This window comes from Streptomyces sp. NPDC102514, assembly GCF_055584525.1.
Genome location: NZ_JBVJLW010000002.1, coordinates 403,464 through 461,134, shown reverse-complemented (window position 1 = coordinate 461,134; position 57,671 = coordinate 403,464). Strand labels below are relative to the sequence as shown.

General features: G+C 71.1%; 47 protein-coding genes (2 of these 47 cut by a window edge). 21 read left to right on the top strand and 26 right to left on the bottom strand.

Annotated features, from left to right (window positions below; translation table 11 throughout):
- The 4 genes from opcA to tkt form a co-directional block, all read right to left on the bottom strand.
- Window positions 1-172, bottom strand: partial view of a glucose-6-phosphate dehydrogenase assembly protein OpcA gene (gene opcA / locus ACZ60E_RS07005; protein WP_469438848.1) — the beginning only. It extends 761 nt beyond the left edge of the window; 172 of the gene's 933 nt are visible here — the first part of the coding sequence; its start codon is at window positions 170-172; its stop codon lies beyond the left edge, outside the window.
- Window positions 169-1,776: a glucose-6-phosphate dehydrogenase gene (zwf, locus tag ACZ60E_RS07000; RefSeq protein ID WP_469439003.1), complete on the bottom strand. Its 1,608-nt coding sequence runs from the start codon at window positions 1,774-1,776 to the stop codon at window positions 169-171. Before zwf ends, opcA begins: the two co-directional genes overlap by 4 nt.
- 443 nt (window positions 1,777-2,219) lie before the next feature.
- Window positions 2,220-3,365 (bottom strand): transaldolase, encoded by a 1,146-nt coding sequence (gene tal, locus ACZ60E_RS06995; protein ID WP_469438847.1) that lies wholly within the window; start codon window positions 3,363-3,365, stop codon window positions 2,220-2,222.
- Window positions 3,366-3,384: 19 nt separating this feature from the next.
- Window positions 3,385-5,472, bottom strand: a complete 2,088-nt coding sequence (gene tkt, locus ACZ60E_RS06990) for a transketolase (RefSeq protein ID WP_469438846.1) — start codon at window positions 5,470-5,472, stop codon at window positions 3,385-3,387.
- A gap of 146 nt (window positions 5,473-5,618) precedes the next feature.
- On the opposite strand from tkt, the gene ACZ60E_RS06985 reads away from it, so the two are divergent.
- Window positions 5,619-6,587, top strand: coding sequence for a helix-turn-helix domain-containing protein (locus ACZ60E_RS06985; protein ID WP_469438845.1), 969 nt, complete (start codon window positions 5,619-5,621; stop codon window positions 6,585-6,587).
- A gap of 87 nt (window positions 6,588-6,674) precedes the next feature.
- Here ACZ60E_RS06985 and ACZ60E_RS06980 read toward each other — a convergent pair whose 3' ends face one another.
- Both ACZ60E_RS06980 and ACZ60E_RS06975 read right to left on the bottom strand, forming a co-directional pair.
- Entirely contained in the window at window positions 6,675-8,057 is a 1,383-nt protein-coding gene (locus ACZ60E_RS06980) for a glycoside hydrolase family 16 protein (RefSeq protein ID WP_453795389.1), read from the bottom strand.
- A gap of 183 nt (window positions 8,058-8,240) precedes the next feature.
- Window positions 8,241-9,227, bottom strand: a complete 987-nt coding sequence (locus ACZ60E_RS06975) for a L,D-transpeptidase (RefSeq protein WP_469438844.1) — start codon at window positions 9,225-9,227, stop codon at window positions 8,241-8,243.
- A 342-nt stretch (window positions 9,228-9,569) separates the two neighbouring features.
- On the opposite strand from ACZ60E_RS06975, the gene ACZ60E_RS06970 reads away from it, so the two are divergent.
- Together ACZ60E_RS06970 and ACZ60E_RS06965 are read left to right on the top strand one after the other, a co-directional pair.
- On the top strand, window positions 9,570-10,235 hold the full coding sequence (locus ACZ60E_RS06970) for a response regulator transcription factor (RefSeq protein ID WP_384807100.1): 666 nt from the start codon (window positions 9,570-9,572) through the stop codon (window positions 10,233-10,235).
- Window positions 10,232-11,488: a sensor histidine kinase gene (locus ACZ60E_RS06965; RefSeq protein ID WP_469438843.1), complete on the top strand. Its 1,257-nt coding sequence runs from the start codon at window positions 10,232-10,234 to the stop codon at window positions 11,486-11,488. The genes ACZ60E_RS06970 and ACZ60E_RS06965 overlap by 4 nt, the downstream gene beginning before the upstream one ends.
- Here ACZ60E_RS06965 and ACZ60E_RS06960 read toward each other — a convergent pair.
- Window positions 11,469-13,076, bottom strand: coding sequence for an aromatic amino acid ammonia-lyase (locus ACZ60E_RS06960; RefSeq protein ID WP_469438842.1), 1,608 nt, complete (start codon window positions 13,074-13,076; stop codon window positions 11,469-11,471). The two genes, ACZ60E_RS06965 and ACZ60E_RS06960, sit on opposite strands and share 20 nt — an antisense overlap.
- Before the next feature lie 62 nt (window positions 13,077-13,138).
- On the opposite strand from ACZ60E_RS06960, the gene ACZ60E_RS06955 reads away from it, so the two are divergent.
- From ACZ60E_RS06955 to ACZ60E_RS06930, 6 genes are all read left to right on the top strand, one after another.
- Entirely contained in the window at window positions 13,139-14,740 is a 1,602-nt protein-coding gene (locus ACZ60E_RS06955; RefSeq protein WP_469438841.1) for an FAD-dependent oxidoreductase, read from the top strand.
- Window positions 14,737-15,807, top strand: coding sequence for an alpha-hydroxy acid oxidase (locus tag ACZ60E_RS06950; RefSeq protein WP_469438840.1), 1,071 nt, complete (start codon window positions 14,737-14,739; stop codon window positions 15,805-15,807). The genes ACZ60E_RS06955 and ACZ60E_RS06950 overlap by 4 nt, the downstream gene beginning before the upstream one ends.
- On the top strand, window positions 15,804-17,207 hold the full coding sequence (locus ACZ60E_RS06945; RefSeq protein ID WP_469438839.1) for a cytochrome P450: 1,404 nt from the start codon (window positions 15,804-15,806) through the stop codon (window positions 17,205-17,207). Before ACZ60E_RS06950 ends, ACZ60E_RS06945 begins: the two co-directional genes overlap by 4 nt.
- A gap of 18 nt (window positions 17,208-17,225) precedes the next feature.
- Entirely contained in the window at window positions 17,226-18,575 is a 1,350-nt protein-coding gene (locus ACZ60E_RS06940; RefSeq protein ID WP_469438838.1) for a cation:proton antiporter, read from the top strand.
- 86 nt (window positions 18,576-18,661) lie between these two features.
- Window positions 18,662-20,206, top strand: a complete 1,545-nt coding sequence (locus ACZ60E_RS06935) for an NAD(P)-binding domain-containing protein (protein ID WP_469438837.1) — start codon at window positions 18,662-18,664, stop codon at window positions 20,204-20,206.
- Window positions 20,199-21,665, top strand: coding sequence for a class I adenylate-forming enzyme family protein (locus ACZ60E_RS06930; RefSeq protein WP_469438836.1), 1,467 nt, complete (start codon window positions 20,199-20,201; stop codon window positions 21,663-21,665). The genes ACZ60E_RS06935 and ACZ60E_RS06930 overlap by 8 nt, the downstream gene beginning before the upstream one ends.
- A 93-nt stretch (window positions 21,666-21,758) precedes the next feature.
- On the opposite strand, the gene ACZ60E_RS06925 is transcribed toward ACZ60E_RS06930, so the two are convergent.
- From ACZ60E_RS06925 to ACZ60E_RS06905, 5 genes are all read right to left on the bottom strand, one after another.
- Window positions 21,759-23,864: an MMPL family transporter gene (locus ACZ60E_RS06925; RefSeq protein ID WP_469438835.1), complete on the bottom strand. Its 2,106-nt coding sequence runs from the start codon at window positions 23,862-23,864 to the stop codon at window positions 21,759-21,761.
- Between the two features lie 406 nt (window positions 23,865-24,270).
- Window positions 24,271-24,936 carry a response regulator gene (locus tag ACZ60E_RS06920; protein ID WP_384807119.1) on the bottom strand — a complete coding sequence of 222 codons (666 nt, stop codon included), beginning with the start codon at window positions 24,934-24,936 and terminating at the stop codon, window positions 24,271-24,273.
- Window positions 24,933-26,156: a sensor histidine kinase gene (locus tag ACZ60E_RS06915; RefSeq protein WP_469438834.1), complete on the bottom strand. Its 1,224-nt coding sequence runs from the start codon at window positions 26,154-26,156 to the stop codon at window positions 24,933-24,935. Before ACZ60E_RS06915 ends, ACZ60E_RS06920 begins: the two co-directional genes overlap by 4 nt.
- A gap of 97 nt (window positions 26,157-26,253) precedes the next feature.
- On the bottom strand, window positions 26,254-27,012 hold the full coding sequence (locus ACZ60E_RS06910; protein ID WP_469438833.1) for an IclR family transcriptional regulator: 759 nt from the start codon (window positions 27,010-27,012) through the stop codon (window positions 26,254-26,256).
- Window positions 27,013-27,025: 13 nt separating this feature from the next.
- Complete coding sequence (locus ACZ60E_RS06905; RefSeq protein ID WP_384807125.1) at window positions 27,026-27,460, bottom strand: MarR family winged helix-turn-helix transcriptional regulator; 435 nt, start codon at window positions 27,458-27,460, stop codon at window positions 27,026-27,028.
- Between the two features lie 241 nt (window positions 27,461-27,701).
- On the opposite strand from ACZ60E_RS06905, the gene ACZ60E_RS06900 reads away from it, so the two are divergent.
- Genes ACZ60E_RS06900 through ACZ60E_RS06885 form a run of 4 tightly spaced genes read left to right on the top strand, consistent with a single transcriptional unit; the run spans window position 27,702 to window position 31,547 of the window.
- Entirely contained in the window at window positions 27,702-28,634 is a 933-nt protein-coding gene (locus ACZ60E_RS06900; RefSeq protein WP_469438832.1) for an SDR family NAD(P)-dependent oxidoreductase, read from the top strand.
- A gap of 8 nt (window positions 28,635-28,642) precedes the next feature.
- Window positions 28,643-29,518, top strand: a complete 876-nt coding sequence (locus ACZ60E_RS06895) for an amidohydrolase family protein (protein WP_469439002.1) — start codon at window positions 28,643-28,645, stop codon at window positions 29,516-29,518.
- A 30-nt stretch (window positions 29,519-29,548) separates the two neighbouring features.
- The gene (gene menE, locus ACZ60E_RS06890) at window positions 29,549-31,066 is read left to right on the top strand and encodes an o-succinylbenzoate--CoA ligase (protein WP_469438831.1); all 1,518 of its coding nucleotides are present in this window, start codon (window positions 29,549-29,551) and stop codon (window positions 31,064-31,066) included.
- Window positions 31,067-31,091: 25 nt separating this feature from the next.
- Entirely contained in the window at window positions 31,092-31,547 is a 456-nt protein-coding gene (locus ACZ60E_RS06885; RefSeq protein WP_469438830.1) for a MaoC family dehydratase, read from the top strand.
- 201 nt (window positions 31,548-31,748) lie between these two features.
- Here the strand turns inward: ACZ60E_RS06885 and ACZ60E_RS06880 are convergent, their stop codons facing one another.
- From ACZ60E_RS06880 to ACZ60E_RS06850, 7 genes are all read right to left on the bottom strand, one after another.
- Complete coding sequence (locus ACZ60E_RS06880; RefSeq protein WP_469438829.1) at window positions 31,749-32,576, bottom strand: PaaX family transcriptional regulator; 828 nt, start codon at window positions 32,574-32,576, stop codon at window positions 31,749-31,751.
- A gap of 152 nt (window positions 32,577-32,728) precedes the next feature.
- Entirely contained in the window at window positions 32,729-34,453 is a 1,725-nt protein-coding gene (locus ACZ60E_RS06875) for a histidinol-phosphatase (protein ID WP_469438828.1), read from the bottom strand.
- Between the two features lie 111 nt (window positions 34,454-34,564).
- On the bottom strand, window positions 34,565-37,489 hold the full coding sequence (locus ACZ60E_RS06870) for a glycoside hydrolase family 2 TIM barrel-domain containing protein (RefSeq protein ID WP_469438827.1): 2,925 nt from the start codon (window positions 37,487-37,489) through the stop codon (window positions 34,565-34,567).
- Window positions 37,489-38,388 carry a carbohydrate ABC transporter permease gene (locus ACZ60E_RS06865; protein WP_385836681.1) on the bottom strand — a complete coding sequence of 300 codons (900 nt, stop codon included), beginning with the start codon at window positions 38,386-38,388 and terminating at the stop codon, window positions 37,489-37,491. The genes ACZ60E_RS06870 and ACZ60E_RS06865 overlap by 1 nt, the downstream gene beginning before the upstream one ends.
- A gap of 14 nt (window positions 38,389-38,402) precedes the next feature.
- Complete coding sequence (locus tag ACZ60E_RS06860; protein ID WP_384807139.1) at window positions 38,403-39,365, bottom strand: carbohydrate ABC transporter permease; 963 nt, start codon at window positions 39,363-39,365, stop codon at window positions 38,403-38,405.
- Entirely contained in the window at window positions 39,365-40,651 is a 1,287-nt protein-coding gene (locus tag ACZ60E_RS06855) for an extracellular solute-binding protein (RefSeq protein ID WP_469438826.1), read from the bottom strand. Before ACZ60E_RS06855 ends, ACZ60E_RS06860 begins: the two co-directional genes overlap by 1 nt.
- Before the next feature lie 65 nt (window positions 40,652-40,716).
- A complete protein-coding gene (locus ACZ60E_RS06850) occupies window positions 40,717-41,790 on the bottom strand; it encodes a carbohydrate kinase family protein (protein ID WP_469438825.1) in 1,074 nt (357 codons plus the stop codon).
- 148 nt (window positions 41,791-41,938) lie between these two features.
- On the opposite strand from ACZ60E_RS06850, the gene ACZ60E_RS06845 reads away from it, so the two are divergent.
- From ACZ60E_RS06845 to ACZ60E_RS06830, 4 genes are all read left to right on the top strand, one after another.
- Complete coding sequence (locus ACZ60E_RS06845) at window positions 41,939-42,688, top strand: DeoR/GlpR family DNA-binding transcription regulator (protein ID WP_469439001.1); 750 nt, start codon at window positions 41,939-41,941, stop codon at window positions 42,686-42,688.
- 190 nt (window positions 42,689-42,878) lie between these two features.
- Window positions 42,879-44,216, top strand: coding sequence for a 6-phospho-beta-glucosidase (locus ACZ60E_RS06840; RefSeq protein WP_385834229.1), 1,338 nt, complete (start codon window positions 42,879-42,881; stop codon window positions 44,214-44,216).
- A 32-nt stretch (window positions 44,217-44,248) separates the two neighbouring features.
- Window positions 44,249-47,296 (top strand): alpha-mannosidase, encoded by a 3,048-nt coding sequence (locus tag ACZ60E_RS06835; RefSeq protein ID WP_469438824.1) that lies wholly within the window; start codon window positions 44,249-44,251, stop codon window positions 47,294-47,296.
- A gap of 198 nt (window positions 47,297-47,494) precedes the next feature.
- Entirely contained in the window at window positions 47,495-48,382 is an 888-nt protein-coding gene (locus ACZ60E_RS06830; protein WP_469438823.1) for a sulfotransferase family protein, read from the top strand.
- Between the two features lie 80 nt (window positions 48,383-48,462).
- On the opposite strand, the gene ACZ60E_RS06825 is transcribed toward ACZ60E_RS06830, so the two are convergent.
- Window positions 48,463-49,641, bottom strand: a complete 1,179-nt coding sequence (locus tag ACZ60E_RS06825; RefSeq protein ID WP_384807150.1) for an ATP-grasp domain-containing protein — start codon at window positions 49,639-49,641, stop codon at window positions 48,463-48,465.
- 730 nt (window positions 49,642-50,371) lie between these two features.
- Between ACZ60E_RS06825 and ACZ60E_RS06820 the strand changes: the two genes are divergently transcribed.
- Window positions 50,372-51,277, top strand: coding sequence for a metallophosphoesterase family protein (locus tag ACZ60E_RS06820; RefSeq protein WP_469438822.1), 906 nt, complete (start codon window positions 50,372-50,374; stop codon window positions 51,275-51,277).
- Window positions 51,225-51,932, top strand: a complete 708-nt coding sequence (locus tag ACZ60E_RS06815) for a 4'-phosphopantetheinyl transferase family protein (RefSeq protein ID WP_384807153.1) — start codon at window positions 51,225-51,227, stop codon at window positions 51,930-51,932. Before ACZ60E_RS06820 ends, ACZ60E_RS06815 begins: the two co-directional genes overlap by 53 nt.
- Window positions 51,933-51,980: 48 nt before the next feature.
- Here ACZ60E_RS06815 and ACZ60E_RS06810 read toward each other — a convergent pair whose 3' ends face one another.
- Window positions 51,981-52,208 carry a hypothetical protein gene (locus ACZ60E_RS06810; RefSeq protein ID WP_384807155.1) on the bottom strand — a complete coding sequence of 76 codons (228 nt, stop codon included), beginning with the start codon at window positions 52,206-52,208 and terminating at the stop codon, window positions 51,981-51,983.
- A 217-nt stretch (window positions 52,209-52,425) separates the two neighbouring features.
- On the opposite strand from ACZ60E_RS06810, the gene ACZ60E_RS06805 reads away from it, so the two are divergent.
- On the top strand, window positions 52,426-53,469 hold the full coding sequence (locus tag ACZ60E_RS06805) for an alpha/beta fold hydrolase (RefSeq protein WP_384807156.1): 1,044 nt from the start codon (window positions 52,426-52,428) through the stop codon (window positions 53,467-53,469).
- A gap of 138 nt (window positions 53,470-53,607) precedes the next feature.
- On the opposite strand, the gene ACZ60E_RS06800 is transcribed toward ACZ60E_RS06805, so the two are convergent.
- Window positions 53,608-54,267 carry a helix-turn-helix domain-containing protein gene (locus ACZ60E_RS06800; protein ID WP_469438821.1) on the bottom strand — a complete coding sequence of 220 codons (660 nt, stop codon included), beginning with the start codon at window positions 54,265-54,267 and terminating at the stop codon, window positions 53,608-53,610.
- A 277-nt stretch (window positions 54,268-54,544) separates the two neighbouring features.
- Between ACZ60E_RS06800 and ACZ60E_RS06795 the strand changes: the two genes are divergently transcribed.
- The gene (locus tag ACZ60E_RS06795) at window positions 54,545-55,222 is read left to right on the top strand and encodes an MmyB family transcriptional regulator (RefSeq protein WP_384807160.1); all 678 of its coding nucleotides are present in this window, start codon (window positions 54,545-54,547) and stop codon (window positions 55,220-55,222) included.
- Between the two features lie 40 nt (window positions 55,223-55,262).
- Here the strand turns inward: ACZ60E_RS06795 and ACZ60E_RS06790 are convergent, their stop codons facing one another.
- The 4 genes in view from ACZ60E_RS06790 to ACZ60E_RS06775 are tightly spaced (at most 20 nt apart) and all read right to left on the bottom strand, a layout consistent with a single transcriptional unit that may run on beyond the window.
- Window positions 55,263-56,084: an ABC transporter ATP-binding protein gene (locus ACZ60E_RS06790; protein ID WP_469438820.1), complete on the bottom strand. Its 822-nt coding sequence runs from the start codon at window positions 56,082-56,084 to the stop codon at window positions 55,263-55,265.
- Window positions 56,085-56,104: 20 nt separating this feature from the next.
- On the bottom strand, window positions 56,105-56,884 hold the full coding sequence (locus ACZ60E_RS06785; protein WP_453793306.1) for an ABC transporter permease: 780 nt from the start codon (window positions 56,882-56,884) through the stop codon (window positions 56,105-56,107).
- Between the two features lie 5 nt (window positions 56,885-56,889).
- Entirely contained in the window at window positions 56,890-57,663 is a 774-nt protein-coding gene (locus ACZ60E_RS06780) for an ABC transporter permease (RefSeq protein WP_384807164.1), read from the bottom strand.
- Window positions 57,660-57,671, bottom strand: partial view of an ABC transporter substrate-binding protein gene (locus ACZ60E_RS06775; protein ID WP_469438819.1) — the final stretch only. It continues 960 nt past the right edge of the window; only the last 12 of its 972 coding nucleotides appear in the window; the start codon falls outside the window, past its right edge; its stop codon occupies window positions 57,660-57,662. The genes ACZ60E_RS06780 and ACZ60E_RS06775 overlap by 4 nt, the downstream gene beginning before the upstream one ends.

Genomic DNA, 57,671 nt, shown 5'->3' with positions numbered 1-57,671 from the left:
GCTCGTGCGAGGCCTCCTCGGCCGCCTTGATCGAGTCGTACGCGTTCTCCTCGTCCGTCACGATGACCATCGTCAGGACCATGCCCACGGCTGGCGTGCCGATGGCGCGGCGACCCTGCACGAGGGCCTTGTTGATCTTGCTTGCCGTGGTGTCGGTCAGGTCGATCTTCATGGCCTGCGCCAGCTCCGTCCGTCTCGTGCGAGCATCTCGTCGGCTTCCCCGGGACCCCAGGTGCCCGAGGCGTACTGCGCGGGTTTGCCGTGCGTGTCCCAGTAGCCCTCGATCGGGTCGAGGATCTTCCAGGACTCTTCCACCTCCTGGTGGCGGGGGAAGAGGTTGGCGTCTCCCAGCAGTACATCCAGGATCAGGCGTTCGTACGCCTCCGGGCTGGACTCCGTGAACGACTCGCCGTACGCGAAGTCCATCGACACGTCCCGGATCTCCATCGACGTACCCGGCACCTTCGATCCGAAGCGCACCGTCATGCCCTCGTCCGGCTGGACGCGGATGACGATCGCGTTCGCCCCGAGTTCCTCGGTGGCGGTGGAGTCGAAGGGGGAGTGCGGGGCGCGCTGGAAGACGACCGCGATCTCGGTGACCCGCCGTCCCAGACGCTTGCCGGTGCGCAGGTAGAAGGGGACGCCCGCCCAGCGGCGGTTGTCGACCTCCAGCTTGACGGCCGCGTACGTGTCGGTCGTCGACCCGGGGTCGATGCCGTCCTCGTCGAGGTAGCCGCTCACCTTCTCGCCGCCCTGCCAGCCCGTCGCGTACTGCCCGCGGACCGTGTGCTCGCCCAGGTTCTCCGGCAGCTTCACGGACTTGAGGACCTTGAGCTTCTCGGTGAGCAGCGAGTCGGCGTCGAAGGCGATGGGCTCCTCCATCGCGGTGAGCGCCATCAGCTGCAGGAGGTGGTTCTGGATGACGTCACGGGCGGACCCGATGCCGTCGTAGTAGCCCGCACGGCCTCCGATGCCGATGTCCTCGGCCATCGTGATCTGTACGTGGTCCACGTACGACCGGTTCCAGATGGGCTCGTACATCTGATTGGCGAAGCGGAGCGCCAGGATGTTCTGGACGGTCTCCTTACCGAGGTAGTGGTCGATCCGGAACACCTGCTCCGGGTCGAACACCTCGTGCACCACGCGGTTCAGCTCGCGCGCGCTCTTCAGGTCGCGGCCGAACGGCTTCTCGATCACCCCGCGCCGCCAGGAACCCGCGGGCGCCTCGGCGAGGCCGTGCTTCTTGAGCTGCTTGACGACCTTGGGGAAGAACTTCGGCGGTACGGAGAGGTAGAAGGCGTAGTTGCCGCTCGTACCCCGGGACTTGTCCAACTCGTCGACAGCGGAACGCAGTTGCTCGAACGCCTGGTCGTCGTCGAAGTCACCCGGGATGAACCGCATGCCCTCGGCGAGCTGCTGCCAGACCTCCTCGCGGAACTCGGTGCGCGCGTGGTCGCGGACCGAGTCGTGCACGATCTGCGCGAAGTCCTCGTCCTCCCAGTCGCGCCGCGCGAAGCCGACGAGCGAGAAGCCCGGCGGCAGCAGGCCGCGGTTGGCCAGGTCGTAGACGGCCGGCATGAGCTTCTTGCGCGACAGGTCGCCGGTCACCCCGAAGATGACGAGCCCGGAGGGACCGGCGATCTTCGGCAGCCGGCGGTCCTGGGGGTCACGGAGGGGATTGACCCACCCGTCACCCTGCTCCAGCACCTCGGCGGGCGACCGCGGCGCGAGCTCGGCACCGGTCGCGCCAGCGCCGGCGTTCACCGCCGTGTCCACGGAGCCCGGCGCCGCGGCCGACGCGGAAGCGTCCGCGGCAGCGGCGACAGCACCGGCCTTCACACGGCTCGGCGAGGCCTTCGAAGCACCCGCGGCCTTCGAAGCACCCGCGGCCTTCGCGGCACCCGAAGCCTTCTTGGCACCGGCGGTCTTCGAGGCACCTGCGGCCTTCGCGGTGCCCGCAGTCTTCGCGGCACCCGAAGCCTTCTTGGCACCAGAGGCCTTCGCGGCACCCGCAGTCTTCTGCGCGCCCACGGCCTTGGTCGCGCCCGCAGCCTTCGTGGCTCCGGCGGCGCTCTTGACGCCCGCGCTCTTCTTGGTGCCCGCGGTCTTCTTCGTGGCCGCGGCCTTCTTGGTCTTCGCCGCCGGGGCGGCGGCGGACGCGGACGCGCCCGCTGCCGTGCCCGCCGTCTCCGACGGGGTTCCCCCGGGAGGGTTCTTGCTCATTCGCCGTCAACTCCCTTGCTGTTGAGCGAGACCGTGACCGCGTCCAGCAGCTCGCCCCAGGCCACCGCGAACTTCGCGACGCCCTCGGTCTCCAGCTGCCCGACGACCTCGTCGTACGAGATGCCCTGCTTCTCGACGGCGTCCAGGTCCGCACGGGCCTGGACGTAACCGCCGCTCACCGTGTCGCCGCGGATCTCGCCGTGGTCGGCGGTGGCGTCCAGCGTGCCCTCGGGCATCGTGTTGACCGTGCCGGGCGCGACCAGCTCGTCGACGTACAGCGTGTCCTTGTAGGACGGGTCCTTGACGCCGGTCGAGGCCCACAGCGGACGCTGCTTGTTGGCGCGGGCGCCACCGAGCGCGTTCCAGCGCTCTGAGTCGAAGACCTGCTCGTACGCCTCGTACGCGAGCCGCGCGTTGGCCAGCGCGGCCCTGCCCTTGAGCGCGAGGGCCTCGTCCGTGCCGACCCGCGTCAGCCGCTTGTCGATCTCGCTGTCGACGCGGGACACGAAGAAGGAGGCGACGGAATGGATGGTGGCCAGGTCCAGGCCCTTGGCCTGCGCCTTCTCCAGACCGGCCAGGTACGCGTCCATGACCTCGCGGTAGCGCTCCAGCGAGAAGATCAGCGTGACGTTGACACTGATGCCAAGGCCGATGACCTCGGTGATCGCCGGCAGTCCGGCCTTGGTCGCCGGGATCTTGATCATGACGTTCGGGCGGTCGACCAGCCAGAAGAGCTGCTTGGCCTCGGCGACCGTCGCCTTCGTGTCGTGGGCGAGACGCGGGTCGACCTCGATGGAGACCCGGCCGTCCCGGCCGCCGGTCGCGTCGTACACGGGCCGCAGTATGTCGGCGGCGGCGCGGACGTCGGCGGTGGTCATCATCCGTACGGCCTCGTCGACCGTGACGCGGCGGGCGGCGAGGTCGGCGAGCTGCTCCTCGTAGCCCTCGCCGGAGCCGATCGCGGCCTGGAAGATGGAGGGGTTGGTGGTGACGCCGACGACGTGCCGGGTCTCGATCAGTTCGGCGAGGTTGCCCGACGTGATGCGCTTGCGGGACAGGTCGTCGAGCCAGATGGAGACGCCTTCGCCGGAGAGGGCCTTCAGGGGTTCAGCGGTGGTGATTGTCTGGGTCACAGTGATCATCTTCCTTCGTGCAGTCGGACTAACCGCGGGCGGCGGCGACGGATTCCCGCGCGGACGCGGCGACGTTCTCGGCCGTGAAGCCGTACTCGGCGAACAGGATGCCGGCGTCGGCGGAGGCGCCGAAGTGCTCCAGGGAGACGATGCGTCCGGCGTCACCGACGTACCGGTACCAGGTGAGACCGATGCCCGCCTCGACCGCCACGCGGGCCTTCACGGCTGTCGGCAGGACACTCTCCCGGTACTCGGCGGACTGCTCCTCGAACCACTCCACGGACGGCATCGACACCACCCGGGTGCCCACTCCCTCGGCTTCCAACTGCTCGCGTGCCGCCACGGCGAGCTGCACCTCGGAGCCGGTCGCGATCAGGATCACCTCGGGCGCCTCGGTGGAGGAGTCGCGCAGAACGTAGCCGCCCCTGGCCGCGTCGGTGTTGGCCTCGTACGTCGGTACACCCTGACGGGTGAGGGCCAGGCCGTGCGGGGCCGGGTTCACCGCGTGCCGCCGGGTGATCTCGGCCCAGGCGATCGCGGTCTCGTTGGCGTCGGCCGGGCGCACGATGTTCAGCCCGGGGATGGCGCGCAGCGAGGCCAGGTGCTCGACCGGCTGGTGGGTCGGGCCGTCCTCGCCGAGACCGATGGAGTCGTGCGTCCACACGTAGGTCACGGGGAGCTGCATGAGGGCCGACAGGCGGACGGCGTTGCGCATGTAGTCGGAGAACACCAGGAAGGTGCCGCCGTAGACACGGGTGTTGCCGTGCAGCGCGATGCCGTTCATCTCCGCGGCCATGGAGTGCTCGCGGATGCCGAAGTGGATCGTGCGGCCGTACGGGTCGGCCTCGGGGAGCGGGTTGCCCTTCGGGAGGAACGACGACGTCTTGTCGATGGTGGTGTTGTTCGAGCCCGCGAGGTCGGCGGAACCGCCCCACAGCTCGGGAAGCACCCCGCCGAGAGCCTGCAGCACCTTGCCGGAGGCCGCGCGGGTCGCGACGGACGTGCCGGCCTCGAACACCGGCAGCGCGCTCTCCCAGCCCTCGGGCAGCTGTCCGGCGACGATCCGGTCGAAGAGCTTCGCGTGCCCGGGCTGCGCGGTGCGCCACTCGGCGAGCTGCTTGTTCCAGGCGGCATGCGCCTCGGCGCCGCGGTCGAGGGCGCGACGGGCGTGGTCCAGGACCTCGTCCGACACCTCGAAGGACTGCTCGGGGTCGAAGCCCAGGAGGCGCTTGGTGGCCGCGATCTCGTCGGCGCCGAGCGCCGAGCCGTGCGAGGCCTCGGTGTTCCGCGCGTTCGGGGCGGGCCAGGCGATGATCGTGCGCATCGCGATGATGGAGGGCCGCCCGGTCTCGTTCCTGGCGGCGGTCAGGGCCTCGTACAGCGCGGGTACGTCGATGTCGCCGGCCGTGTCGCCGTCCGTCGAGGGCTCGATCCGCTGGACGTGCCAGCCGTAGGCCTCGTACCGCTTCAGCACGTCCTCGGAGAAGGCCGTGGCGGTGTCGCCCTCGATCGAGATGTGGTTGTCGTCGTAGAGGAAGACGAGGTTGCCGAGCTTCTGGTGGCCGGCGAGGGAGGACGCCTCGGCGGAGATGCCCTCCTCCAGGTCGCCGTCGGAGACGATGCCCCAGATGGTGTGGTCGAAGGGGGACTCGCCCTCGGGGGCGTCCGGGTCGAAGAGGCCGCGCTCGTAGCGGGCGGCCATCGCCATGCCCACCGCGTTGGCGAGGCCCTGGCCCAGGGGGCCCGTGGTGGTCTCGACCCCGGCCGTGTGACCGTACTCGGGGTGTCCCGGCGTCTTCGAGCCGTGCGTGCGGAACGCCTTCAGGTCGTCCAGCTCCAGCTCGTAGCCGGAGAGGAAGAGCTGGGTGTAGAGAGTCAGCGAGGTGTGGCCGGGGGAGAGGACGAAGCGGTCGCGGCCGGTCCACTCCGGGTCGGCGGGGTCGTGACGCATCACCTTCTGAAAGAGGGTGTACGCGGCCGGGGCCAGACTCATCGCGGTGCCGGGGTGGCCGTTGCCGACCTTCTGCACGGCGTCGGCCGCCAGTAGACGGGCCGTGTCGACGGCTCGCCGGTCCAGGTCGGTCCACTCCAAGCTGTCAGGTGTCTGCGCGCTCATCTTCAACAAATCCTCACCGGAAGCCCGATAACTGCTCTGATGCCTTCAACCTTAAAAGTCAGACTTTTTCTGGGGAAGGTGCCCCTGTGTCAGCCTTTGGTGAAAGTGGGACAACGACCACGGGACCGAGCCGGTAAGAGAAGGACATGGCGGACACAAGCACTCAATTCGAGGACGGATTCAAGGGCGGGTACGAAGGCGGATACGGAGTCGGGCACGAGGGTGGACGTGAGAGCGGACATGACGACGGCCGGACCGGGATCAAGACCTTTCCCTTCCCCGTCGACCTCAGCGTCCTCGGCGTGGGCATGCAGGTGGGCCCGATGGAAGCAGGCCGCAGCTGGCATTCGGGTGAACAGATCGAGCGCGTCCACCGCATCGACTTCCACGTGGTCCTGCTCTTCCGGGGCGGTCCCGTCCGGCACATGATCGACTTCGACGAGTACGAGGCCGGGGACGGCGAGATCCTGTGGATCAGGCCCGGTCAGGTGCACCGCTTCTCCTCGGCGGCGGACTACCGCGGCACCGCCCTGATCATGCAGCCGGGCTTCCTGCCCCGCGCCACCGTCGAGGCGACCGGCCTCTACCGCTACGACCTGCCCCCGCTGCTGCGCCCCGACGCGGCCCAGCTGACCGGACTGGAGAACTCCCTCGCCCAGCTGGAACGCGAGTACGTCGACACGGGCACCCTGCCGCTCAGCCTGCACACCGCCGTGCTGCGGCACACCCTGAGCGCGTTCCTGCTGCGGCTGGCCCATCTGGCGGCCGGCGCCGCCGACGCGGCCCACGCGCAGGCCGACAGCACCTTCACCCGCTTCCGCGAGGCCGTCGAGAAGGGCTTCGTCACCAACCACAGCGTCAGCGCGTACGCCGACGCCCTCGGCTACTCCCGGCGCACCCTCGTCCGCGCGGTCCGCGCCGCGACCGGCGAGACCCCCAAGGGCTTCATCGACAAGCGGGTCGTCCTGGAGGCCAAGCGCCTGCTGGCCCACACGGACATGCCGATCGGCCGCATCGGCGCCGTCGTGGGCTTCCCGGACGCGGCCAACTTCTCCAAGTTCTTCACCCAGCACACGGCCACGACCCCGGTGGCGTTCCGGGCGGAGCTGCGCTGAGACGCCGTGGCCGCGCGGAGACGCCTGTGGAGGGGCGGCCCGGCCGGGCCGCCCCTCCACAGGTACCTGACTGTCGTGACTACGGCCTCAGTGACCGAAGTTGAACCAGTTCACGTTCACGAAGTCCGCCGGCTGGCCGCTCGTGAAGGTCAGATAGACGTCGTGCGTGCCGGTGACGTTGCTGATGTTCGCGGGTACGGTCCGCCAGCTCTGCCAGCCACCGGTGTTGGCCAGCGCGAAGCTGCCTATGGGTGTGCTCGTACGGCTGTCGAGGCGGACCTCGACCAGACCGCTGACGGCGTTGCCCGCGCCGCTCGCGACCCGGGCGACGAACTGCTTGGCCGCCGTGGAGCCGAAGTTGACGCCCTTGTACTGCACCCAGTCGCCGTTGGCGAGCGCGCCGATGTTCTGGCCGCCGCCCGAGTCGGTGGTGGTCTCGGTGATCGTGCCGCTCTGGCCGTCGAACGACTCGGCCTGGATCGCGCTGTACGCGTCACGGTTGCCGGTCGGCGGAGGGGTGGTGCCGCCGCCCGACGTGAGCACCTGCACGTAGTCCACGACCATCGGGTTGCCCGGCACCGTGGCACCGTCCGGGCCACCGCCGAAGGCGTCCACGAAGCCGCCGCCCATCGCCACGTTCAGGATGATGAAGTACCCGTGGTTCGTGGCGTTCGCCCAGGTCGTCGCGTCGACCTGGTTGGCCCGCACGGTGTGGTAGTTGACGCCGTCGACGTAGAAGCGGATCTCCTCCACGCTCGTCGAGCGGTCCCACTCCAGGCCGTACGTGTGGAAGCCCGCCTGGCAGGTCGTGCCGGGACAGGCGATCGAGCCGCCGATGCCGGTCGTCTCGTTGCACGGGCCGCCCGGATTGGTGCCGCAGTGCATCGTGGACCACACGGTGTTGAGGCCCTGGACGTTCTCCATGATGTCCAGCTCACCGACGGCCGGCCAGTTCTGGTAGTTGCCGCGGTAGGGCGCGCCCAGCATCCAGAACGCCGGCCAGTACCCGCGGGCGGGCGTGCCCGTCACATTGGGCATCTGGATACGGGACTGGACCCGCAGTTTGCCCCCGGCGGGCGGCTGGAAGTCGGTGCGGTTGGTCTCGATGCGGCCCGAGGTCCAGTTGCCCGAGGCGTCGCGCCGCGGGGTGATCCGGAGGTTCCCGGCGCCGTCCAGTGCCACGTTGTTGGTGCTGGACGTCATGTTCTCGATCTCGCCGGTGCCCCAGTTGGTGGGGCCGCCCGGGTAACCGTGACCGGTCGCGTACTGCCAGTTCGAGGTGTTGACGCCGGTGCCGGCCGTGCCGTTGAAGTCGTCGACGAAGACCTGGGTCCAGCCGCTGGGCGGCGCGGGCGCGTCCGCCTGAGCCGCCGAGGCCCCGGCCGCCGCCAGGCTCAGCACGCCGACGAGCGCGATGACCGAGCGCCGTATTCGACCGGGTCTTGCGGGTGTGCCGGAAGTTCTGCTCATGGGTGCCTCTTAGGTACGGAGTGGGGGTGCGCGGGGTGTTTTCGAGAGCTTTGAGAGCGCTCTCATCACAGCTGCGCGGCCAATGTGCTCTTCGGCACTCCGGTCGTCAAGAGGTAAAGCAGAGATTGCCCTCGGCGGGCCGGGGAGTTCACTCCGTGAAGAAGGGGCGGATCGGACGGGACGTCAGAAAGCGCTTCCAGCACGCCAGTTGGCCCACGACATGTTCCAGCCGTTGAGGCCGTTCGCCGGATCCACCGTGTCCTCGCCCGAGTTCTCCACCACGACCACGTCTCCGAGCATGGAGCTCTTGTAGAACGCGTAGCCGGGCTCCGAGGCGTCACCCCCGCCCTTGGCGTCGCGCAGCCCGATGCAGCCGTGCGTGGTGTTGCCGCCGCCGAAGACCGACGAGGCCGCCCAGTAGTTGCCGTGGATGAACGTGCCCGAGGTCGTCAGCCGCTGTGCGTGCGGCACGTCGCCGATGTCGTACTCGTCGCCGAGCCCGACCGTGGACGACTCCATCCGCGTCTTCTCGAACCGCTCGCTGATCACCATGATCCCGGACCAGGTGGTGTGCTCGGCGTCCCCGCCCGACACGGGATACGTGGCGAGGGTCCGCCCGTCCCGCCGTACGGTCATCGTCTTCGCCGCCAGGTCGACCGTACTGATCTGCTCGCGGCCGATGCGGAAGGTGACGTCCTTGGACTGGGTGCCGTAGACACCGGACGCGCCCTCGACGTCCTTGAGCCGCAGGGCGAGGGTGATCTTCGTGCCCGCCGCCCAGTACTCCTCGGGCCGGAAGTCGAGCCGGGTGTCGCTGAACCAGTGCCCCACGACCTCCACCTGCGGGTCCGCGGTCACCGTGATCGCCTGCTCGACGGCGGCGCGGTCCGTCACGGCGTGCGTGAAGGTGACGGACACCGGCATGCCGACGCCGGAGGTGGACCCCGCCTCGGGTGTGAACCGTCCGACGAAGGTGTTCGCGGCGGTCCTGGCGGCGGACTGTGCCGTCGTAGCAGCGGCGGGGGTGGCGGTGGCGTCCGAGGCTGCTTCCGAGGCATCGGCCCGCGAGCCGTAGCCCGTCAGTACGGCGGCCGGTACGGCTCCGAGCGCGGCGAGAACGCCCCGCCGGGACCATGTCCCCGGCCCGTCGGACAGGTGCGAGACGCCCACGAGATGCCTTCCTGAGGTGACCACTGATGTGTGTGCAGCCTGCTCCTCCTGTCTGGGTTCGTGCTGTGAACGGACGAGGTTCCGGCTGAGATTCCTGTGACGAGCCGGTACGTCGCCGGGCCGCCGGACGGAGGAGCCGGCGAACGCCTCCGGAGCGGGTGTGAACAGAAAACGGATCCCACTGCTTTCTCCCGAGCGCCTTCCGGGAGGGCACGCGCTAGCTTGATCGAGTCGATCGAATCCTCGTTCGGCCGCGCCTTCCCGTACACGGAACTCGCGTGTCACGCACGGGCGTTGACGGGCACCGGGGCGAGGGGGAGTGGAACGGTGGCACAAGCTCGTGTGCAAGACCCTTGGCGGTTGCTCCTGGTCGAGGACGACCAGGAGCTGGGCACGATGCTCTCCGAGGTGTTGCGGGACGAGGGATACGCGGTCGACGTCGCGACGGACGGACAGCGCGGCCTGCACCTCGGCCTCGCCCGGCAGTACGACGTGCTCGTCGTCGACCGGCGCCTGCCCGTGCTCGACGGCCTCGACCTGCTGGGCCGGCTGCGCTCGCGTGCGGTCCGGACGCCGGTCATGCTGCTGACCGCGATGGGCGCGGTGCACGACCGGGTCGACGGTCTGGACGCAGGTGCTGACGACTACCTGGTCAAGCCCTTCGAGCTGGACGAGTTCAGCGCCCGATTACGGGCTCTGTGCCGACGGGCACTCGATGTGGCCGACGTGCTGAGGATCGGCTCGGGACACCTGTACGTCAGCCGGCGCGAGGTGGAACTGGCCGACGGCGAGCGGATCGCCCTCGCCGCCCGGGAGTTCGAGCTGCTGTGGGTGCTGGCCTCCCGCCCCGAAACCGTCTACTCGCGGACGGAACTGCGCCGGGCGGTCTTCCACGAGACGCCCGCGTCCTCCATCGTCGACACCTACGTCTACTACCTGCGCCGCAAACTCGGCAGGCAGGTGGTGCGCACGGTCCGCGGCCTGGGCTACCGCCTGGGGGCGCTGTGAGGGCGTCGGCGTACGCGGAGTGGGCGGCGGTGCGCCGGGCACGCCTGCGGATCTCCGTGATCACCGGCGCCACCATCACCCTGCTGATCACGCTCGTCGGCGGCGTGGCCCACACGGTCATGACCCACGCGCAGGACGAGCAGGTACGGCGGGAACTGCGCTACGGCGCATCGCGCGGCGACCTGTCGAGTCCACCGGTCTGCACCTGGCTGTACGCGCCGGGGGCGACCCCGCTCGCGAACAGCCCCGACGGTTTCCCGGTACGCGCCGACATGGACCGGGCGCTGCGGACCCAGGAGGCCGTCGAACGCACCGTACGGCGCAACAACACGGTCTACCTGGTGCGTACGCAGGTCAGGGCGGACGGCGAGCTGGTGCAGGCGGTGTTCGACATGCGGTTCCAGCTCGCCGACCGAAGGTATCTGTGGTCGGCGCTGGGCGTCGCCGAGGTCGCGGGACTGCTCGCCGCGACCGCGACCGGTGCCGTCCTGGGGCGCCGGGCGGTGGCCCCGCTGGCGGAGGCCCTCACCCGGCAGCGCCGGTTCGTCGCGGACGCCAGCCACGAGCTGCGCACCCCGATCACCCAGGTGTACACGCGGGCCCAGGTGCTGGCACGGCAGGCCGTCGCCGACGATCTGCCGGCCCGGCACCGGGACGGACTGGCCAGGCTGGTCGGTTCGGTCGGCCGCCTCGGTGAGGTACTGGACGACCTGCTGCTGTCAGCGAGCCTTGCGGCGGACCCGGCACGGCGGTCGGAACACCGCCATGTCGAACTGGTCACGCTGGCCAGGTCGGTGGTCGCCGAGGAGTCGGACCGCACGCGCGACAGCGGCCTCACCGTCGTCGTGAACGGCCCGTCGTACCCGCTGTGCGTCGACGGCATCGAGTCCGCACTGCGCCGCGCCGTCGGCGAACTGCTGGTGAACGCCATCGGACACACCCCGGCGGGCGGGCGGATCGAGGTGGACCTCGCCCACGCGGACGGGACGGTCGAACTGACCGTGACGGACACCGGGTCCGGCTTCGATCCCGCCGAGGCGGAGCGGCTGTTCGAGAGGTTCCACCGGGGTGACGCGGGCGGCCGGTACGGTCTGGGACTCGCGCTGCTGCGCGAGGTCATCGCCCATCACGGCGGCACGGTGGTCGCCACCGGCCGCCCGGGGCGCGGCGCGCGGTTCACCATCCGGCTGCCGGAGTGCGCCTCGTCGGGCGTCCCGGATCCGGCGCCCGCGGTCACGGCAGGTCGGTCGTGAGGAGCAGACGGGCCGCGGCCCGGACGTCGGCGTCCAGCGGCCGGTCCCGCTCGACCGCGGGAACCGTCTCGACGAGGGCGTCGAGCAGTCTGCCGCACCCGGGCGCGGTGGGTCGGCGCGCCCCGACGTGCACGGCCTGGCGCAGACCGACGGCGAGCGACCCGCACAGCAGGCCGAGCAGTTCCGCCATGTCGTAGGAGCGCAGGGCGGCCTGGGTGCCGAACGGGACGACGTCCTGGTTGTGGAGGTTGGTAGGCAGGCTCTGCATGCCGGCCGGTGTCGCCGCGCGGCGGATCTCGGCGACGAGCGAGGTGGTGGCCAGCTGCACGCCCTGCAGTCCGTGCTGCTGCCCGGGTGTGGTGGCGAGCATCGGCGGCAGCCCGCCGTTGCGCGCCGGATCCACCAGCAGGTCGAGCTGGCGCTCGGCCAGGTTGCCCAGCTGGGCGGTGACGGACGCCAGCAGGTCGGCGGCGAAGGCGGCGGGCTGCCCGAAGAAGTTCCCGCCGTGCACCACCTTTCCCGGCCCGGCGCCTTCTCCCTGCCCGGCGACCTGTCCTGTGTCCGCGACTCCGTCCGTCACTGCGTCCGTCCCCGTGTACGCCCCCGCGTCCTTCCCCGTCCCCCGGTCGGCGGGGAAGAACAGCGGGTTGTCACTGACGCCGCCGAGATCCGCGGTGACCACGCCGTCGACGTACCGCAGGGCGTCCTCCGCGGCGCCGAGCAGCTGCGGGGCACAGCGGATGCTGTACGGCTCCTGAAGGGGCCGGGTGCCGGACGGCGTGACTCCGGTGAGGGTGTGCCGCATGCGTGCGCCGACGTGGACCGCCCCGGCGTGCCCGTAGGCGCGCAGCAGATCCTGGTCGAGGAAGCCGGGGTCGCAGCCGAGGAGGTCGGCCAGCAGACAGGTGAGACCGGCCAGCGCACGGTGTGCGGCGCGGACGCCGTCGCGGGCCAGCGCCGTGGCGGCGGTGGTGACGGAGGTGCCGTTGACGAGGGCGAGCGCGTCCCGGCCGTCGAGGGCCAGCGGGCGCAGACCGGCGGCGGCCAGGGCTTCGGCGGCCGGCATACGGCGGTCGTCCAGATAGGCGTGTCCGCGGCCCCGCAGCGCCTGGGTGGCATAGGCGAGCGGGATCAGGTCGCCGCTCGCGCCCACCGAGCCGTAGCGGGGGACGGCGGGGGTGAACGTCGTGGCGAACAGGGCGGTGAGCCGTTCGACGACTTCGGCGGACACCCCGGAGAACCCCTGGGCGAGGGACCGGGCGCGCAGCAGCAGGGCCGCGCGGACGATCGCCGGCGGCAGGTCCGGGCCCTGGCCCGCGCCGAGATGGGCGAGGGTGTTGTCGCACTGGTCGGCCCCGTCGGCCCGGCCGGCGAACCCGACGAGTGCGCCGAACCCGGTGGTGGCGCCGTAGATGCGGCTCTCCCCGCTGCCGTCGCCGTGCAGCAGATCGTGGAAGAGCCGTCGGCTGTGGTCGATGCGCGCACGGGTCTCGTCGTCCACCGTGACGGTGAGCGGCGCGGCCACGCGACGCAGGACCGCGGAGTCCAGCGGACCGGTCAGCGAGACGGTGTCCAGGGTGGTGAGCACGCCCGAGAATCTAGGCCGGCAATCTCAGAGCGCTCTGAAATCCGGTGGATAGCTTCCGTGCCATGGCGCACGACTACCTGATCATCGGAGCGGGGCCCGCGGGACTACAGCTCGCCGCCTCCCTGGAGCGTGACGGTGCGGACTACGTCGTCCTGGAGCGCGGCAGCGTTCCGGGCGCGTTCTTCACGCGCTTTCCCCGGCATCGCCAACTGATCTCGATCAACAAGGTGCACACCGGCTACGACGATCCCGAGCTACGGCTCCGCATGGACTGGAACTCCCTGCTGAGCGACGATCCGGAGCTGCTCTTCACCCGGTACAGCCCGCGCTACTTCCCGGCGGCCGACGACCTGGTCCGCTATCTGGCGGACTACGCGGCCCGTACCGGGGTGCGGGTGCGGTACGACACCACGGTGACGGAGATATCCCGTGACGGCGGTGACGGCGAGGAGGACGGTGACGGCGGGGGATTCGCCGTCACCGATCACACCGGCACGGTGTGGCGCGCCAGGCGGGTCGTGGTCGCCACCGGGGTGTCCCGGCCGAACCTGCCGACGGTGCCGGGTGTCGAACTGGCCGAGCGCTACGACACGTTCGACCCGGACCCGGCGTCCTTCACCGGCCGGCGCGTGCTGATCATCGGGCGGGGCAACTCCGCGTTCGAGACGGCCGACAGCCTGATGGAGACCGCGGCGGTCATCCACCTCGTCGGATCGGGCTCCCTGCGGCTGGCGTGGAAGTCGCACTACGTGGGGCATCTGCGCGCGGTCAACAACAACTTCCTCGACAGCTACCAGCTGAAGTCGCAGAACGCCCTCCTCGACGGCCGGGTGCTGGAGATCCGCAAGGAGGCGGACGGCTTCTGCGTGCCGGTGTCGTTCGAGCGCGTCGACGAGGTGGTCAAGGACCTCCACTACGACCGGGTGATCGTCGCCACCGGATTCCGGTTCGACGCCTCGGTCTTCGACGCCACCTGTGTCCCCGAACTGATCGTCGACGGCCGCTTCCCCGCCCTCACCCCGGTCGGGGAGTCGGTCAACGTGCCCGGCCTGTACTTCGCCGGGACGCTGACACAGGGCCCCGACTTCAAGAAGTCCACCACCGGCTTCATCCATGGATTCCGGTACGCGGTCCGCGCCCTGCACCGCGTACTGCGCTCACGCCACCACGGCGAGGCCTGGCCGGTGACGGAGCTGGGTGAAGCCGCCGAGCGGGCCGCCGACGCGGTCGTCGCCCGCGTCAACCGGTCCTCCGCGCTGTGGCAGCAGTTCGCCGTCCTGGGCGACCTGCTGCTCGTCGACCCGGACGGCACCATGCGGTACGCGGAGGAGGTTCCGGTCCGCCATGTGCCCGACGCCGTGGACGCGGGGGACTTCGGGCCGGTGGACGCCCACGCGGTGATCACCCTGGAGTACGGGGCCGACCACGACCAGGTGGACCCCTTCGACGTCACCGCGGCGCGCAAGTCGCAGCAGGACACGGGGGGACTCGACGGCCGGTACCTGCATCCGGTCGTCCGCTGGTACCGGGCCGGTGAGTTCGTCGCCGAGCACCACATGACGGAGAACCTGGAGAACGAGTGGGACAGTGAGGAGTTCCACCGCGCGCCCCTGCTCGCCTTCCTCGCCGACCGCCTGGCCGCCGTCGCTCCGGTGACACCGTGACCCTGCGCGCGCTGCACGACGCGGCACGCAAGACACTGGACCCCGTCCACTACGACTACGTGGCGGGCGGGGCCGGCGAGGAACGCGTCCTGTCCGACAACGAGTCGGCCTTCGACCGGTATCTGCTGCTGCCCCGCATCCTGTGCGGCAGCGAGACGCGGGACACCACCGCCCGGCTGCCGGGTGCCCGGCGGGCCGCACCGGTGTTCGTCGCGCCCACCGCGTTCCACCGGCTGATGCATCCGGACGGCGAGGGCGCCACGGCCCGTGCCGCAGCGGCCGAAGGAGCCGTCCTGGTGACGGGTACGGCCGCGACCACGGCCGTCGACGCCGTCGTCGCCGCGGCCCGCGAGGCGGCCCCGGACCCGGCGGTGTGGTTCCAGCTGTACCTCCACCCCCGCCGGGAGGTCACCGGAACGCTCGTGCGGCGCGCCGAACAGGCGGGCTGCACGGCACTGGTGGTCACCGTCGACTCGGCGGTGTTCGGCCGGCACACCAGAGATCTGCGCAACGGCTTCACCGATCTCCCGCCGGGCCACGCCGCGGAGAACATGCGCGACCTGCCCGGGGCCCCGCCCGGCTCCCTCACGGACATCCCCATGTCGGCGGCCCCGACCTGGCGGGACTTCGGCGAACTGGCGCGCATGACCGCGCTCCCCGTCCTGGTCAAGGGGATCCTCCACCCGGCGGACGCCCGGCTGGCCGTCGAGCACGGCGCGAGCGGGGTGATCGTCTCCAACCACGGGGGCCGCCAGTGCGACGCCGTCCCGGCCGCCCTGGACTGCCTGCCGGCGGTCGTCGACGCCGTCGCGGGCCGGACACCCGTGCTCATGGACGGGGGAGTGCGCCGCGGCAGTGACATCGCCGTCGCCCTGGCGCTGGGCGCGACGGCCGTCGGAGTGGGACGCCCGGTGATGTGGGGGCTGGCCGCCGAGGGAGAAGCCGGGGTCCGGGCGGTGCTGGCGACACTGCGCGACGAGTACGACCACACGCTCGCGCTGTGCGGAGGGCGCCGGAACGCCGATCTGACGCGGGACATGGTCGTCCGCAGGGGAGAGACACGGTGAGGAGCGGGCCCAAGTCGGCCACGGCGGACACCTGGTGGCTGCCGCGCGGAGTGGTGGCACTGCGCGGCCGCATCTTCGAGAAGGCCAACGGCGACCGCGCGGTGACCCTGCCCAGCGCCGTCCACGGGCCGGAGGTGTTCGAACGCGTCTACGCGCACCCGGCGGCGAACGGACGCAGCGCCGGGGCAGGCCTGTCCGACCTGTTCTGGTACTGGCTGTCCCCGGGACCCGAGGTCCACCAGGAACACCTCGAACCCGGTGAGCGGTACGAGGACGTGGCCGCGACGACCCGGCGGATGCTGGCCGGAACCTCGGACGACCTCACGGCGGCGGCCACCCGCGCCGTCGCCCGGACCCTGGACACGCTCCCGGACGGGCGGGTCAGCCTCGTACGCCTGCGGGATCTGGTGATGCCCGCCTGGGCCGAGTTCTGCTACGAGCTGGTGTTCAAGGAGCCGTGCCCGCCCCGCGCCCGGGACCTGATCACCGCACACGCCGACGACGTGATCAGCGCGCTGAAGTGCACCGGACTGCGCCATCCGAAGCGCCGGGCCCGGCTGACGGAGTACCTGCGCGCGAGAGTCGAGGCCGGCGAGGTGGCGTATCCGCTGCCCAGGACGCTGTCACCGACGGAACAGGTGCACTACCTGCAGGGGACGATGTTCAACACGGCCGTCGTGCAGTTGTCGGAGGCGACCGCACACGTCCTGCTCGCCCTGGCCCGCCACCCCGAGGTGCAGCGGCGCGTCCTGGACGACGACACCGAGGACGACCGGTACTTGACGCGGGTGCTCGACGAGACGATGCGGCTGTACCCGCTGTTCGGCATCGCGCACCGCATCACCACGGGCGAGATCCCGCTCGACGAGGACACCGTGCTGCCGCCCGGCACGGTGGTGTGCTTCAGCTACCCCGGCTACCACGCCACCGGCTACGACCGGCCCGACGAGTTCGACCCGGACCGCTGGGCCGCGCTCTCCGTCAAGGACGCCCACCACATCCCGTACGGAGTGGCGGCGAACCGGCCCTGCCCGGCCTGGCGGCTGTCCCCGCTGGTACTGCGCGCCGCGGTACGGGAAGTGCTGCGCCGGTTCCGGCTGGACTCGACCGCCCCGCACACCCGGTCGATCCCGCACCGCGCCCCCTGTCTGCTCATCCCCCGCGACCTGTCTCCCGCACCGCGCCGACTCGACGCCCTGCGCCGCCGCATACGGACGCGGAACGCGGTGGAGGACGTCACCCGCGGCGTCCGGCAACTGGTGCTCGGCACGGTCATGGTGCTGCACGCCCGCCGGCGGCGACTCGCGGGCCGCTACTTCGAGGAGCACCCGCCCAGCGGCTGCCCGGCCGGCCGAGGCCGTGGTCCCGGGTCCCCGCCGCACGTCCCCGCACGTCGCTGACGACCACAGGAGCCCGCCGTGTCCCCGACCTTCCTGGCAGCCACCACCGACAAGAACCTCGAACTCGTCCTGCGGGTACTGCCCGCCATCGTGGTCATCCTCGCCGCGTCCGCCGTCTGCGGCCGCCTCGCCCTGTGGGTGAAACAGCCGCGCGTGCTCGGCGAGATGGTGGCCGGTGTCCTGCTGGGGCCCACCCTCTTCGGCGCCCTCTTCCCCGAGGCCCAGAAGGCCGTCTTCACCCCCGAGGTGAAACCCATCCTGTACGTGCTGAGCACCCTCGGCCTGACCCTCTTCATGTTCCTGGTCGGTGTCGGCCTCGACCGCACAGCCGGAAACGGCAGGAAGGACACCAAGAACGCGTCCGTGCTGGCCGTGTCCGGCATCGTCCCCTCGCTGCTGCTCGGCGCCGCCACGGGGTATCTGCTCCACGACCGCCTCTCCAAGCCGGATGTCAGCTCCTTCCAGTTCGCCCTCTTCCTCGGCGGCGCCCTGTCCATCACCGCCTTCCCGATGCTCGCCCGCATCCTCTACGAACGCGGACTGGAGAACTCGCCGCTCGGCCGCATGACCCTCCTGGGCGCCTCCGTCGACGACGCGGCGGCCTGGTGCTTCCTCGCCGTGCTGTCCGCCATGCACACCGGCGCCGGCCTGCCGCACGCCCTGCGCACCATCGGTCTCACCGTCGTCTTCACCGTCGTGATGCTCACCGTCGTGGCGCGGCTGCTGCGTCCGATGGGTGAACGGGTCGAGCGCACCGGCCTGTTCGGCTTCGACCAGATGTACCTCGTCGTCGGCATCGTCCTGCTCTCCGGCTACTTCACCGACTGGATCGGCATCTACTCGGTCTTCGGAGGCTTCGTCGCCGGGCTGGCCATGCCCAGGAACGAGGCCTTCCGCCAGGCACTGCACAGCCGCATGATGGACCTCGTCTGCGTGCTGCTCCTGCCCGTCTTCTTCACATTCTCCGGCCTCAACACCGAACTGGGCGGAGTCACCGGCTGGGCCATGATCGGACCGTTCCTGCTGATCCTCCTGTCCGGGTTCACCGGCAAGTACATCGGGTGCGCCCTCGCCATGCGCGGCATCGGTTTCAGCTGGCGCGAGTCGTGGGCGGTGGGCGCCCTCATGAACGCCCGCGGCCTGATGATCCTGATCTTCATCAACATCGGCCTCGCCCAAGGCATGATCGACAAGGACGTCTTCTCCATGCTCGTCCTGGTCGCGGTGCTCACCACCGCGGGCGCCGTCCCGCTGTACCGGCTGGCCCTGCCCGAGCGCATCGAACGCCGTATGTCCCCGGCGGAGGGGACCGCCGACAAGGAGGTCTCCTCCTCGGCCTCGACCGGAGCGGGTTCCGTGCACGCCTGATCCGCCGGAGCCCCGGCCGCGACGACCGTGAGCCGTCGGACGGCAATCTCAGAGCCTTCTGATCTGGCGGCACTAACGTCCCGCCCATGGTGCGCGATTACCTGATCATCGGGGCCGGACCGGCCGGACTTCAGCTCGCCGCTCTCCTGGAACGTGCCGGACGGGACTACGTCGTCCTGGAGCGCGGAGACGGCCCTGGCACGTTCTTCACCAGGTTCCCCCGACATCGACAGCTGATATCGATCAACAAGGTGAACACCGGCTACACCGACCCCGAACTCAACCTCCGGATGGACTGGAACTCGCTCCTCAGCGACGACCCGGACCTGTTGTTCACCCGGTACAGCGAGCAGTACTTCCCCCAGGCCGACGATTTCGTACGCTACTTGGCCGACTTCGCCGACCGTACCGGCGTCCGTGTCGAGTACGGCACGGACGTCGTCCGCGTCTCCCGCGCGGACGGCGTCTTCACGGTCCGCGACACCGCCGGTCACCACTGGCGGGCCCGCAGGCTCGTCGTGGCGACCGGTCTCTCCCGCCTCAACGAGCCGGCCGTCCCCGGCATCGAACTCGCCGAGCGGTACGACGAGTTCGACACCGATCCGAGCACCTTCGTCAATCAGCGGGTCCTGGTCGTCGGCAAGGGCAACTCCGCCTTCGAGACCGCCGAGGCCCTCATGGCGAAGGCCGCGGTCATCCATGTCGCGGGCCCGCACTCGCTCAGGATGGCGTGGAAGACCCACTTCGTCGGGCATCTGCGCGCGGTGAACAACAACTTCCTGGACAGCTACCAGCTCAAGTCGCAGAACGCCGTCCTGGACGGAACCGTGGAGAACATCGAGAAGACGTCCGACGGCAGGTTCCGTGTCACCTTCCGCTATGCCCGCACCACGGAACGGCTGCGCGAACTGCTCTACGACCGGATCATCCTGTGCGCCGGATTCCGCTTCGACGCCGACGTCTTCGACGAGACCTGCCGCCCCACCCTCGTCATCAACGGGCGCTTCCCCGAACAGAACTCCGCCTACGAGTCGGTGAACGTACCGGACCTCCACTTCGCCGGCACGCTCACCCAGCAGCGCGACTTCAAGAGGGGCACCAGCGGCTTCGTCCACGGCTTCCGCTACGGAGTGCGCGCCCTGCACCGCATCCTCGACGCCCGCCACCACGACGAACCCTGGCCCGCCCGGCCGCTCACCGCGGCACCGGAGGCGATCGCCGACGCCGTCGTCGCCCGCGTCAACCGCTCCTCCGCGCTGTGGCAGCAGTTCGGGGTTCTCGGAGATGTCATCACGGTGGACGCGGACCGGGCCATCCACCAGGAGGAGGTCCCGCTGGAGTACGCCGCCGACGGCGGCCTCGGCCCTGCCGCCCACCGGTTCGTCGTCGACCTGGAGTACGGGGCCGACCACGACGGCGTCGATCCGTTCGACGTCACCGTCCCGCGCGTGACCGAGAACGACGTCGAGCACGCGATGGACTCCAGCTATCTGCACCCCGTCGTACGCCACTACCGCGACGGTGTCTTGAGCGCCACCCACCATCTCGCGGAGAACCTGGAGAACGAGTGGGACATCCCGGCGGTCCACCACCAGCCGCTCGCGGCGTTCGTGAAGGCCTGCCTTGACTGAGCAGTTCCCCGGCCGGCTGCTGGACCTCCTCGAAACGGCGGGCCACCGTCCGGTGTTCGAGCACGCCGACCGGATCGTCACCGCGGCCGAACTCCTCGGCACGGTACGGCGCGTGGTCAACGGGCTGCGCGCGAACGGCGTCGGCCGCGGTGACGGTGTCGCCCTGCTGCTCGGCGTGAGCCCGGAGGCGTTCGCCGCGATCGTCGCGGCGCACGTCGTCGGCGCCCGCGTGGTGGGCGTACGACCTGGCCTGACGGTCCGTCAGCAGCAACACCTGCTCGCGGACGCCGCCTTCACGGTCACGGACCGGACGGCTGCCACGGACACGGACACCGACGCGGATACGGACCGGCCCGGCAAGGTCCTCGCGCTGGACGACCTGCTGTCGGCACCGGACGACGGCCTCCGTCCACTGCCCCAGGCCCGGCCGGAGGACATCGCCCGGCTCATCCACACCAGCGGCAGCACCGGCGTCCCGAAGGCATGCGCGCAGACCTACGCGGCGATGACCGCGGCCTGGGCGCTCCGGCCCGAGGCCTGGCCGCCCGCCGTCCGCGCACTCGCCGCCCGACTGGACCGCTTCCTGGTGTTCGGCACCCTGGCGAGCCAGGTGATGATGGAGTACGGGCTCCTCACCCTCGCCGCCGGCGGCACCCTGGTGACTTCCGGACAGCCGGACCTCCGCGACAGCATCGAGCGACACCGCGCGACCGCGAGCGTCATCACCGTGGCCCGCCTGAGGAAACTCACGGCAGGTCAGCGCGCGTCCCCCGCCGGCCTCACCAGCCTGCGCGCCCTGATGGTGTCCGGCTCCCCGCTGGAGCCGGGACGGCTTCGTGAGGCGTCCGACGCACTCGGCCCGGTCGTCTTCCACGGATACGGGCAGACCGAGACCGGCATGATCTCCATGGCCACCCCCGAGGACGAGCCGGGTTCGCTGGGCGTGCCGCCCGTCGACCTGGAGATCCGGGACCCCTCGGGCCGCCCCGTCCCACCGGGCACCGACGGCGAACTCTTCGTCCGGACCCCGGGACAGAGCGACGGCTACTGGCGCGAACCCGCTCTCACCGCCGAGGTAATCACCGACGGCTGGGTACGCACCCGTGACCTCGGCCGGCTCGACTCCGAGGGCCGGCTGTGGCTCACGGGCAGGGCCCGCGACGTGATCATCGTCAACGCCAACCTCTACTACGCCGGCCCCGTCGAGCGACGGCTCGCCACCCACCGCTCGGTGGCCGAGGCGTACGTGGTCGGTGTCCCCGACGACGACACCGGCGAGGCGGTCCACGCCTTCGTCGTACCCGCCGAGGGACACCTCCCGGAGCTGCGCGAACTGCGCGCGTGGGTGACGGCACACCTGGAGGAGGCGAGCGCGCCGACCCGCCTGACCCTCATCGAGGAGGTACCGCTCACGCCCGCGGGGAAGCCGGACAGGAGGCGGCTGACCGCCGGGGGGTAGCCGTATCGGAGGGCGGGCCATGCCAAGGGCCCCGGTCCGGGAAGGACCGGGGCCGACGGCGGCGGTTGCGCGCCTGCTTCAGTTCCGCCTGCCTCAGTGCTGCTTGGTGAGTTCGGGTGCGGCGGTCGGAGCCTCCTCGTGCAGGCCGAAACGGTCATGTGCCCGGCGCAGACGCTTCGGCGCCCACCACGCGCGCCGGCCCAGCAGCGCCATGGTCGCCGGGACCAGCAGCATCCGTACGAGCGTCGCGTCGATCAGCACGGCGAGCGTCAGTCCCAGACCGATCTGCAGGATGGGGGCGAAACCGCCCGTCATGAAGGCGCCGAAAACGACCGCGAGCAGCAGCGCCGCGCAGCTCACGACCCGGCCGGAGCGGCGCAGACCGGTGACGACGGCGTCCTGCGCGTCACCCGTGCGCAGCCAGGTCTCGCGCATCCGGGCGAGGATGAACAACTCGTAGTCCATGGCGAGTCCGAAGGCGATCGCGATGATCAGCGGAGGTGCCGTCAGGCTCAGCGCGCCGAGTTCCTGCGAGCCCAGCGCCGAGGCCAGATGCCCGTCCTGGAACACCCACACCACCACGCCGAGCGCCGCGCCCAGACTGAGCAGCGTCGTGAAGATCGTCCGCAGCGGGATCAGGACCGAGCCGGTGAACGCGAAGAGCAGGAGGAAGATCCCGGCGAGGACGGTGACGGCGGCCCAGGGTGCCCGGTCGCCGAGCATCGCCCGGAAGTCCACGAGCCGGGCCGCGACACCGGTGACCTGTACGGGCTCGTCGCCGCGTACGTCCCGTACCCGCTGGACCAGGTCGGTCGCCGCCTTCCCGTCCGCACTGCCGCTGGGCTGCATGCTCAGCACGGTGGTGCCGCCCGGCAGTTCACGCGACCCGGTGCCGGAGGAGAGCGCCTTGATCCGCTCGGCCGTCGCGGTGTCCGTGCCCGGTTTCAGGACCACGGTCACCTCCGAGACGCCCGTGCCCGGCGGGAAGTGGGCCTGGATCGTGTCGTCCAGCTGCCGCGCCTCCGTGCTGGTCGGCAACTGCTGGGCGCCCCCGATATTGATCTTCATACCGGTGGCGGGCAGGGCCAGGACGAGCAGGGCGGCGACCGAGGTGACGGTGACGACGACCGGGCGGCCGGTGGCGAACCGGGCCAGCCGCGCGAAGACACGCCCCTCTTCTCCAGCCGGCTTGGTCTTCGCGGGGGCGATCCTCCCGCCGAAGCGGGCCAGCAGGGCGGGGAGCAGGGTGAGCGCGGCCAGCATGTCGATGACCACGACGGCGGCCACGGCGAAGCCCATGCTGCGCAGGAAGATGCTGGGGAAGACCAGCAGGCCGGTGAGGCTGACGGCCACGGTCAGACCGGAGAACAGCACCGTGCGTCCGGCGCCCGCCACCGTGCGGTGCACGGCTTCCACGACGTCGCCGGTGGTGCGGCGTTCCTCGCGGAAGCGGACCACCATCAACAGGGCGTAGTCCACGGCGAGTCCCAGGCCGAGCATCGTGGTGACCTGGATCGCGTACACGGAGATGTCGGTGAACTGGCTGAAGCCGAACAGGGCGAGGAACGCGCCCGCGACGCCGCTCACCGCGACCACCAGGGGCAGTCCGGCGGCGCGGAAGCCGCCGAAGATCAGGAGCAGCAGGACGAGGACCACGGGCAGCGAGATGATCTCCGCGCGGGCCACGTCCTGCTGGGCCCGTTCGCCGAGCTGCTGCCCGAGCAGCGGGCCGCCGCTCACGTGGACGTCGGGTGCCCTGATCCGGTGGATACGGTCACTCGCGGCGTCCAGGACCTGTTCCTCGGCGTCGTCGTCGAGACCGCCCTTCAGGGTGACCGGGATGACGAGTGCGTGGCCGTCCTCGGCGAGAAGCCCTTCTGTGGTGTACGGGTCCGGTACGGCGGCGATGTTCGCGATGTCGCGGAGGTCGGCGACCGCGGTCTCCACCTGGGTGCGGAGTGCGGTGTCCGCGACGGGTGTGCCCGCGATCACCGCGGTGATCGACTCGCCGGCCGGGTCGATGCCGTCGAGGTACTCCGACGCGCGGTCCGACTCCGTGCCGGGGACGTCCGGCACGGAGTCGCTGAGCCGGGCGAAGACGCCTGTGCCGAGGCCGAAGCCGAGCAGCAGGAAGAGCAGCCAGAGGCCGATAACGGTCAGTGGCCGGCGTGTCGACGCCCTGGCGATCCTGTTGAGCACGGGGTGCCTCCCGGCGGGTCGGGGCTTTTCGTTCGCCCCAGACTCGCCTTGCGAGGCGCTCGGCGGATCGCCGGTCGGAGTGGTTTCGAAGCCTCCCCCACACGAGTGAGAACACCCCCGCGGCTCCGCCGCACGGGGGAGCCCCGACGGGGCCCGTCCCCCACCTGCGGGTCCGGTGGGGGCGGGCCGCGCAGTTCCCCGCGCCCCTTAAAAGCGGGGCTACCGCCCCCAAGGACGAAAGACAGGGGCGCAGCCCCGTCTTTCAGGGGCGCGGGGAACTGCGCGGCCAACCCCCACCGGCCCGCAGGAGGCAGGCGACCCAGGGCCCCCGCAGTCCAGGGGCGCGGGGAACGGCGCGAACGGCCCCCACCGGCCCGCGGGTGAAGTCCGTGTTGCCGGCCGCAGGTCAAGGCGTGCCCGGGGTCACCACGCCAGATTCGTACGCGCAGATGACCGCCTGGACCCGGTCCCGCAGCCCCAGTTTGCTGAGTACGTTGCTGACGTGCGTCTTCACCGTGTGCTCGCTCACGAACAACGCCCGAGCGATCTCCGCATTGGACAACCCCCGCGCCAGCAGCCGCAACGTCTCCTCCTCGCGCGCGGTGAGACCGTCGAGCCGCACCGGGGACGACGGCGCGGCCCCCGCCCGCCGCCGCTGGATGATGTCGGCGACCAGCCGCCGTGTCACCGACGGCGCGAGCAACGAGTCCCCGGCGGCCACCACCCGCACGGCGTGCACCAGATCGTCCCTTCGCACATCCTTGAGCAGGAACCCGCTCGCTCCCGCGTACAGCGCCTCGTACACGTACTCGTCGAGGTCGAACGTCGTCAGCATGACCACCCGGCACGCGGACTGCGCGCACACCAGCCTCGCCGCCTCCAGTCCGTCCATCCGCGGCATCCGGATGTCGAGCAGCAGCACGTCCGGCGTGTGCCGCTGCACGGCGGCGACCGCCTCCACGCCGTCCCCGGCCTCCGCGACGACGTCGATGTCGGGCTGCGCCTCCAGGATCATGCTGAAGCCGCTGCGGACCAGTTCCTGGTCGTCGGCGACCACCACACGGATGCTCACCCCGGTGTCACCTGCCGGTCGCCCGCCACGGGCAGGCGTACGACGACGCGGAAACCTCCGTCGCGGCCGGGCTCCGTACGGGCGGTGCCTCCGCACGCGGCGGCCCGCTCCCGGATGCCGATCAGTCCGTGACCGCCCGCACTCCCGCCCCCGCTCGGGGCGGTGTCCGCCGGGCCCCGCCCGTCGTCCGTCACCGTGAGCGTCAACTCGGCCTCCGTCCAGTCCAGTTCGACCCGCGCGCAGGAAGCGTACGCGTGCTTGACGGTGTTGGTCAGGGCTTCCTGGACCACGCGGTACGCGGCGACCTCGGTGTCCCGGTGCAGTGGGCGCGGCTCCCCGGTGTGCCGGAGCTCGATCCGCAGCCCGGTCGTGTCGCCGACCTGCCGGACCAGCCCGGTGAGGGCCGCTACCCCCGGTTGCGGCAGCCGGTCCGAACTGCCGTTCAGCGGCTCCTCCTTGAGGACTCCGAGGATCCGCCGCAGCTGGACCATCGCGTCGCGCCCGGCGCCGGCGATGGCGTCGAACGCCCCCTCCGCGCGTTCGGGATCGCTGCGTACGACTACGGGCCCGGCCTCGGCCTGCACCACCATCAGGCTCACGGCGTGGGCCAGGACGTCGTGCATGTCGCGGGCGATGCCGGCCCGTTCCCTGGCGGCGGCCCGCGCGGTGTCGGCGGCCCGTTCGCTTTCCAGGCGGCGGGCCCGGTCCTCCAGCGCCGCCGTGTACGCCCGCTGGAGTCGGGACAGCACCCCGAAGCCGTACGCGCTGACGCAGCTCAGCAACTGGAAGGCGTACTCGAAGGGTTCGGCGTCCTCCTTGTGCGTCATGGTCAGCGCGACCCCGGCCAGCCATCCCACCAGCATGACCCGCCGCTGCCAGGGCCGGCCGACCGCGGCCATCGTGTAGAGGACGACCAGACCGGCGTACATGATGTCCGGCGGTGGTGCGTGGTAGACGGCCATGGCGGGGGTGAACACCGAGACCCCGCAGGCCGCGAGGAACGGCGCCCGGCGCCGCCACACGAGCGGCAGCGCCGTACCGGCGCCCAGCAGGAACCCCTGCCAGGTCAGGCGGTCGTCGCCCTCGTCGGGAAATATCCACTGAAGCGACGCGGCGAACAGGACGAGTACGGCGACCGCGATGTCGACGACGTACGGGTTGGCCGTGCGCAGGCGGGCGACGGCGGGGCTGATCCAGGGGGAGGCGGGCGAGGCGGGCATGGGCGGCTCCTCGGGGAAGGGGCCGTGCCAGTATCGGCGCGGGGCCGGGGCCGCGTCCTCACCGGTGAGAGGGATATCGATCGACTCGCACCGACCCTCACCCTCCCGACGGCTCCGGCTGCCACCCCAGAGCCCGCGAGATCCCGCGCGCGGCGAGCCGTACCGCGGGGATCAACGCCGGTGTCTGCGCGTCGTGTTCGGGCACCACGACCGAGACTGCCGCAGTCACCGGGCCGCCGGGACCGCGTACCGGAGCGGCCACCGACAGGGCGTCCTCGGTGATCTGACGGACACTCACCGCCACTCCGGCGTAACGGACTTCGGCGAGTACGCGGCGCAGGGCGGCCGGGTCCGTGAGGGTGTGCGGGGTGAAGCCGGCGAGCGGCCTGCCGCAGTACGCCTCCTGGAACGCCGGTTCGCAGTGCGCGAGCAGCGCGAGTCCCACCCCGGTCGCGTGCAGCGGCCAGCGCGCGCCCACCTGGATCTTCACCCCCACGGCCGACCGGCCGGAGATCCACTCGATGTAGACGACCTCGGAGCCGTCGCGCACCGCCAACTGCACGTTCTCGTGCGTCGCTTCGTACAGGTCCTCCAGGTACGGCAGTGCGATCTGCCGCAGGGCGAGCCCGCGCGGGGAGAGCGCGGCGAGCTCCCACAGCCGCAGACCCACGTGGTAGATGCCGTCCGCGCCGCGTTCCAGGGCGCCCCAGTCGCTGAGCGCGCCCACGAGCCGGTGCGCGGTGGTGAGGGAGAGCCCGGCCCGGCGGCTGATGTCCGTGAGGGAGAGCGCCGGATGGTCGTGGTCGAAGGCGGCGAGCACGGCCAGCAGCCGGTCGGGCGCGGACAGGGAGGTCATGGGCCGTGCCGTTCTACGCGCCGGAGTCGAGCTCGGTCTCGGCGACGCGGCGCAGCAGCGTGTGCAGGATCTCCCGCTCGGCCGGGTCGAGCGGCCCGAGCAGGTCGTCCGTCACCCGCAGCCCCGCCTCGTCGGTGTCGCGCAGGAAGGCGCGCCCGTCCCCGGTCAGTACGACGGTCCGGCTGCGGCGGTCGTCGGGGGAGGGACGGCGTTCGGCGAAGCCGAGCTTCTCCAGGTCGTCGACCAGGCCGACGATCGCGCTCGGGTCGTAACCGAGCCGCGAGCTCAGCTCCCGCTGGAGCGCGCCCTCGGAGGTGGCCAGGAAACGCAGCAGCGCGTAGTGGCGCAGCCGCAGCCCCGACTCCTGCAGGAACGAGTTGAACATCTGCCCCGAGCGCAGGCCCATCCGGTACAGCAGGTAGCCGGTGTCCGCGTGCAGTCCGCGCATCCACGGTTCCTGGGCGTCGATCGGCGCGGCGTCCGTGGGCGGGGGGTCGGTGACATGCGACTGGCGGGCGATGGCGGGCTCCCTGGTCCTGGCCCCGCGAAGGGCTCGGTACTGCGTCCGTACGGGACCAGCATGGCGTACGGCCGAGTCGGCAACAACTATTGACGTCAACAATTATTGTCCTTAGCTTCGATCTCGTCACCCCGGCACACCTCACCCCATCCCCCTGAAGGGACCCCTCGTGTCCAGCATCGATCTCACCGGCAAGGTCGCCGTGGTCACGGGCTCCGGCCGTGGCCTCGGCCTGGCCTACGCGCACGCCCTCGCCGCCACCGGCGCCTCCGTGGTCGTCAACGACGTGGACGAGGCCGTCGCCGAGCAGGCCGTCGAGGCGATCACCGGCGCGGGCGGCACCGCCGTGGCCGAGGTGGTCGCCGTCGGCACCACCGAGGCCGCGGACCGGCTGGTGGGCCGCGCGGTCGCGGAGTTCGGCCGCCTCGACGTCCTGGTCACCAACGCGGGCATCCTGCGCGACAAGGTCCTGTGGAAGATGACCGACGACGACTTCGACGCGGTGATCACCACCCATCTGAAGGGCACCTTCACCTGCGCCCGCGCCGCCGCCGTACGCATGCGGGAGCAGGGCGGGGGCGGCACGCTGATCCTCGTCGGCTCACCGGCCGGGCAGCGCGGCAACTTCGGCCAGACCAACTACTCCGCCGCCAAGGCCGGCATCGCCGCCATGGCCCGTACCTGGTCGATGGAGCTGGGCCGCGCGGGCATCACCGTCAACGCGATCGTGCCGGTGGCCGCGACCGCGATGACCGAGACCATCCCGGCCTTCGCCCCCTACATCGAGGCCATGAAACAGGGCGAACCGCTGCCGGACTTCCTGCGCAGGGGTGAGGGCTTCGGCACGCCCGAGGACTGCGCGGCCCTCGTCCCGTTCCTGGCCTCCGAGGCCGCCCGCGGGGTGACCGGGCAGGCCATCGGCATCGGCGGCGACAAGGTCACCCTGTGGTCCCACCCCCAGGAGATCAGGGCCGCGTACACCGACGGCGGCTGGACCCCCGAGGCGCTCGCCGACGTCTGGCACACCTCGGTCGGCGCCGAACCGCAGACGGTCGGCATCCCCGCGCCCGCGCCCGCACCCAAGGCTCCGGAGGCGTCATGACCCTCCCGATGAACGTCGACGACCTGGTCGCCATCGACGTCCACACCCACGCCGAGATCTCCTCCAAGGGCACGTCCTCGCTCGACGACGACCTGCACGCGGCCTCCAGCGCCTACTTCAAGGTCGAGGGCAGGCGGAAGCCGACCCTGGAGGAGACGGCCGCGTACTACCGCGAGCGGAGGATGGCCGCCGTCGTCTTCACGGTCGACGCCGAGTCCGCGACCGGCACCGAACCCGTCCCGAACGAGGAGGTCGCCGAGGCCGCCGCTGCCAACCCCGACGTGCTGATCCCGTTCGCCTCCATCGACCCCTTCCGCGGGAAGGCGGGAGTGAGGCGGGCCCGCCGACTGGTCGAGGAGTACGGCGTGAAGGGCTTCAAGTTCCACCCCAGCATCCAGGGCTTCTACCCCAACGACCGTTCCGTGGCCTACGCGTTGTACGAGGTCATCGAGGAGACCGGCGCCATCGCCCTGTTCCACACCGGGCAGACCGGCATCGGCGCGGGCGTGCCCGGCGGGGGCGGCATCCGCCTCAAGTACTCCAATCCGCTGCACGTCGACGACGTGGCCGCGGACTTCCCGCACCTGAAGATCATCCTGGCGCATCCGTCGTTCCCCTGGCAGGACGAGGCCCTCGCGGTCGCCACGCACAAGCCGGGCGTCCACATCGACCTGTCCGGCTGGTCGCCGAAGTACTTCCCGCCGCAACTCGTGCAGTACGCGAACACCCTGCTCAAGGACAAGGTGCTGTTCGGCTCCGACTACCCGGTCCTCACCCCGGACCGCTGGCTCGCCGACTTCGCGAAGCTGCCCGTCAAGGACGAGGTCCGGCCGAAGATCCTCAAGGAGAACGCGGCCCGGCTGCTCGGCCTCACCAAGCCGTGACCGGACACACCGAGCACTGAGGGGTATGGCATGCGCAACGAGGGACTGGGGTCGTGGCCCGCCCGCCGGGCCCGCAAGACCCCGCACCGCACCGCCCTGATCCACGACGGCACGACACTCACGTACGGCGGCCTGTACGAGCGCACCACCCGCCTCGCCCATGCCCTGCGCGCCCGCGGGGTGCGTCGAGGCGACCGGATCGCGTACCTCGGCCCCAACCACCCGTCCTACCTGGAGACGCTGTTCGCGGCCGGCATGCTCGGCGCGGTCTTCGTCCCGCTCAACACCCGCCTCGCCAGGCCCGAGATCGCCCACCAGCTCGAAGACTCCGGCGCGCAGGCCCTCGTGCACGGACCGGCGTCCCAGGGGCTGATCGCCGGCCTGCCGGGCACCTGCGATGTGCGCCTGTACGTCGAAGTGGGCGCCGCCTACGACCAGTTGCTCGACTCGGCCTCCGGCGAGGCGATCGACGAACCCGTCACCGCCGACGACACCTGCGTCATCATGTACACCTCGGGGACGACCGGCCGCCCCAAGGGAGCGATGCTCACCCACGGCAATCTGACGTGGAACGCCGTCAACGTCCTCGTCGACCAGGACCTGATCGCGGACGAACGCGCGCTGGTGTCGGCCCCGTTGTTCCACACGGCCGGGCTCAACATGCTGACCCTCCCCGTCCTCCTCAAGGGCGGTACCTGCGTCCTGGTCGAGGCGTTCGACCCGGCAGCCACCCTCGGCCTGATCGAACGGCACCGGATCACCTTCATGTTCGGCGTGCCCACCATGTTCGAGCAGGTGGCCCGCCAGCCGGGCTGGGCCGACGCCGACCTGTCCTCGCTGCGCATGCTCAGCTGCGGCGGCTCACCCGTGCCGACCCCGCTCATCGCCGCCTACCAGGAGCGCGGCCTCACCTTCCTCCAGGGCTACGGCATGACCGAGGCCTCACCGGGCGTGCTCTTCCTGGACGCCGAGCACGCGGTGACCAAGGCGGGCTCGGCGGGCGTACCGCACTTCTTCAGCGACGTACGCGTCGTACGGCCAGGACTCGCCCCGGCCGACCTCGCCGACGTCGGCGAGACGGGCGAGATCGTCGTACGCGGTCCCCATGTCATGCCCGGCTACTGGGGGTTGCCCGACGAGACCGCGGCCGTGTTCAGCGACGGCTGGTTCCGCAGCGGGGACGCCGCCCGGATCGACGAGGACGGCTACGTGACCGTCGTCGACCGCATCAAGGACATGATCATCTCGGGCGGCGAGAACATCTACCCCGCCGAGATCGAGGACCGGCTCCTCGCCCACCCCGGCATCGCCGAGTGCGCGGTCATCGGCGTGCCCGACGAGAAGTGGGGCGAGGTGCCGCGCGCGGTGGTCGTCCCGCACGAGGGTGTCGCGCTGGACCCCGACGAGGTCCTCGCGTCCCTCACCGGGCACCTCGCCAAGTACAAGATCCCGAAGTCGGTGGTGCTCGCCGACGAACTCCCGCGGACCGCCTCCGGCAAGCTGCTCAAGTCCCATGTCCGCCGGCGGTACGGGACCGACACCCAGTGATCGACCTCCAGCAGGGGAGAGCCATATGACCATCACAGTGAACGGTGTCGACGAACTCAGGAAGCTCGCCGGGGGTGACCTCGGTACGAGCGAGTGGATCGAGGTCACTCAGGAGCGCATCGACACCTTCGCCGATGCCACGGGGGACCACCAGTGGATCCATGTCGACGCGGAGAAGGCCGCGCGGGGGCCGTTCGGGGCGCCCGTCGCGCACGGGTATCTCACCCTGTCGCTGTTCATCCCGCTCTTCACCGAGCTGCTGGACGTCCGGGGTGTGACCACGAAGGTCAACTACGGGCTGAACAAGGTGCGGTTTCCCTCGCCGGTGAGGGTGGGGTCGCGGATACGGCTCGTTGCGCGGCTTGCGGAGGTGTCGGACGTGGGGGGTGGGGTGCAGGTCGTTGTCGACGGGACGATCGAGATCGAGGGGGTGGGGAAGCCGGGGGCGGTGTTGCAGAGTTTGTCGCGGTTCTATGTGTGACGGGGGCTGTGCGGTGTGGTGTCGGGTGCGGGTCCGTTGTGGCTGGTCGCGCAGTTCCCCGCGCCCCTGAAAGACGAAAGACTGCGCCGTTCCCCGCGCCCCTAGGGGGCTGCGCCCCCTGAAAGGCAAAAGATTGCGCCGTTCCCCGCGCCCCTGAAGACGAAAAGACTGCGCCGTTCCCCGCGCCCCTGAGGGGTGCCCCTAGACGGGCTGTCTTACCGGGACCAAGTCCAAGAGGTGGTCCGCGGATTGTTGGGCCAAGGGGGTCAGGCGGGTGTAGACCGTTCTGAACGTCTTCTCCGCCTGGTCGGCGGGCCAGTCGTCCGGGAGGTGTCCGACCGGCAGGCGCGGGTCACGGCGGACGACCTGGAGCCACTGCGTCGACAGGCGCAGCCGTAGCGCGAGGGCCTCGTCGGCCGCGGGCTCGACGGTCTCCCAGTGCTGCCAGCGGCCGGCGAACGCCGAGTAGCGCGTGGCGAGTTCGTCCAGTTCCCAGGTCTCCTCGATCATCGCGCCGATGTCCATGCCGGTGTCCGCGTGGGCGCGGAAGATCTTCACGTGGGCGGACAGGCCGAGTTCGGCGACGAGTCCGGAGACGTCGGTCTCGCCGGGCGCGATCCACAGGCCGCCGAACAGCGGGCCGAAGCCGCTCCACGTCAACTGCGCGCGTAGATCGTGCCGTTGACGCTGCCAGGACTCGGGCAGTGAGAAGCCGAGCAGGGTCCAGGTGCCGTCCCACCGGCGGTTGACGGCCCCCTGTTCCCAGATCCGCTGCTCACCGTCGCGCAGCACGGCCTCCGAGCGCTCGGTCAGCCCGAAGTACATCCGGCGTCCCTCGCGCTGCCGCCGCAGCAGGTCGCGGCCGACCATCCGGGTCAGGGTGGACCGGGTCGCGTGCTCGCCGACCCCCGCTCGCCCGAAGACGTCGATGACGCTCCCCGAATACACGCAGACATCCCGACCGAGCACCTGGTCACCGAGAAAGGACAACATGAGGGACTGGGGCCGCAACGCCTCGTCACTGGTCACCCACCCACGGTACGCCCGCCGATCACCCTCCGACCAGGCACGCCGGGTCCTTGAGAGGCGTAGCCCCTCAGGGGCGCGGGGAACTGCGCGACCAGCCACGACGGACCCGCACCCGAAAACGCCCCACCCCGCCCCCAGCCCGGAGGGGCCCGTCACCGCCCGCCCGTGACCTCCACGAACACCGGGTTCGAGTAGAACCACGTGTCGGCCCACGGATCCCCGTCACCCGGCGCGTGCGCCACAGGCCCGTGCGGGTCGACGGAGTCACCCAGATACCCCACCCCGTGCCGCTTCCCGTCACTTCCGCGCAGCCGCACATAGAAGGACTCGTCCCCGGCGGTCACCGGAATGCGCAGGGTGTACGTACCCGTACGCCCGGACACGTCCGCCGTATGGACGACCCGAGTGTCGGGCGCCCGCCACCCGTCCCGGTCGGCCGCGGGCCCGCGTACCGTCCCCCGGATCACATCGACATGCGCCAGCTCCGGCACGATCCCGTGCGGATTGGCCCGCGAGGCCGTGGTCACGGTGACCCGCAGCGTGAGTCGATCCCCCGCGCGGACCCGCAGCCGCCCACCGAGAGTGACCCCCCGCCCAGGGGTGCGGTCCCGCTTCAGCCGTACGTCGAGACCGTCGAGCAGATGCCCGTGGTCGAGCCAGACCCGCCCCGCCCGCAGCCCCGCCATCACCGCGCGGTGGCCGTAACGGGTGACACCGACATGCGTGCGGCTGAACTGGCCGGGCCAGAAGTCACCGCCGGCCTGCGGCTCGCTCGTGTTCACCGGGTCGGGCAGCCGGCCCGTGGTGTCGAAGTTCTGCCCGGCCGGCCAGTCCCCGTTCTTCCAGGTGTCGAACACGACCCGGTGCACATCGGAGTTGGTGGTGATGGTGAACAGCTTGCCCTCGGCGAGCATGGCGTCCCACATGCCGCCGACCGTGGCCGTCATCCAGTCGAACCCGCCGTAGGTGACGTACGCGTCCGCGGGATAGCCCGGCCAGGAGTCCGCCGAGGGCTTGTTCTCGTACTCGCCGCGGATCGATGTCGGACCGCGCCAGCCGGGGATGGCACCGCCCTGGGCGCCGGGCGCGCCCTCCATGCCGATCATGATCTCGGGGGCCGCGTCCCGCCAGCCCCGTATCTCGTGCGGGGAGTCGATGCCGAGCCGCGACGGGTGGTTGGCGAGGACCAGGACGTCGTCCACATAGCCCGAACGGCGTTGCTCGGCCAGCCACTTGATGGCCGCGACGGCGTGCGCCTCGTTGCGCGGGGTGTCCGGATGGGTGGGTCCGCCCGCCGTGTAGCCGAGCAGTTTGCCGTCGTAGGCCAGCTCGAACCGTGTGAGCAGGTCCACCTCGTGGCGGCCCGGTGCCGCGAAGACCGTGCAGTGCTCGGCCCCCGGGATGTACCACTCCAGGCCCTGGAAGATCAGCTGACGGGGATTGGCGGCACGCGCCTTCAGGATCTCCTGGTGCTCCAGCTGGGCCCCGTACTTGGCGTGCCCGACGTTCGAGTGCTCGTTGAACACCAGCCAGTCGAGGCCGTACTCCGCGCTCGCGCGGGCGAGTTGGGAGAACGTGTACTTCGCGTCGTGGCTGTAGACGGAGTGCACGTGGTGGTCGCCGACGAGGTAGGCCAGACGCGGGTCGTCGCCACCGAGGCCCTTGCCAGTACCCCAGCCACTGTCAGGACCCCTGCCCCTGTCCTGGGCGGTCGCCGACGCGGGCCCGGCGAGCGGACCGGCCGCGAGGGCGGTGCCGAAGGCCGCCCCGAACAGCCCCGCGCGGCGCAGGAGCCCACGCCGGGAGACGCCCTGCGCGTCGAGCGCGGCGGGGGAGACGGCAGGGTCGGCCCAGTCGGGCAGCTGCTGCTCGGTCATGGTCTGAAGCGTCCCTCTGGGATCGAAGTGCCGGCGGCGTCGGAGGTGTCGGCCGTTCACGAACGGACGTGACAGCCAGGGCGTGTTCGCGCAGGTCGGAGCATGCGCAGGTCAGAGCACGCGCAGTGTCCACTCCCACCGGTGGGTTCCCGGCGCCACGAGATACCCGGCCGAGGTGTCCGGCCCGCACGACGCCGTGCCGAGCCCCCGGTGCGCCGCGTCGAGGTGCACGACACAGCCCGGCCGTGGCACCAGCTCGTCGTGGTGCGTGGCGGCGGCCAGGTCCTCGGCCCGGTACCGGTTCACGGAGACCTGCGCAGGCGCCCCCAGTTCCACCGCGAGCCCGGTGGCGTCCGGCGCCGACAGCGTGAACCGCCGTACCCCGTGCCGCCCGCCGCTCTCCTGGGGCCGCAGGTAGGGAGTGAACAGCTCGTCCACCTGCAGCGAGTGGTGTCCCACGGGCGCGCCCGTGCTGCGGTCCGGGTAGGACTCCCAGGGGCCCTGCCCGTACCAGTCCAGGACATCGAGTCCGGGGACCGTCTCGAAGACCGTGCCGACCCTGGCCACGTCGTCCAGCCCCGCCGGCAGTTCGGCCGACTCCTCGACGCGGATACCGCCGGTGACCGGGGTGAACACCTGCTCGTGACGGACGGGCCCGGCACCGGACGCGTACTCGCTGAGTACGACGACCCGCGAGCCCTCCTCGCGGACGTCCACGACCTTGCGTACGAGCGCGTCGAGGCCCCAGTCCTGCCAGCGGGCCGCCATGCCGCCCAGCTCGTCGTTGTCGGTGGGCGCGCGCCAGAGCGAGAGCTGCGGCGCGGACGTCAGCAGCGGGTGGACCAGCAGCGCGTCCGCGTCCAGCGTGACGGCCGGACCGGTCGCGGGCTCCGGGGGCGCGCCGGTGGCCGCGGCGGCCAGCCGGACCTGCGGTACGCACACCTCCGTGCCGAGCGGCGCCCACGCCTGGTCGTCCGCGGTCGTCACCCGCAGGGTCAGCCAGGTCTCACCGGCGGAGGGCTCGGGCGGCGGGAAGGGCAGCGGCACCTCCGCCGACCCGCCCGGCAGCACCTCGGGCAGGGCGGCGGGCGCCCGCTGCGTCGTACCGTCGGCGCCCACGAGCAGCCATTCGGCCGCCAGCCACTCCAGGCCCCGGAAGTGCTGCCTGTTGTGGATCCGGAGGACCCCTTCGCCGTACGTCAGCCGGACCGGGCCCGCGATCTCCCGGTGCTCGTACATCACGGGCTTGGGGGTCCGGTCGGGGAAGACCACGCCGTCGGCGATGAAGGCGCCGTCGTGGATCGCCTCGTCGAAGTCGCCGCCGTAGGCCCAGCGGTGGCCGGGTGCGGTGACACCGTTGTCGTACAGGCCCACGCCACCTCGGCCGGCCGGTCGTCCGTCGTTCACACGCTGGAGGATGCCGTGGTCCCAGAACTCCCAGATGAAGCCGCCCTGAAGACCCGGGGTGGACTCGATGGCGGCCCAGGTGTCGGCGAGCGTGCCGTTGCTGTTGCCCATGGCGTGCGAGTACTCGCACTGGATGAGGGGCTTGGTCTGTCTGCCCGACAGGGCGTGCGCGACACAGTCCTCGATGGGCGCGTACATGGGGCAGGCGATGTCGGAGGCGAGCTTCTCGTCCGCCCAGTCGATCTTGGCGGCACCCTCGTACTGGATCGGCCGGGTCGGGTCGTGGCGCCGTACCCAGCCCGCCGCGGCGTCGTGGTTGGCGCCGTAGTCGGACTCGTTGCCCAGTGACCAGACGATGATCGAGGGGTGGTTCTTGTCCCGCAGGACCATGCGCGAGACGCGGTCCACGAACGCGGGCAGATAGCGGGGGTCGTCGGCGATCTCGTGGGCGTGGTCGTGCGACTCGATGTTCGCCTCGTCCACCACGTACAGACCCAGCTCGTCGGCGAGGTCGTACAGCGTCGGGTCGTTCGGGTAGTGCGAGGTGCGGACCGCGTTGAAGCCGAACCGCTTGAGGACGACGAGGTCGGCGCGCATGTCGTCCGCGGTGACCGTGCGGCCGGTCAGCGGGTGGAAGTCGTGCCGGTTGGCGCCCCGGATGAAGACGCGCTCGCCGTTGACCAGCAGGTCCCGGCCGACGATCTCGACGTCCCGGAAACCGACCCGGTGGTGCGAGCTGTCGGCGATCGAACCGTCGGCCCGGTGCAGCCGCACGGCCAGGTCGTACAGCTCGGGTGTCTCGGCGGTCCAGGGGCGGACGTCCCGGACGACGGTCCGCAGCCGTGCCTCGCCGTGGAAGTCGGACACCCGCATGTCCTCGGCGTTGAGGCGGTCGAACTCCGTGTCCTGGGAGAGGAGCTGGCCGTCCAGGGCCGCGGTGACGTACCAGCCCTCGGGCAGCGGGCCCGCCGTGTCGCGCACGGTGCAGTCGACCAGCAGGTGCCCGTCGCGGGGCGCGCGCACGGTCACGTCCGCGAGATGCAGCGGATCGGTGGCGTACAGGAGCACCGAGCGGGTGATGCCCGCGTGCCACCACTGGTCCTGGTCCTCGATGTGTGAGGCGTCGGACCACTTGACGACGGTGAACCGTACGGTGGCCGGGTCCCCGGGCCGTACGACGGCCGTGAGGTCGAACTCGGCCGCCAGGTGGGAGTCCTTGGAGATGCCGACCGGCCGGCCGTTGACATGGACGAGGAGCACGCTCTCGGCCGCGCCGACCTGGAGGACGATCCGGCGGCCCGCCCACTCGGCGGGGATGTCCACGGACCGCTCGTAGACGCCCGTCGGGTTCGCGGCGGGCGTGTGCGGCGGGACGTCGGCGAACGGCATCCGGACGTTGGTGTACTGGGGCAGGTCGTGGGGGCTCTGCATGGTCCACACGCCCGGCACATCGGCGAGGGTCCACTCGCCGGACGCGCCGGTCGGTGAGGGCAGCAGCTGGAAGTGCCAGGAGCCGTCCAGGGACAGCGCGCCGGAGCGCCGGTCCACCGCGTTCATCGGCAGCCGCTGCCAGGAGGTCGTCTCCGGTGACTCCCAGGGCCGCAGCGAGAGCAGGTGATCGCGTCCCATCAGCGGATCGCTCCCTTTCCGAGGTCGGCGATGATCTGCTTGGCGCCGATCGCGAAGACGATCAGCAGGGGGATCAGGGCCAGGACCGCACCCGTCATGACCATTCCGTAGTCCGTGGTGCCGTGGACGCCGTTGAGCTGGGACAGGGCGACCTGGAGGGTCACGTTGTCCGGGTTGGTGAGGGCGATCAGCGGCCAGGCGTAGTCGTTCCACTGGCCCATGAAGGTGAAGATGCCGAGGAAGGCGAGCCCGGGGCGGACCACGGGCAGGGCCACGTGCCAGTACTGGCGCAGGAAGCTCGCCCCGTCGATCTTCGAGGCGTCGAGCAGTTCGTCGTGGATGGCGCTCTTCATGTACTGCCGCATCCAGAAGATGCCGAACGCGTTCGCGGCGGCCGGGACGATCAGCGAGGTCATCGAGCCGATCCAGCCCAGCTTCGCCATGATCACGAACTGCGGGATGGCCGCGAGCTGCGCGGGCACCATGAAGATCGCCATCATCATCGCGAACAGCACCCGGCGGCCGGGGAAGCTGAACTTGGCGAAGACGAACGCCGCCAGCGAGTCGAAGAACAGGACGAGGAACGTCACGGAGACGGCGACGAGCAGCGAGTTGAACATCGACCCGAAGAAATCGATGCTGTCGAACAGCTTGCTCAGGTTGTCGCCGAAGTGCGAGCCGGGCAGCAGCTTCGGCGGGTAGGAGAAGATCTCGGTCGACGTGTGCGTCGACATGATCACGGCCCAGTAGAACGGGAACGCGGAGAGCACCACCCCGAGCAGCAGGGAGACGTGCAGCGCGATGCCTCTGCGCTGGGTGCCCCGGATGCGCGTGCCCTTGGCGGGCTCGGTACGGGGCGGCTCGGTGGGGGCGGGCTCGGTCTGTGTGGTGACAGCCATGGTGACGGGCCTCCCTAGTCTTCGCCCCGGCGCTGCACCAGGCGCCAGTTGATGATCGAGAAGATGACGACGACGAGGAAGATGCCCCAGGCCACGGCCGCGCCGTAACCGAAGTCGTTGTTGTCGAAGGTCTGCTGGAAGAAGTAGAGGACCATCGTCCGGCCGGCGTGGTCGGGACCGCCGGAGAACGTGGACTCGTTGGCGGTGGACTGCAGCAGCACCTGTGGTTCGGAGAAGCTCTGCAGACCCGTGACCGTCGAGATGACGAGCACGAACAGCAGCACCGGCCGCATCAGCGGCAGTGTGATCCGGAAGAAGGTCTGCACGGGTCCGGCGCCGTCCATGCGGGCCGCCTCGTACAGTTCGCCGGGGATCGTCTGGAGTCCGGCGAGGAAGATGATCGCGTTGTAGCCGGTCCACTGCCAGGTCATCAGGGTGGCGATGGCGACCTTGATGCCCCACGGGGTGTTCAGCCAGGCGATCTGGTCGAGTCCGACCGCCTGCAACAGGGCGTTCACCAGGCCGAAGTTGGTGGAGAAGACCGAGCCGAAGATGATCGCGACGGCGACCACCGAGGTGACGTTCGGCAGGAAGTACGCGAAGCGGTAGACGTTCTTGAAGCGGACCGCCGAGTTGAGCATCACGGCCGTGATCATCGCGAGGAAGATCATGGGGAAGGTGGCCAGCGCCCAGATGATCAGCGTGTTGCCGATCGAGCTCCAGAAGTCGGTGTCGCTCAGCAGATAGCGGTACTGCGACAGGCCCGCGTACTCCATCGAGCCGAGGCCGTCCCACCGGTGGAACGACAGATAGAGCGAGAAGCCGACCGGGATCAGACCGAAGGCGAGGAAGAGGAGATAGAAGGGGGAGATCGCGGCGTACAGCCGCCAGTAGCTGAGGATGCCCTTCTTCGGCTGGGCCGCGGGCGGTTCGGCGACGGGCGCCGGGGGCTTCTCGACCAGGGGTGCGGTAGCCATCAGTAGCTCACCCCCAGGTGGTCCGCGATACGCCGGCACTTGCTCATGGCGTCCTTCCATGCCTTCTCGGGGTTCTTGCCGAGGACGCCGACGTTCTTGATCTCGTCCCTGATCGGCTGCCCGAGCGCCACGTCGTACGGGCTGTTGAAGGCGACCGGGATCTTCTCGGCGGCCGGCCCGTACACGTCCATCGTGATCTGGTCGCCGAAGAACGGGTCGTTCTCCCGCAGCTTCTTCAGCTCGTACGAGGCAGGGGTCGACGGGAAGAGCCCCGCGTCCATGAAGCCCTGGGCCTGGTTGTCCGCGTTGAGCAGCCAGGTGATGATCTCGAAGGCCTTCTCGGGTTCACGGCACGCCTTGGTGATCGCGAGGAAGGAGCCGCCGACGTTCGAGGGGCCGCCGGGACAGTTCGCGACCCGCCATCTGCCCTTGGTCTTCGGGTACTGGAGCTTGAGGTCGCCCGCCGCCCACGAGGCGTTGAGCTGGCTGGGCAGTTCGCCGCTCTCGGTGGCCGAGATCGAGTCGGGCGTACCCGTCACGATGCTCGACGCGAGGCCGCGCCGCTTGGCCTCCACGGCACGGTCCCAGCAGACACGCACATGTTCCTGGTCGCCGATGAAGTGCTTGTCCTTGTCGACGAACCGCTGGGTGCCCTGTCCGATCGACATCTCGAAGACGCTGGTGATGTCGGTCAGGATGAACGCCCCGCGCACCCGCTTCTTGAGCTGCTCACCCGCCGCGAAGAACTGGTCCCAGGTGCCCATCTCCTTGGACACGTCGTCCGGTTCGTACGCGAGCCCGGCCTTCTCGTAGACGGCCGGCTGGTAGTACTGCACGACGGGACCCACGTCGATGGGGAAGCCGATGAGGCTGCCGTCGGGGGCCACGCCCTGCTGCCACTTCCAGTCCAGGTACTGGCTCTTGAGCTTCTCCGCGCCGAGTGTGCGCAGGTCCACGAACTGGTCGGCGTTCGGCAGGTACGACGCCATGTCCTCGCCCTTGAGCCCCGCGATGTCGGGGACATGGGCCTGGCCGGTCATCGTGGTGATGAGCTTGGAGCGGTAGTAACCGCCGATCTGGATCGCGTCCAGGTCCACGGAACTGTCGTAACGGGCCCTGGCCTTCTTGACGACGGTGTCGCTCAGGCCGCCGCTCCAGTACCAGAGCACCATGTTCCGGCCCGTCGAGCCGGTCGGTACGGCGCAGCCGGACGCCAGGCCGCCGAGCGCGGTCGCGGCCGTACCGGCCAGTCCCGCGCGGAGCAGGCCCCTTCGTGAGAGCCGCACAGCTCCCACCGCCTTTCGGATGTGTTCGGTCTTCGCATCAGGAGAAACGCATCAGGAGCCAGGCATCAGAAGGGATGCGTCGCGGGAGATGCGTCGGGGGAGATCGGGAGTGCCGTGGGGGCGGGTGGAGTCACCGGGGCGTGGGGAACCGGGGGGCCGGGATCGACGGGCATACGGTCGGTCAGAAAGCCGTACGCGCGCCGCAGTTCGGGATTCTTGAGGGAGCGCCACCACCGGTGGATCCCGTACCAGCCGGGCGCGGCCAGTGCCCCGCCGTGCCGCTGTACGGAGAGTCCGGCGGCCAGCACCGCGAAGCGCAGCCGCTCCTCCAGGGGCCAGCCTTCCAGCGAGGCCGCGACGAAGCTCGCGCCGAAGACGTCTCCGGCACCCGTCGCGTCCAGCACGTCGGTGGCGAGGGCGGGCACGTCGGCGTGCTCGCCCGTGGTCTGGTCGACGGCGACCGCGCCCTCCCGGCCGCGGGTGACCACGGCCACCGGCACCAGCTCGGAGAGCGCGGAGAGCGCGTCGGCCGCGGTGTCGGTGCGGGTGTACGCCATCGCCTCGGTGTCGTTCGGGAGGAAGGCGTGGCACAGGGCGAGCTGGTCGAGGAGGTCCGAGGACCACTGCTGGGTGGGGTCCCAGCCGACGTCCGCGTAGATCTTCGTGCCGTTCGCGGCGGCCTTGGCGATCCAGTCGCGGGGTTCGGCCTCGATGTGCACGAGGGCCGTGCGCGCGGCGGGCGGGTCGCCCATCAGCACGTCCTGCGAGTACGGGGGCTCCTGGCCGTGGGTGACCAGGGCCCGGTCGTGGCCGTACGCGATCGAGACGGTGACGGGGGTGTGCCAGCCGTCCGCGGTACGGGAGAGCGAGAGGTCGATGTGCTCCTGGCCGGCGAGGATCTCACGGCTGTACGCGCCGTAGTAGTCGTCGCCGAACACGGTGGCCAGGGAGGTTGTCAGGCCGTAGCGGGCCGCGGCCACGGCCAGGTTGGCGATGCCGCCGGGGCTCGTGCCCATCCCGTCGGTCCAGATCTCCTCGCCGGGGGTCGGTGGCTTGCCCAGACCGGTCAGGACGAGGTCGTAGAAGAGCAGCCCGGTCAGCAGCACATCGGGCCGCGCGTCGGGCCGTGTCTCACCCACGAGCGCATCCTCTCGTCAAAACTCTTCATTTTCGGTGCACCGAATCGTGTTTCGGTGGACAGGATCGTGCGCGTCTCCGGCACATTTGGCAAGAGTTGAGCAGAACAGAGCATAGAAATGATGGCCGATGACGACTATTGTTCAGGTCGTGCTGGCAGAGCGACGACATCAACTCATCCTGCGGGCCCTGCGCTCCGGTGGCCCCGCGGCCGTGACCGACCTCTCGGAGCAGCTCGGCGTGAGCCCCGCCACCGTCCGGCGCGACCTGCTCAAGCTGGAGGAGGAGGGCCTGCTCACCCGGGTCCACGGCGGGGCGGTCGCCGAGGAGGGCGACCAGCCCTTCGCCGAGGTCGCCGAGGTGCGCGTGGGCGAGAAGGACGCCATAGCGGCCCGTGCGGCGGCCCTCGTCGAGGACGGCCAGTCCGTCCTCCTCGACATCGGCACCACCGCCTACCGGCTGGCCCGGCAGCTGCACGGCCGCCGGATCACCGTGATCACCAGCAACCTCGTGGTCTACGAGGAGCTGGTGGACGACGAGGCCATCGAGCTGGTGCTGCTCGGCGGCATGGTCCGCCGTGAGTACCGCTCCCTGGTCGGCTTCCTCACCGAGGACAACCTGCGCCAGCTGCATGCGGACTGGCTGTTCCTGGGAACGAGCGGAGTACGGCCGGGAGGGCAGGTGATGGACACGACCGTCGTCGAGGTGCCGGTGAAGCGCGCCATGATCGGGGCGGCCGACCGGGTCGTCCTGCTCGCCGACCGCGCCAAGTTCCCGGGGACGGGGATGGCGAAGGTCTGCGGGCCCGAGGACCTGGACGTCGTGGTGACCAACGGACCGGCGGACGCCGGGACGCGGGCCGCCCTGGAAGAGGCGGGCGTACGCGTGGTGCTCACGTGAGCGGCGCACGCGAGGGGTCGACGGCCCCCGGCGTGCGCGGGAACCCGACGGCGGGCTCCGGGACCGCGACGACACCGGCGGCCCCTGCGGCACCGATGGCCTCGGCGGCACTGGTGGCCCCTGCGGCACCGGCCGCGCTGCCGGCCCCGTCGACCCTGATGACCCCGAGGAACAGCGAAAGGGCAGTTGCGTGAAGCTGACGATTCTGGGCGGCGGCGGATTCCGCGTGCCGCTCGTGTACGGGGCACTCCTCGGCGACCGCGGCGAGGGCCGCGTCACCGACGTCGTCCTGCACGACCTGGACCGGGGACGGCTCTCCGCCGTCGCCCGGGTCCTCGCCGAGCAGGCGGCGGGCCACCCGGACGCACCGGCCGTGACCGCCACCACGGATCTCGACGAGGCACTGCGCGGCGCCGACTTCATCTTCTCCGCGATCCGCGTCGGCGGCCTCGAAGGCCGCGCCGCCGACGAGCGGGTCGCCCTCGATCAGGGCGTCCTCGGCCAGGAGACCGTCGGCGCCGGGGGCATCGCCTACGGCCTGCGCACGGTTCCCGTCGCCGTCGACATCGCCCGGCGCGTCGCCCGGCTCGCGCCCGACGCCTGGCTCATCAACTTCACCAACCCGGCGGGCCTGGTCACCGAGGCCATGTCCCACCACCTCGGCGACCGTGTCATCGGCATCTGCGACTCCCCGGTCGGCCTCGGCCGCCGGATCGCCCGGGTGCTGGGCGCGAACCCGCGCGAGGCCTGGATCGACTACGTCGGCCTCAACCACCTCGGCTGGGTCCGCGGACTCCACGTCGCCGGCCGCGACGAACTCCCGCGGCTGCTCGCCGACACCGACCTCCTCGGCTCCTTCGAGGAGGGCAAGCTCTTCGGCACCGACTGGCTCCAGTCGCTGGGCGCCATCCCGAACGAGTACCTGCACTACTACTACTTCAACCGCGAGGCCGTCCGCGCCTACAGCCAGGCCGAGAAGACCCGCGGCGCGTTCCTGCGCGACCAGCAGGCCGGCTTCTACGAGGAGATGAGCCGCCCGGACAGCGCCGCCCTCACCGCCTGGGACCGTACGCGGGCCGAGCGCGAGGCCACGTACATGTCCGAGAACCGGGAGACGGCCGGGGCGGGCGAGCGCGACGCCGACGACCTCTCCGGCGGCTACGAGAAGGTGGCCCTCGCCCTGATGCGGGCCATCGCCCGCGACGAGCGGACCACGCTCATCCTCAACGTCCGCAACCAGGGCACCCTCGCGGCGCTCGACGCGGACGCAGTCATCGAGGTGCCCTGCCTCGTCGACGCCAACGGCGCGCACCCGGTCGCCGTGGCCCCGCTGCCCGACCACGCCACCGGTCTGGTGTGCGCGGTGAAGGCCGTGGAGCGGGAGGTGCTGGCCGCCGCCGGGTCGGGATCGCGCGCCACGGCCGTGAAGGCCTTCGCGCTGCATCCGCTGGTCGACTCGGTGAATGTGGCACGCAACCTGGTGGACGGGTACACCGCGGTCCATCCTGGTCTGGCCTACCTCAAGTAAGCGCTTTCCCCGCTCGTTACCTGGAGACTTTCATGCACGACGAACGCCGGCGAATCGAGGAGCGCGTCCAGCGCCTTCACGACCAGCGCATCAAGGCCGCGATCTACGCCGCCGCCGTGCCCTTCGAGATCGAGGCATGGCAGGCACCGGGGGAGCCCGTCCCCTTCGAGGAGGCCGCGTCCGCCCCGTACGCGCCCTTCGCGACGGGCACCCCCTGGGGCCCGCCCTGGGGCACGACCTGGTTCCGGATGTGCGGGCAGGTGCCCGCCGAGTGGGCGGGCCGGCGCGTCGAGGCGGTCATCGACCTCGGCTTCGTCGGCGACTGGCCCGGCAACCAGGCCGAAGCCCTCGTCCACCTCACGGACGGCACCCCGCTGAAGGCGGTCAACCCGCTCAACCAGTACGTGGCGATCGCCAACCCCGCCGTCGGCGGCGAGGAGATCGACTACCTGGTCGAGGCGGCCTCCAACCCGGACATCCTCGCCGACGACTTCTCGAAGATCACGCCGATGGGGGACGTCCGCACCGCGGGCGACAAGCCCCTCTACACCTTCCGGCGCGCGGACATCGCCGTCCTCGACGAGGAGGTCTGGCACCTCGACCTCGACATCCAGGTCCTGCGCGAGCTGATGCTGGAGCTGGGCGAGCACGACCCCCGCCGGCACGAGATCACCCACGCCCTGGACCGGGCCCTGGACCTGCTGGACCTCGACGACATCGCCGGTTCCGCCGCCGACGTACGGGCCGCGCTGAAGCCTGTACTGGCCAAGCCCGCCAACGCCAGCGCCCACATCGTCTCCGGCGTCGGCCACGCGCACATCGACTCCGCCTGGCTCTGGCCGATCCGCGAGACCAAGCGCAAGACGTCCCGCACCTTCTCGAACGTCACCTCGCTCGCCGACGAGTACGAGGACTTCATCTTCGCCTGCTCGCAGGCCCAGCAGTACGAGTGGGTGCGCGACAACTACCCGAAGGTCTGGGCCCGCATCCAGGAGTCCGTCAAGAAGGGCCAGTGGGCGCCGGTCGGCGGCATGTGGGTGGAGGCCGACGGCAACCTGCCCGGCGGCGAGGCCGTCGCCCGCCAGTTCGTCCACGGCAAGCGGTTCTTCATCGAGCACTTCGGCGTCGAGACCAAGGGCGTGTGGCTGCCGGACTCCTTCGGCTACACCGCGTCCTACCCGCAGCTCGCCAAGCTGGCCGGCAACGAGTGGTTCCTCACCCAGAAGATCTCCTGGAACCAGACCAACAAGTTCCCGCACCACACCTTCTGGTGGGAGGGCATCGACGGCACGCGGATCTTCACGCACTTCCCGCCCGTCGACACCTACAACGCCCGCTTCAGCGGCGAGGAGATGGCCCGCGCCACCCGCAACTACCAGGAGAAGGGCGTCGGCACCCGCTCGCTGGCCCCCTTCGGCTGGGGCGACGGCGGCGGCGGCCCCACCCGCGAGATCATGGAACGGGCGCGCCGGCTCGCCGACCTGGAGGGCTCGCCCAAGGTCGTCGTCGAGCACCCCGACGACTTCTTCGCCAAGGCCCGCGAGGAGTACCCCGACGCCCCGGTCTGGGTCGGCGAGCTGTACCTGGAACTGCACCGCGCCACCTACACCTCCCAGGCCCGCACCAAGCAGGGCAACCGCCGCAGCGAGCACAAGCTCCGCGAGGCCGAGCTGTGGGCCACGACGGCCGCGCTGCACGCGCCCGGCTACGCCTACCCGCACGACAAGCTCGACCGGCTCTGGAAGACGGTCCTGCTCCACCAGTTCCACGACATCCTGCCGGGCTCCTCGATCGCCTGGGTGCACCGCGAGGCGGAGGCCGAGTACGCGCGCGTCGCCGAGGAGGTCGAGGCGCTGACCGCCGAGGCCGTCACCGCGCTCGGCACGGGCGGCGCCCGCGTCTTCAACACCAGCCCCGTCGAGCGCCGGGAGGTCGTCCGGACCGCCGACGGCTCCCTGGCCCACACGGTCGTCCCGGCGAACGGCAGCGCGCCCCTCGGCACCGGTGCGGTCCCGAACCCCGTGACCGTCACCGGCCGCGTCCTCGACAACGGCCTGGTCCGCGTCGAGATCGCCGAGGACGGCACCCTGTCCTCCGTACGCGATCTGCGCGCCGGCGGCCGTGAGGTCCTGGCGGACCGGGGCAACCTGCTCCGCCTGCACACCGACCTCCCGAACTACTGGGACGCCTGGGACGTCGACAAGCACTACAAGAACCGCTACACGGACCTCCTGGACGCCGAGTACGTGACGGTCGTCGAGGACGGCCCGCTGCTCGGGGCGATCCGCGTCGAGCGCTCCTTCGGCAACGGCTCGCGCATCACGCAGACGATCAGCCTGCGCGCCGGCAGCCCCCGGATCGACTTCGAGACGGACATCGACTGGCACGAGGCCGAGAAGTTCCTCAAGGCGGGCTTCCCGGTCGACATCCGGGCGGCGCACTCCTCCGCCGAGATCGCCTTCGGCCACATCCAGCGGCCCACGCACACCAACACCACCTGGGAGTCGGCCCGCTTCGAGGTCTCCGGCCACCGCTGGGTCCACCTCGGCGAACCCGGCTACGGCGTCGCGGTCATCAACGACTCCACCTACGGCCACGACGTCTCCCGCACGGTCCGCGAGGACGGCGGTACGACGACCACGGTCCGGCTCAGCCTGGTCCGCGCCCCGCGCATCCCCGACCCGGCGGCCGACCAGGGCAGGCACCACTTCACGTACGCGCTGCTGCCCGGCGCGACCATCGAGGACGCGGTCGCCGAGGGCTACTCCCTCAACCTGCCGCTGCGGGTGGCGGACTCGGCGGGCACCTCCGAACCGGTCGTCTCCGTCGAGGGCGAGGGCGTCACCATCGAGGCGGTCAAGCTCGCCGACGACGCCTCGGGCGATGTCGTCGTACGCCTCTACGAGTCCCGCGGCGGCCGGGCCCAGGGCACCCTGCGCACGAGCTTCCCGCTGGCCGGCGCGGAGGTCACCGACCTCCTGGAGCGCCCGCTGTCCACCGCGGACACGGACGGGAACGGCGTGCCCGTCACCCTGCGCCCCTTCGAGATCCAGACGCTGCGCCTGGCCGTGGGCACATGAGGGACACGCTCATGCGGAAGCGGTGACCCCGTTTCCCATGAACAATTAAGGAAGCGGTAAGAGGCCAGGTCAGGGCTGGTCATGGCGGGTTCGCGGTGGGTGCGCGGCCCGCCGTGACCCGTCCCCGTTCCCTGCACGACACCTGCGGTTCGCTCGGCGCCCCTGTGATGAGGGGCAGTACGAGAGAAAGGTGTCACCGTGCGAGACCCGCGCATGTCCGCGATCGGCAAGGGGCTTCGGCGCCGCGGCAGACTGATGGCCCAGGCCGTGAGCCCGCCGCGCCGCGGCCTCGACGCCGTACCCACGCCCCGCGACGCCGAGGGCTCCCGCGCCGAGGACGGCTATGTGGCGCCCCGCGCCCCGCGGCTGGTGGACTCGCCGGTCTTCGTCCTGTCGTGCGTCCGCTCGGGCTCGACCCTCCTGCGGGTCCTGCTGAACAGCCACAGCAGCATCCGCGCCCCGCACGAGATGCATCTGCGCACCCTGCACGTCCATCTCTCCCGCGACTTCACCGCCGACGCCATGCGGGCACTGGAGCTGGACAAGGAGGAGCTGGAACACACGCTGTGGGACCGGGTGATGCACCTGGAACTCGCCCGCAGCGGCAAGCAGATCATCGTCGACAAGACCCCGCCCAACACCCTCATCTGGCCGCGCCTGCACCGATGTTGGCCCAACGCCCGCTACATCGTGCTGCTGCGCCACCCCGGCGCCGTGGTCGCCTCCCTCACCGACCGCCGCACCGACCCCGACCACGAGCAGATCCGCGCCGAGGTGCTCGACTACGGCGTACGGCTCGAAGAGGCCCGCCGCACCCTCGACGCCCACGTGATGACGTACGAGGATCTCGCCGCCGATCCCGAGCGGACCACGCGCGCGCTGTGCGCGTACCTGGACGTGCCCTGGGAGAGCGCGATGCTCGACTACGGGAAGAAGGACCACGGCACGTTCCGGCCGCAGCTCGGCGACTGGAGCCCCACCATCAGGTCGGGCCGCATCCAGCCGGCCCGCCCGGCCGACCCGAAGGTCGAACTACCCCCACAACTGGCCGAGTTGGCCAAGGCGTGGGGGTATCCGATCGGCTGACCGGGCACCACCGTGCCGCCGCCGGGGCACGGCCGGTCGCGGATCCGCGACCAGGTCGCCGGCGAGGCGCTGTGGACCGATCAGACGGTCAAGGGCCTGTCCGAGGACTGCGCGGCCTGAGCCGAATGGGTCGCCTTGGGCGTGTGGGCCGCATGGGCCGTCTGCGCCTCGGTGACGGCGTCCGGCGTCGACACGGGGGCGGGGAGGTCCAGGTCCGTGTGCTGCTCCGGCGCCGACACGGGACGCACCGCGCGCGGCCCGGAGACCACCGCGTAGTCCGAGCCGAGGAACGGCGGGACGACGTCGCCCGGCTCCTCGCCGAGCGCGAGGCGCACGGCGGCCCACGGCGCGTTGATCCCGCACTGCGAGAGCTGGTGCAGACCCCCCGCCGGGCGCGTGTTGACGTCCATGAGGACCGGCTTGTCACCGAGCATCCGGAACTGGATGTTCGTCAGGTAGTGCAGCCCGAAGCCCTCCGCGAGGACCCGTGCGGGCTCGATGAACGACGGGTCGAGCGTGAAGCCGCGCCGCCGCCCGTTCTTCGTACGGCCCACGGCCATCCGGACCCGTCCGTCCGGGCCGGTGAGGCAGTCCACGGACACCTCGGGCTCGCCCAGAAGGGGCATGACGAGCCAGTCCACGGGCTCGTCCGCCTGCCGCAGCGCCTGGACGACCAGGTCCAGCGGCATGTACGGGCTGGGGAAGCCGCTCAGGTGCATGAGCGAGAAGGGGGTGCGCGTGATGATGCGGAAGCCGACGCCACCGGCTCCGGAGGCGGGCTTGAAGCACGCCTTGTGCCCGGCGGCCTCCAGCTCGTCGACCGCGGCGATCATCTCGTCGGCGGTGCGGACGCGCTGCCACGGAGGCACCGGCACGCCGAGCTTCTCGACGGCCTCGTACGCGACGACCTTGTCCTGGAAGGTGTGCACGGCCTCGGCGGGCGGCGCGAGCAGCGCGGTGCCGACCGCGGCGAACTCCTCGCGGTGCTCGGCCAGGGCGGTCTGGTGCAGGACGGGCACGAACACGTCGATCGAGTGCCGGGCGCACTGGTCGAGCGCGTACTCGACGTAGGCGGCCGGGGACAGCCCCTCCGGCTCCATCGCGGCGATGTCCGCGGCGGCCAGGATGGGGGAGTCGGGGTCGCCGTGGGTGGCGTGGATCTCGACCGCGCGGCCACACGGATTTCGCCGCAGCTGATCCATGAAGAACACGTTCTCCGCGTACGTGCGGTTGAGCCAGACGCGTACGCGAGAGACCATGCAGGCCGCCTTTCAGGGTTTGCGGGCACGTCAAAGCAGGCCGTGCTCGGCAAGAGGTTGAGTGGGTACACAAAACCGCCGTTCGAAAACGGGAGTTCGTGGCGGTTGTGTATGGCCGATCATAGGGGTTCCTGAGCAGTGCTGCTGCTACGGGCGTGTTACGGAATCACCCGCCGGGTCCGCCGTACGGGTCCGTCCGCCGGGCCCGCCGGGGCTCGCACGCCAGGTCAGAGGCCCTGCACCCCGCCGGCGCCGAACAGTTCCCACGGGGTGCGCCCGGACGGCCGCCGGTGCTCCAGATCACCGTCGTCGGATGGTCGGACCGGCCGATCGACGACCCGGCACACGGCCGGACGCGCAGCCGGGCGGCTCGCCGGACGTGGGCACGCGGGCACGTCGCCTCCCGGCCCTTCCGCCCGTCGGACGGGGCGTGTCGGCCGGTTGGTCCGCCGGGCGGACGGCAGCCCGACCGGGCCGCGGCCCCGTCGGTGGGGGCGTGTGCACGGACCGGGCCGTGCGCCGCGTGCGTGGCGGTCGGGCGGCGCCCGGACGGGCGGGCCGTGGTGCGCGGCGGAGTGCGGTCCGCCCGGCGCCCCGGCCGGGCACCCGGCGCCTCGGGGCGCGGGTCCGAACCTCGCGCGCAGTCGCTCTTGTACCGCGCCGTGCGCGTGTGTTCTTGTGTTCTCATCCGGGCGGTCGTGAGGCGTCCCGGCACGGGGAGGGAGCGAGGGTGACGACGGCTGACCGTCAGGGCCGGCTGCTGGCCATCAGCGACCTGCACATCGGATACGCCGAGAACCGCGCTCTCGTCGAGGCGATGCGCCCCGAGACCGAAGACGACTGGCTCCTCGTGGCCGGCGACGTCGCGGAGACGGTGGCCGACATCCGCTGGGCCCTCGAAACGCTCAGCCGCCGCTTCAAGAAGGTGATCTGGGCACCGGGCAACCACGAACTGTGGACCCACCCCAAGGACACCGTCACCCTGCGTGGAGTGGCCCGCTACGAACACCTCGTACAGCTCTGCCGCGAGCTGGGCGTGATCACCCCCGAGGACCCCTACCCCGTGTGGGAGGGCCCCGAAGGACCCGTCGTCGTGGCCCCCCTCTTCCTCCTCTACGACTACTCGTTCCTGCCCGCGGGCTGCGCGACCAAGGAAGAGGGCCTCGCGTACGCCCACGGCACCGGCATCGTCTGCACCGACGAGCACGTGCTGCACCCCGACCCGTACCCCAGCCGCGAGGCCTGGTGCCGGGCCCGGGTGGCCGAGACCGAACGCAGGCTCGCGGAGATCCCCGACGGGCTGCCCACGGTGCTCGTGAACCACTACCCGCTGGACCGGCACCCCACGGAAGTCCTCTGGTACCCGGAGTTCGCCATGTGGTGCGGCACCCGGCTCACCGCGGACTGGCACCGCACCCACCGGGTGAGCGTCATGGTCTACGGCCACCTGCACATTCCCCGCACCACCTGGCTCGACGGCGTCCGCTTCGAAGAGGTGTCGGTGGGTTACCCCCGCGAGTGGCGCAAGCGCTCGGAACCGCCGGGCAAGCTGCGCCGTATTCTGCCGATGGAGGTCGGATCCGGTGATCGAGGAACTGCTCCCGGAGTCGGTCGTGGCCGTGGAGGCACACGCTGACGACCACGCCGAGGGCACCGGGGCCCCGACGCCGTACCCCGAGCTGTACCCGGAGGAAGAGGCGCTGATCGCGCGCGCCGTCGCGAAGCGGCGCCGCGAGTTCACCGTGGTCCGCGGCTGCGCCAGGCGTGCCATGGAGAAGCTCGGCGTGCCCCCGCAGGCCGTCGTCAGCGGCGACCGGGGAGCCCCGCGCTGGCCCACCGGGCTGATCGGCAGCATGACGCACTGCGAGGGCTACGCCGCCGCCGCCCTGGCCAGGGCCACCGACCTGGCCTCCCTCGGCATCGACGCGGAACCCCATCTGCCGCTGCCCGCCGACGTGCTGCCCTCGGTGGCGCTGCCCGACGAGGTCCGGCGGCTGGGCGAGCTGGCCGCGGAGCATCCGCAGATCCACTGGGACCGGCTCCTGTTCAGCGCCAAGGAGTCGGTCTACAAGGCGTGGTTCCCCCTCACCGGGAAATGGCTCGACTTCTCGGAGGCCGACATCGAGATCTTCATGGATCCCGGACACACCACGTCCGGCGGCCTGAGCGCCGGACTCCTCGTGCCGGGGCCGGTGGTGGACGGCCGTCGCATCGGCCGCTTCGAAGGGCGCTGGACGGTGAGCCGGGGACTCGTGGCGACCTCGGTGACCGTGCCGCACGGGCAGGACTGAGCGCGGCACCGCCCGGCGAGGGGCGGCCCAGGGGCTGACGGTGGTTCATCACACCTCCGGGCACCACGTGTGCAGCAGGCGGAAGAACGCCTCCTCGTTGCCCTCGAGGCCGGCCGCGGCCAGCGCGCGCTCCGCCTCCGCGAGGGCCGAGGGCGGCACGACCACCGGCCGCCCCGCACCGGACGGGGAGTCCATCGCGGCTCGTACGGTCTGCAGCAGGCGCAGATAGGCCTGCACGGCGGTGCGTTCGTGATCGGTCAGTACGGCTGTCGGCATCGGACGGCTCTCCCCGGTTCGGCTCGGCTTCCGCTCTTCGGTGCTGCTCGCGCCGCCGCACAGCGGTGGCGCTGGGTCCAGCTTGCCGTCCGCCACTGACAATGCCCTTTCCGTGCGTGTTCGTTCGCCCGGTTAGCCGAGGGGAAACCTCACGGAAACCCCTTGTCGGACAAGGGGCTTACGCTGGAACGGAGGCCCGGAGAGGGGAGACGATCCGGTGGTCGACACCCCACGACGGCGCCCGCGCGGGGCCCTGCGGCTGCGGCCGGTGGGCGACGGCGAACTGCGGCTGCGTCACCGCGTGGTGCACGGCTACCGCCGCGCCTACCGCATGACCGGCGAGGGCCCCGCCCTCGTCCTGATCCACGGCATCGGCGACTCCTCGGCGACCTGGGCCGGACTGATCCCCGGTCTGGCCCGCACCCATACGGTGATCGCACCCGACCTGCTGGGCCACGGCGCCTCGGACAAGCCCCGGGCCGACTACTCGGTGGCCGCCTACGCCAACGGCCTGCGCGATCTGCTCGCCGCGCTCGGCGTCGAACGGGCCACGCTGGTCGGGCACTCGTTCGGCGGCGGTGTCGCCATGCAGTTCGCCTACCAGTTCCCCGAGCGCACCGAGCGGCTGATCCTGGTCGGCGCGGGAGGTGTGGGGCGCGAGGTGAACCCCGTACTGCGGGCGGTGTCCCTGCCCGGGGCCCAGCTGGCGCTGTCCGCGCTGCGGCTGCCCGGCATGGCGGTCCAGGCCCGGCTGTTCGCGCATCTGATGCGGCTGCTCGACACCGATCTCGGGCAGGACGCGCCCGAGTTGCTCACCCTCGTGGACGCGCTGCCCGACGCGACCTCGCGCAGCGCGTTCATCCGTACGCTGCGGGCGGTCGTCGACTGGCGCGGCCAGGTGGTGACGATGCTCGACCGCTGCTACCTCACCGAGGGCATGCCCACGCTGCTGGTGTGGGGCGACCGCGACGGCGTGGTGCCCGTGCGGCACGCCCACGGGGCGCACGAGGCGATGCCGGGGAGCCGGCTGGAGATCTTCGAGGGCGCCGGGCACTTTCCGTTCCACGCGGATCCTGCGCGGTTTCTCGCGCTCGTGCAGGAGTTCGTCGAGGGGACGAGTCCCGCCGACTGGAGTCGTGAGCGGTGGAGTGCGCTGCTGCGGGCCGGGCGGCCCGGGACCGCGGCGGGGCGGGCGGACACGGTCCGCAACCGGGAGCTGGAGCGGGAGCTGCGGGCGGCGAGTGAGCGGAGTGCGACGTGATGCGCTGCGCGCTGCGGGTGGTTGGTCGTGCGTTGTCCGCGGGCCCGGCGGGGGCTGGGCGCGCAGTTCCCCGCGCCCCTCGAAGGGGCTGCGCCGCCTTCGAGGGGACATGCGTACCAAGTCTCGTGAGCCCGCGGATCACGGCTCGGGGCGTTTGACGCTTTCCAGGAGCATGTCCAGCCATTCGGCGACCTTGTCCCGGTGCTGGTCGGTGGGCAGCTGCGCGGCCCGCCAGGCGATGCCACGGACCCCGTGGTCCTGCAGCAGCCGCTCCAGCGGGTCGTCCGCGGTCGCCGGGTCCGCCTGCCGCTCCCGGTCGGCGAGCCGCTGGAGGAGATCCTGCTCGGTGCGCTGCAGGGCGCCGGCGAGTGCCTCGGGATCCTCGGCCGACAGGAAACCCGCGTGGACGCGGAAGAAGCGCTGGATGGCGTCGCAGTGCTCCATGGTGGGGCGCCGGTCGCCGTTGATGAGCGCGCCCGCCTGCTGACGCGACATGCCCGCGCCGTCGGCGATCTCCTGCTGGGTGTACCGGCGGCCGTTGGGCTTCAGGCGGGTACGGCGCAGCAGGTCGAGGCGCTGCAGGAACCGGGCCTGGAGGTCGGGCTCGCCCGCCGACCGGCCGTTCAGCAGGGACGCGACCACGACCTCGGGGACACCCGAGGCGGTCGACAGCCGGCGGACGTCGAACACCTCGCTGTGCGGTGCGCCGAGCCGGTCCGCCAGACCGGCGACCCGGGCCACGACGGCCGGCAGCAGACCCGTCGCCGTGGCGCCCGGAACCTCGAAGCCATCCGTCACCGACAGTTCTCCTACGTCTCAATCGACCGACCGCTGAGGGGGAACCGGATCCCTCGGACGTGAAGTCCCTGTGGTGATCCGTGTTGTGCAGCGTGAACTGCCCGAAGACCGGAGAGTAGCCCTTTGGTCGAACTCGCATCCAGGTCTCGCCACAACTGTGGCGGGATTCAGCCGTCAACGGGCGCCAAATGCCACGATAGTTGACACCGCTCCGGCCGGGGTAGCAGGATCACGACGCCGCGTGAAGCCCGCATAGGCAAGAGGGGTGGACCTCCCGATGGCATACCAGGCAGGAGGGCCCCGGCCGCAGCCGCGGCCCGTCCCCGACAGTCTTGAGGCCCAGGCGTATCTCCAGGACTACGCAGCACTTCTGGACGCCGTCACCTTTCCGTCCGTCGTCGTCGACCACCGCTGGGACGTCGTCCTCGCCAACGACGCGTTCGAGACACTTTTCCGTGCGGTCGGCCCGCACCCCACCGCCATGCCCGGCGACAACTTCCTCCGGTTCGTCCTGTTCCACCCGGACGCGGGTACGGTCCTCGCCGAGCACGAGTCCAGCTGGTGCCTGCCGATGCTGGCGCACTTCGCCGCCGCCGTGGAGCGGCACGGCCACGACCACGGACTCCAGTCGATCCTGCGGGACATCGCCCAGGACCCGATCATGGACGCCGCGTACCGGCACGGCCTGCCGCACTGGATCCGCTCGGTGGGCCCGCACGCGGTCGAGCACGACGGCGCGGTCCGGCCGCTGCTGCACCCCGATCCGCGGTGGGGGAGCACCTGCCGGATCGTCGGTGAGACCCCCAAGACCCTGCACGACATGGGGTACACACGGCTGACGCTGGTCCTGCGGGAGGCCCGCCGCCCGGCACCGGCGAAGCGCCGGACGAGCAGACCCGGCCGCGGGCGGCGCGCGGCCGGCCACCTCAGCGTGGTGCCCGCCACCGAGGCATGAGGACCCTCTTCGGCCGCCGGTGACACGTGCGTACGCCGCCCTACTGGGGCGGCGGCGTGTCGTTCAGGTCCTTCACCAGCCGGTCGGCGACCGGTGTGCCGCGTTTGGCCGCCTGGATCTGCTCGTACACATGGGTGCGCAGTTCGGCGAAGCGCGGCGCCACCCGGGTGTGCAACTGGTCCCGTTCGGCGGGGAGATCGACCTTCAGCTGCTCCTGGACGACGGTCGGGGAGGAGGACAGGATGAGCACCCGCTCGCCGAGATAGACGGCCTCGTCGATGTCGTGCGTCACGAACAGGATCGTGATGCCCCGCTGCCGCCACAGCCCGCGGACCAGATCCTCCAGATCGGCCCGGGTCTGGGCGTCCACCGCCGCGAACGGCTCGTCCATCAACAGCACTTGGGGCTCGTACGCCAGGGCGCGGGCGATCGCCACCCGCTGCTGCATACCCCCGGACAGCTGCCAGGGATACGCGCCGCCCGCGTCCATGAGGCCGACGGAGGCCAGCGCGTCGGCGACCAGCTCACGCCGCCTGGCGGCCGTCAACTTCTTCTGCTTGAGCGGCAGTTCGACGTTCTCGCGCACCCTCATCCAGGGGAACAGACTGCGCCCGTACTCCTGGAAGACGACCGCCATGTCAGGCGGCGGCCCGGTCACCCGGCGGCCACCGATCATCACCTCGCCCGCCGTGGGCGCGAGCAGGCCGCCCACGCACTTCAGCAGGGTCGTCTTGCCGCAGCCGGACGGCCCGACCAGGCAGACCAGTTCACCGGCGTCCACGGTGAAGGTGAGGTCGCGCACCGCCTCCACCCGCCGGCCCGATCCCTCGTAGACCTTCTTCAGGCCGCGTACGTCGAGCATGGACCGCCCTTTCGCGAGGTTCACGACGACCGCCGGGAAGCGTCGCGCGCACCGTGGTACCAGCCGAGCACACGACGCTCGACGAGCCGGAAGACGACCGACAGAAGGAACCCGAGCAGCCCGAGCAGCAGGATCCCCGTCCACATGTCGGGGATGGCGAAGCCGCGCTGGAACTGGACGATGGTGAAGCCGAGCCCGTTGCTGGCGGCGAACATCTCGCTGATGACCATCAGGATGATGCCGATGGACAGGGCCTGGCGCAGCCCCGCGAAGATCTGCGGGCTCGCCGCGGGCAGCACCAGATACCGCAGCCGCGCCACGCCCGTGATGCCGTAGGAGCGGGCCGTCTCGGACATCACCGAGTCGACCGCCCGGACGCCCTCGACGGTGTTGAGCAGGATCGGCCAGACGCAGCCGCTCGCGATCACCACGACCTTCATCGTGTCGCCGATGCCCGCGAACAGCATGATGACCGGGACGAGCACGGGCGGCGGCACCGCCCGCAGGAATTCGAGGACCGGTTCGCACACCGCCCGCACCCGGCGGTACGAGCCGATCACCGTGCCCAGCGCCACGCCCGCGACGGCCGCGCACGCGTAACCGGCGCTCAGCCGCAGCACACTGGGCAGGACGTCGTCGTGCAGCCGCTCGCCGGTCCACACGTCCGGGAAGGTGCTGAGGATGGTGCGCAGCGGCGGCCAGTAGATGTCCGTGCTGCCGTCCGACGCGTACCACCACGCCAATACGAGCAGCAGTGGCAGCGCCACGACGAGGAGCAGCCGCAGCAGGACGCGTTCCAGGCCGTTCACACCGCCACCTCCCCGCGTACGGACTGGTGCCAGGCCAGCGCCCGCCGCTCGACCGTTCGCGCGCCCACGTTGATGAGCAGTCCGAGCAGTCCGGTGACGACCACCAGCGCGTACATCTCCGGCACCGCCTGCGAGGTCTGCGCGACGGCGATCCGCGCCCCCAACCCCGGTGCCCCGATGACGAGTTCGGCGGTCACGGCGAGGATCAGCGCCACCGCGGCGGCCAGCCGCACCCCCGTCATGACGTACGGGAGGGCCGTGGGCCACAGCACGTGGCGGACCCGCGCCCAGGTGCCGAGGCCGTACGAGCGGGCGGTCTCCTCGGCGACCGGGTCCACGTCCTGGACGCCGTACATGACCTGTACGAGGACCTGCCAGAACGACGCGTAGACGACCAGCAGGAGCACCGAGCGCAGTTCGGTGCCGTACAGCAGCACGGCGAGCGGGATCAGCGCGACCGACGGGATCGGGCGCAGGAACTCGATCGTCGAGGCGGTCGCCTCGCGCAGATACGGCGTGACCGAGATCAGGACGCCCGCGACGATGCCCGCGCCCACCGCGATCACGAGCCCGATCGCCCAGCCGGTCAGGGTGTCCCCGAGCGCGGTCCAGAACGCGTCGTCGGACAGTTCGCCGGCGAGCGCGTCGGCGATGCGGCTGGTCGGCGGGAAGTAGTCCTCGTCGACCAGGCCGAGCCGCGGCACCGCCTCGCCGAGGGCGAGGAAGGCCGCGAGCCCGCAGGCGCCCAGCAGGGCGTTGGCGCCCCTCACGGAAGGAG

Coding starts and splice junctions, on each gene's coding strand:
- tal (WP_469438847.1), bottom strand. CDS start 3,365: ATGATCACTGTGACCCAGACAATCACCACCGCTGAACCCCTGAAGGCC.
- tkt (WP_469438846.1), bottom strand. CDS start 5,472: ATGAGCGCGCAGACACCTGACAGCTTGGAGTGGACCGACCTGGACCGG.
- ACZ60E_RS06985 (WP_469438845.1), top strand. CDS start 5,619: ATGGCGGACACAAGCACTCAATTCGAGGACGGATTCAAGGGCGGGTAC.
- ACZ60E_RS06980 (WP_453795389.1), bottom strand. CDS start 8,057: ATGAGCAGAACTTCCGGCACACCCGCAAGACCCGGTCGAATACGGCGC.
- ACZ60E_RS06955 (WP_469438841.1), top strand. CDS start 13,139: ATGGCGCACGACTACCTGATCATCGGAGCGGGGCCCGCGGGACTACAG.
- ACZ60E_RS06935 (WP_469438837.1), top strand. CDS start 18,662: ATGGTGCGCGATTACCTGATCATCGGGGCCGGACCGGCCGGACTTCAG.
- ACZ60E_RS06915 (WP_469438834.1), bottom strand. CDS start 26,156: ATGCCCGCCTCGCCCGCCTCCCCCTGGATCAGCCCCGCCGTCGCCCGC.
- ACZ60E_RS06910 (WP_469438833.1), bottom strand. CDS start 27,012: ATGACCTCCCTGTCCGCGCCCGACCGGCTGCTGGCCGTGCTCGCCGCC.
- ACZ60E_RS06905 (WP_384807125.1), bottom strand. CDS start 27,460: ATGCGCGGACTGCACGCGGACACCGGCTACCTGCTGTACCGGATGGGC.
- ACZ60E_RS06895 (WP_469439002.1), top strand. CDS start 28,643: ATGAACGTCGACGACCTGGTCGCCATCGACGTCCACACCCACGCCGAG.
- menE (WP_469438831.1), top strand. CDS start 29,549: ATGCGCAACGAGGGACTGGGGTCGTGGCCCGCCCGCCGGGCCCGCAAG.
- ACZ60E_RS06885 (WP_469438830.1), top strand. CDS start 31,092: ATGACCATCACAGTGAACGGTGTCGACGAACTCAGGAAGCTCGCCGGG.
- ACZ60E_RS06875 (WP_469438828.1), bottom strand. CDS start 34,453: ATGACCGAGCAGCAGCTGCCCGACTGGGCCGACCCTGCCGTCTCCCCC.
- ACZ60E_RS06870 (WP_469438827.1), bottom strand. CDS start 37,489: ATGGGACGCGATCACCTGCTCTCGCTGCGGCCCTGGGAGTCACCGGAG.
- ACZ60E_RS06865 (WP_385836681.1), bottom strand. CDS start 38,388: ATGGCTGTCACCACACAGACCGAGCCCGCCCCCACCGAGCCGCCCCGT.
- ACZ60E_RS06860 (WP_384807139.1), bottom strand. CDS start 39,365: ATGGCTACCGCACCCCTGGTCGAGAAGCCCCCGGCGCCCGTCGCCGAA.
- ACZ60E_RS06835 (WP_469438824.1), top strand. CDS start 44,249: ATGCACGACGAACGCCGGCGAATCGAGGAGCGCGTCCAGCGCCTTCAC.
- ACZ60E_RS06825 (WP_384807150.1), bottom strand. CDS start 49,641: ATGGTCTCTCGCGTACGCGTCTGGCTCAACCGCACGTACGCGGAGAAC.
- ACZ60E_RS06810 (WP_384807155.1), bottom strand. CDS start 52,208: ATGCCGACAGCCGTACTGACCGATCACGAACGCACCGCCGTGCAGGCC.
- ACZ60E_RS06795 (WP_384807160.1), top strand. CDS start 54,545: ATGGCATACCAGGCAGGAGGGCCCCGGCCGCAGCCGCGGCCCGTCCCC.
- ACZ60E_RS06790 (WP_469438820.1), bottom strand. CDS start 56,084: ATGCTCGACGTACGCGGCCTGAAGAAGGTCTACGAGGGATCGGGCCGG.